This window comes from Bacteroidetes bacterium GWF2_43_63 (assembly GCA_001769275.1).
Taxonomy (GTDB): domain Bacteria; phylum Bacteroidota; class Bacteroidia; order Bacteroidales; family DTU049; genus GWF2-43-63.
Map to the genome: position 1 here is coordinate 57,672 of MEOQ01000019.1, position 48,609 is coordinate 106,280.

General features: G+C 43.0%; 38 protein-coding genes and 6 tRNA genes (1 of these 44 cut by a window edge). 9 read left to right on the plus strand and 35 right to left on the minus strand.

Annotated features, from left to right (window positions below; translation table 11 throughout):
* Both A2W93_13215 and A2W93_13220 read left to right on the plus strand, forming a co-directional pair.
* On the plus strand, positions 1-156 hold the 3' portion of the coding sequence (locus A2W93_13215) for a ribosomal protein S12 methylthiotransferase RimO (GenBank protein ID OFY55142.1). 1,149 nt of this gene lie to the left of the window's left edge; the window shows 156 of its 1,305 coding nt (coding positions 1,150-1,305); its start codon lies beyond the left edge, outside the window; its stop codon occupies positions 154-156.
* 341 nt (positions 157-497) lie between these two features.
* Positions 498-2,378, plus strand: coding sequence for a transcription termination factor Rho (locus tag A2W93_13220; protein OFY55143.1), 1,881 nt, complete (start codon positions 498-500; stop codon positions 2,376-2,378).
* A gap of 280 nt (positions 2,379-2,658) precedes the next feature.
* Here the strand turns inward: A2W93_13220 and A2W93_13225 are convergent, their stop codons facing one another.
* From A2W93_13225 to A2W93_13245, 5 genes are all read right to left on the minus strand, one after another.
* Positions 2,659-3,204, minus strand: coding sequence for a hypothetical protein (locus A2W93_13225; protein ID OFY55144.1), 546 nt, complete (start codon positions 3,202-3,204; stop codon positions 2,659-2,661).
* Between the two features lie 166 nt (positions 3,205-3,370).
* On the minus strand, positions 3,371-4,516 hold the full coding sequence (locus A2W93_13230) for a galactokinase (protein ID OFY55145.1): 1,146 nt from the start codon (positions 4,514-4,516) through the stop codon (positions 3,371-3,373).
* A gap of 10 nt (positions 4,517-4,526) precedes the next feature.
* Positions 4,527-6,152, minus strand: coding sequence for a sodium/glucose cotransporter (locus A2W93_13235; GenBank protein OFY55146.1), 1,626 nt, complete (start codon positions 6,150-6,152; stop codon positions 4,527-4,529).
* Complete coding sequence (locus tag A2W93_13240; GenBank protein ID OFY55147.1) at positions 6,149-7,204, minus strand: hypothetical protein; 1,056 nt, start codon at positions 7,202-7,204, stop codon at positions 6,149-6,151. Before A2W93_13240 ends, A2W93_13235 begins: the two co-directional genes overlap by 4 nt.
* Positions 7,201-8,112, minus strand: coding sequence for a nucleotidyltransferase (locus tag A2W93_13245; protein ID OFY55148.1), 912 nt, complete (start codon positions 8,110-8,112; stop codon positions 7,201-7,203). Before A2W93_13245 ends, A2W93_13240 begins: the two co-directional genes overlap by 4 nt.
* Before the next feature lie 185 nt (positions 8,113-8,297).
* Between A2W93_13245 and A2W93_13250 the strand changes: the two genes are divergently transcribed.
* Positions 8,298-9,917, plus strand: a complete 1,620-nt coding sequence (locus tag A2W93_13250; GenBank protein OFY55149.1) for an adenine deaminase — start codon at positions 8,298-8,300, stop codon at positions 9,915-9,917.
* Positions 9,918-9,930: 13 nt separating this feature from the next.
* Here the strand turns inward: A2W93_13250 and A2W93_13255 are convergent, their stop codons facing one another.
* Entirely contained in the window at positions 9,931-10,482 is a 552-nt protein-coding gene (locus A2W93_13255; protein ID OFY55150.1) for a hypothetical protein, read from the minus strand.
* Between the two features lie 81 nt (positions 10,483-10,563).
* Here A2W93_13255 and A2W93_13260 point away from each other — a divergent pair, with 81 nt between their 5' ends.
* Positions 10,564-12,498, plus strand: a complete 1,935-nt coding sequence (locus A2W93_13260; protein ID OFY55151.1) for a hypothetical protein — start codon at positions 10,564-10,566, stop codon at positions 12,496-12,498.
* A 47-nt stretch (positions 12,499-12,545) separates the two neighbouring features.
* Here the strand turns inward: A2W93_13260 and A2W93_13265 are convergent, their stop codons facing one another.
* Positions 12,546-13,526: a hypothetical protein gene (locus A2W93_13265; GenBank protein OFY55152.1), complete on the minus strand. Its 981-nt coding sequence runs from the start codon at positions 13,524-13,526 to the stop codon at positions 12,546-12,548.
* A complete protein-coding gene (locus tag A2W93_13270) occupies positions 13,519-14,661 on the minus strand; it encodes a hypothetical protein (GenBank protein OFY55153.1) in 1,143 nt (380 codons plus the stop codon). Before A2W93_13270 ends, A2W93_13265 begins: the two co-directional genes overlap by 8 nt.
* 274 nt (positions 14,662-14,935) lie before the next feature.
* Here A2W93_13270 and A2W93_13275 point away from each other — a divergent pair, with 274 nt between their 5' ends.
* Positions 14,936-15,190, plus strand: a complete 255-nt coding sequence (locus tag A2W93_13275) for an RNA-binding protein (GenBank protein OFY55154.1) — start codon at positions 14,936-14,938, stop codon at positions 15,188-15,190.
* Between the two features lie 442 nt (positions 15,191-15,632).
* Positions 15,633-18,971 carry a transcription-repair coupling factor gene (locus tag A2W93_13280; protein OFY55182.1) on the plus strand — a complete coding sequence of 1,113 codons (3,339 nt, stop codon included), beginning with the start codon at positions 15,633-15,635 and terminating at the stop codon, positions 18,969-18,971.
* Here A2W93_13280 and A2W93_13285 read toward each other — a convergent pair.
* The 5 genes from A2W93_13285 to A2W93_13305 form a co-directional block, all read right to left on the minus strand.
* Positions 18,937-20,616, minus strand: coding sequence for a hypothetical protein (locus tag A2W93_13285; protein OFY55155.1), 1,680 nt, complete (start codon positions 20,614-20,616; stop codon positions 18,937-18,939). The genes A2W93_13280 and A2W93_13285 overlap by 35 nt on opposite strands.
* 478 nt (positions 20,617-21,094) lie before the next feature.
* Positions 21,095-22,291 carry a hypothetical protein gene (locus tag A2W93_13290; GenBank protein ID OFY55156.1) on the minus strand — a complete coding sequence of 399 codons (1,197 nt, stop codon included), beginning with the start codon at positions 22,289-22,291 and terminating at the stop codon, positions 21,095-21,097.
* 359 nt (positions 22,292-22,650) lie between these two features.
* Positions 22,651-23,127 carry a hypothetical protein gene (locus A2W93_13295; protein OFY55157.1) on the minus strand — a complete coding sequence of 159 codons (477 nt, stop codon included), beginning with the start codon at positions 23,125-23,127 and terminating at the stop codon, positions 22,651-22,653.
* Positions 23,124-23,318, minus strand: coding sequence for a hypothetical protein (locus A2W93_13300; GenBank protein ID OFY55158.1), 195 nt, complete (start codon positions 23,316-23,318; stop codon positions 23,124-23,126). Before A2W93_13300 ends, A2W93_13295 begins: the two co-directional genes overlap by 4 nt.
* A gap of 24 nt (positions 23,319-23,342) precedes the next feature.
* Entirely contained in the window at positions 23,343-24,578 is a 1,236-nt protein-coding gene (locus A2W93_13305; protein OFY55183.1) for a reactive intermediate/imine deaminase, read from the minus strand.
* Positions 24,579-24,700: 122 nt separating this feature from the next.
* On the opposite strand from A2W93_13305, the gene A2W93_13310 reads away from it, so the two are divergent.
* The gene (locus A2W93_13310) at positions 24,701-24,889 is read left to right on the plus strand and encodes a hypothetical protein (protein ID OFY55159.1); all 189 of its coding nucleotides are present in this window, start codon (positions 24,701-24,703) and stop codon (positions 24,887-24,889) included.
* Positions 24,890-24,935: 46 nt separating this feature from the next.
* On the opposite strand, the gene A2W93_13315 is transcribed toward A2W93_13310, so the two are convergent.
* The 3 genes from A2W93_13315 to A2W93_13325 all read right to left on the minus strand — a co-directional run bounded on the left by A2W93_13315 (position 24,936) and on the right by A2W93_13325 (position 26,436).
* Complete coding sequence (locus tag A2W93_13315; GenBank protein ID OFY55160.1) at positions 24,936-25,433, minus strand: hypothetical protein; 498 nt, start codon at positions 25,431-25,433, stop codon at positions 24,936-24,938.
* A complete protein-coding gene (locus tag A2W93_13320; protein ID OFY55161.1) occupies positions 25,433-25,693 on the minus strand; it encodes a hypothetical protein in 261 nt (86 codons plus the stop codon). Before A2W93_13320 ends, A2W93_13315 begins: the two co-directional genes overlap by 1 nt.
* Positions 25,694-25,857: 164 nt before the next feature.
* A complete protein-coding gene (locus tag A2W93_13325; GenBank protein ID OFY55184.1) occupies positions 25,858-26,436 on the minus strand; it encodes a hypothetical protein in 579 nt (192 codons plus the stop codon).
* Positions 26,437-26,724: 288 nt separating this feature from the next.
* Between A2W93_13325 and A2W93_13330 the strand changes: the two genes are divergently transcribed.
* Positions 26,725-26,795 (plus strand) — tRNA-Cys (locus A2W93_13330).
* A 929-nt stretch (positions 26,796-27,724) separates the two neighbouring features.
* Here A2W93_13330 and A2W93_13335 read toward each other — a convergent pair.
* From A2W93_13335 to A2W93_13425, 19 genes are all read right to left on the minus strand, one after another.
* Positions 27,725-28,909: a hypothetical protein gene (locus A2W93_13335; protein OFY55162.1), complete on the minus strand. Its 1,185-nt coding sequence runs from the start codon at positions 28,907-28,909 to the stop codon at positions 27,725-27,727.
* A 106-nt stretch (positions 28,910-29,015) separates the two neighbouring features.
* Entirely contained in the window at positions 29,016-29,327 is a 312-nt protein-coding gene (locus A2W93_13340; GenBank protein ID OFY55163.1) for a hypothetical protein, read from the minus strand.
* Between the two features lies 1 nt (position 29,328).
* Positions 29,329-33,615, minus strand: a complete 4,287-nt coding sequence (locus tag A2W93_13345) for a DNA-directed RNA polymerase subunit beta' (protein OFY55164.1) — start codon at positions 33,613-33,615, stop codon at positions 29,329-29,331.
* A 32-nt stretch (positions 33,616-33,647) separates the two neighbouring features.
* Positions 33,648-37,451, minus strand: coding sequence for a DNA-directed RNA polymerase subunit beta (locus A2W93_13350; protein OFY55165.1), 3,804 nt, complete (start codon positions 37,449-37,451; stop codon positions 33,648-33,650).
* A gap of 98 nt (positions 37,452-37,549) precedes the next feature.
* Entirely contained in the window at positions 37,550-37,918 is a 369-nt protein-coding gene (locus A2W93_13355) for a 50S ribosomal protein L7/L12 (GenBank protein ID OFY55166.1), read from the minus strand.
* A 34-nt stretch (positions 37,919-37,952) separates the two neighbouring features.
* The gene (locus A2W93_13360; GenBank protein OFY55167.1) at positions 37,953-38,447 is read right to left on the minus strand and encodes a 50S ribosomal protein L10; all 495 of its coding nucleotides are present in this window, start codon (positions 38,445-38,447) and stop codon (positions 37,953-37,955) included.
* Between the two features lie 22 nt (positions 38,448-38,469).
* Positions 38,470-39,165 carry a 50S ribosomal protein L1 gene (locus tag A2W93_13365; protein ID OFY55168.1) on the minus strand — a complete coding sequence of 232 codons (696 nt, stop codon included), beginning with the start codon at positions 39,163-39,165 and terminating at the stop codon, positions 38,470-38,472.
* Between the two features lie 17 nt (positions 39,166-39,182).
* Positions 39,183-39,632 (minus strand): 50S ribosomal protein L11, encoded by a 450-nt coding sequence (locus A2W93_13370; protein ID OFY55169.1) that lies wholly within the window; start codon positions 39,630-39,632, stop codon positions 39,183-39,185.
* Positions 39,633-39,656: 24 nt separating this feature from the next.
* On the minus strand, positions 39,657-40,202 hold the full coding sequence (locus A2W93_13375; protein ID OFY55170.1) for a transcription termination/antitermination factor NusG: 546 nt from the start codon (positions 40,200-40,202) through the stop codon (positions 39,657-39,659).
* 12 nt (positions 40,203-40,214) lie between these two features.
* Positions 40,215-40,406: a preprotein translocase subunit SecE gene (locus tag A2W93_13380; GenBank protein OFY55171.1), complete on the minus strand. Its 192-nt coding sequence runs from the start codon at positions 40,404-40,406 to the stop codon at positions 40,215-40,217.
* 25 nt (positions 40,407-40,431) lie between these two features.
* Positions 40,432-40,504: transfer RNA gene (locus A2W93_13385), tRNA-Trp, on the minus strand.
* 57 nt (positions 40,505-40,561) lie between these two features.
* On the minus strand, positions 40,562-41,749 hold the full coding sequence (locus A2W93_13390) for a translation elongation factor Tu (protein OFY55172.1): 1,188 nt from the start codon (positions 41,747-41,749) through the stop codon (positions 40,562-40,564).
* A gap of 45 nt (positions 41,750-41,794) precedes the next feature.
* A tRNA-Thr gene (locus A2W93_13395) sits at positions 41,795-41,866 on the minus strand.
* A 5-nt stretch (positions 41,867-41,871) separates the two neighbouring features.
* Positions 41,872-41,947 (minus strand) — tRNA-Gly (locus A2W93_13400).
* An 8-nt stretch (positions 41,948-41,955) separates the two neighbouring features.
* Positions 41,956-42,039, minus strand: a tRNA-Tyr gene (locus tag A2W93_13405).
* A gap of 24 nt (positions 42,040-42,063) precedes the next feature.
* Positions 42,064-42,136: transfer RNA gene (locus tag A2W93_13410), tRNA-Thr, on the minus strand.
* Positions 42,137-42,275: 139 nt separating this feature from the next.
* Complete coding sequence (locus A2W93_13415) at positions 42,276-42,572, minus strand: ribosomal subunit interface protein (GenBank protein OFY55173.1); 297 nt, start codon at positions 42,570-42,572, stop codon at positions 42,276-42,278.
* 18 nt (positions 42,573-42,590) lie between these two features.
* Complete coding sequence (locus A2W93_13420; protein OFY55174.1) at positions 42,591-43,475, minus strand: hypothetical protein; 885 nt, start codon at positions 43,473-43,475, stop codon at positions 42,591-42,593.
* A 66-nt stretch (positions 43,476-43,541) separates the two neighbouring features.
* Positions 43,542-43,739 (minus strand): 30S ribosomal protein S21, encoded by a 198-nt coding sequence (locus tag A2W93_13425; GenBank protein ID OFY55175.1) that lies wholly within the window; start codon positions 43,737-43,739, stop codon positions 43,542-43,544.
* Positions 43,740-44,159: 420 nt separating this feature from the next.
* Here A2W93_13425 and A2W93_13430 point away from each other — a divergent pair, with 420 nt between their 5' ends.
* On the plus strand, positions 44,160-48,488 hold the full coding sequence (locus tag A2W93_13430) for a hypothetical protein (GenBank protein OFY55176.1): 4,329 nt from the start codon (positions 44,160-44,162) through the stop codon (positions 48,486-48,488).
* Positions 48,489-48,609 lie beyond the last annotated feature (121 nt).

Consider the following 48,609-nt stretch of genomic DNA (forward strand, 5'->3'; position numbering starts at 1 on the left):
GAAAAATGTTTTTATGGACGCACACCCATCGATGCTCCTGAAATTGACAATATTGTGCGTTTGTTTGTTGGCAGCGATCACACATTAAAGCCCGGCGATATTGTTGAGGCGAAGGTTATTTCCTCCGGAATCTTTGATATTGATTGTGAGTTTTAAATTCTACGATGGATATCTGGTGGGCGTCTCGAAAAACCTCATTTTGTATGCAATTAACATGTCTTTTTTAATTTTTAAATGCTGAAAAGGTGTTGATTGTTTCGATATTTCGACGGAGTTTACCCCGCTGACGACATTTCGACTCCGCTCAATGTGACAGCGGCGGGGCTCAATATGATAAAAAATTGGTTTTTAGAAATGCCCATCTGTAACTGATAAAAAATTTCAACTTTTTTAAATCTGTTGTGTTGTTTAAATAAAGTTGTATATTTGTCGCACAAAACGGATTTATACATCCTCCCTATTTTTTAGTATTTCCCAAACTACCAAACCCTTCTTACATGCAGGAAAAGCCAGATCTTAACAAGATGCTGTTGCCCGATTTACGTGAGTACGCAACTTCATTAAATATTAAAGGCATATCAACCATTCGCAAGCCAGAATTGCTGCGCCTTATCAACGAAGCATTATCAGGAAAAACACCCAAAGAAGAAAAGTTTATTCCACAACCGGAAATTGTTGCCGCTGATCCATTTATAGTTGAGGAAAAAATCGAATCGACCGAAATTGATAATCAAGAACCTCAAATCAAAAGAAAGAGAATAGACACGGTAGTGGACGATGTTCTTGCACCTCCTGTCAAGGAAGATACAAGTCCTGTTATTCCACCCGTAGTTTCTGAAACACCGGTGCATGAAAATCCCGTACAACCCGCTTCGGAAGACAATAATCAGTCAGGTGAAAACTTCCCTGCGCATAATAAATTTCGCAAGGATTTTAAAAACGGCGGTGATTTTTCCTTTAAAAAGAAAAAGCCATGGCAGCGCGATGGATATGTTCCGATAAACAAAGGCAACAATCCGCAACAGAACAATCCGCAACAAAACAATCAGCAGAAACAATATTCGAAAGATGATATTTTGCTTCCGCTTGACCCGATAGATGAGTTTTCGGAAGAGCCACTGACAACTATTGAAAACAATAAGGAATTGAATGAAAATCCGGTGGTCAAAAATGTGCCGCCTGTTGTTCAGGATAGGCCCATTCATCAGCATAATCAGCAGCATCAGCCGCGACCTGAAAAGCCGGCTCCTTTCTTTGAGCTCGATGGCGTTGTAACCGCCGAAGGTGTGCTGGATCTCGTACCCGAAGGGTTCGGATTTCTGCGTTCATCAGATTACAATTATCTGAATTCTCCCGACGATGTTTATGTAAGTCAGAGTCAGGTGAAAATGTTCGGACTAAAAACGGGCGACACTGTTGAATGCACGATTCGTCCGCCAAAAGATGGTGAGAAGTATTTTACTACAGTAAAAATTTTAAATGTAAACGGAATGGAAGCGGAAAAAATCCGCGACCGCATCCCATTTGATTTTCTCACACCATTGTTCCCGATAAAAAAATTCAAGCTTACCGGACACCCTGATGAAACCATGACGAGCCGCGTCATTGATTTGTTTTCGCCCATCGGAAAAGGTCAGCGCGGATTGATTGTTGCGCAACCAAAAACCGGTAAGACCGTCATTTTGAAAGAGCTCGCCAATGCCATTGCATACAACCATCCTGAAGCATATCTGATCATTTTGCTTATTGATGAACGCCCGGAAGAAGTGACCGATATGCAGCGCAGCGTTCGCGCTGAAGTAATTGCTTCCACTTTTGATGAGCCGGCCGATAAGCATGTGAAGATTGCCAACATTGTTCTTGAAAAAGCAAAACGTATGGTAGAGTGTGGCCATGATGTTGTGATTCTGCTCGACTCAATCACACGTCTGGCGCGAGCATACAACACTGTTGCGCCTTCATCCGGCAAAGTCCTTTCAGGAGGAGTTGAATCAAATGCTCTGCAGAAACCAAAAAGATTTTTTGGCGCTGCCCGTCAGATCGAAAACGGCGGATCGCTCACCATCATTGCCACGGCTCTGATTGATACCGGTTCAAAAATGGATGAAGTTATTTTTGAGGAATTTAAAGGAACCGGAAATATGGAATTACAGCTCGATCGCAAGCTGTCGAATAAGCGTATTTATCCGGCTATTGATATTGTTGCATCCAGCACCCGGCGCGACGATCTGCTTGTTGCCAAAGAAGTTCTGCAACGCGTGTGGATCTTGCGGACACACCTGGCCGACATGAATCCGCTCGAGGCAATGGGTTTCATACAGGATCGAATGAAGTTCACCAAAACGAACGAAGAGTTTCTGATGACGATGAATTCGTAGAAAATTGAGATGTGGAAATGTGGGACTTCGTCCATGTGATGCTCCGCATATGTGGGAATACAATAAATTTCTATGATGTGTAAATGTGGTGCTATGCACATGATCCGCCTTCCGCGGATTAAATTCCAATGTGGGAACACGAGATGATCACTTTTATCTTTTGTCTTGAGTTGATGTTAAGATGGGCGGTTCACGTGTAACGTGACACGGTTGTCCATGTGCGGCTTCGCCGATGAGTGAATATAAGTGATATTGAAACGAGAAAGTAAAAATTCGTTGCTTATTTCATTTTATTCCAGGTTCTGTAAAGCGGTCGTTCATACTTCATGGGTAACCCTCCATTATCATATTCGATGTATTTTTCTGAAATAAGGGTTAATGATTTATCATCGTTTCTTTTGAAGCATATTTCTAAAGTGCCAGAAACTCGGTGATTAGCGCCTGTCCTGTATCCGGATACAAAAATATTTGTTTCTATAATTTTCCGTTCAGTGTGAATATTTAAAACAATTAAGTCTCTATATGACAGCATGCAATTCAAGTCGATAGGAATTTCTGAAATTGTGAAGGCAGTGATAAAAACACTGTCTTTGATAAAAAATGATGTGTAGCAATCACTCAACCTGTTAGATAAATCAATAATCCTGACAGTTGTGTTAATTGAATTTGCATTTATTGAATCAAGTCCCAGCGAATTAATTACTCCACGATTATTTACAATGCTTTGAGAAAACGTACAGGTGCTTTTTTCTGACATTTTCAAAACAGAGCAAGAGCTAAACAATATTGATAAAATTACAAACGAAAGAGAAATGAAATACTTCATTTTATAAGTGTTATTATACAAAAATAGCTTTTTTTGAGTTGTAGGTCATTGGATAGTTTCTATTTTAATCTATAACCCAGAGCTTGCCACTCATTACTTATAACTGTTGCAGCATCTCGTATTCACACATGTCCACATCAGCGAAGCTGCGCATTTCCACATTCAATTATCCGATTTTTCTCGCGCCATTTTCGATGGAAACCTCATAATAAAAAGGTTTTTTGCCGAATTGTTTTTCGAATGCTGCGGTTGTCGATTTCATGAAGGATTGATATTCTTTTGCGGAAATCAGATTGATGGTGCATCCGCCAAAGCCGCCTCCCATCATTCGCGCGCCCGCTACTCCCGGAAAATTGCGTGCAAATTCCACCAGAAAATCGAGCCGGTCGCAACTCACTTCATATTGTTTGCTAAGTCCGTCGTGTGATCTGAACATTTCTTTTCCGAAAGAAATAAAATCATCCTGTTTCAGTGCTTCGCAGGCCCGCATCAGACGCTCGTTTTCCTGAATAACATATAAACAACGCTGGAATACAACCGGCGATAATTTTTCTTTTGATTTGTTAAGCATAACCTCCGAAACATCGCGCAGACTCTCTGCTTCGGGATGTGATTTCTGAATGATGGCAACGCCTTCTTCGCACTGAGCGCGCCGCACATTGTATTCCGAATTGGCAAGAGCGTGCTTAACGCGCGTGTCTATCAAGAGCAATTTGTATCCTTGCGGGCGGAATGGAATCATTTCGTATTCAAGTGAGCGGCAATCGAGACGAATGAGTTTTTCTTTTTCACCGTGCAGCGATGCAAACTGATCCATGATGCCACAGCGAACGCCTGCGTAGTTGTGTTCAGTCATCTGTCCGATTTTTGCCAGTTCTTTTTTCGAAATATTGAAATGATTCATGTCGTTGATGGCAAAAGCAAAAGCCGATTCAAGCGCCGCCGACGATGACATTCCGCCGCCTCTTGGTATATTTCCACGAAACACACAATCGAATCCTGGAGCGGTAAATCCGCGTTCTTTCATTTCCATGACGACACCGATGATGTAGTTGGCCCAGGATAAATCAGATTTCTGACCATTGGCTTCAAACGTTATTTCTTGTTCAAGGTCAGCCGCAAAAATATTGTAATGCTCATTGTAATTCGGAGCAATTTCCAGTATCACCGATTTATTGATGGCGCCAGGCAAAACAAATCCATTGTTGTAATCGGTGTGTTCGCCTATCAGATTCACGCGTCCGGGAGCAGCATACATAGCCCCTTTGCTGCTGAATTTATTATAGAACAGACTTCTGATTTCGTCAATCATAGAAATATTTTTACCACCACATGGTGTAGATAACAGTGAGAATTATTATGATGATCAGTGATGCGATTTTAAATCCTGTGCTTGTTTTAAATTGAGCTTTTTCAATGATAATGGATTTTTCGCTGGCGGGTTTTTTTTCAATGAAAGCAGTAACGACCATTATCAGAACACAAAGAATAAATACGATTCCCATGCGGTCCATAAATGGAAGATCGGGTAGTAAATATTTGAAAGCAGCAGAAAAAACAAATGTTCCGAGAGCTGCCAGCAGAGCGCCGTTTGATGTTGCCCGTTTCCAGAAAAATCCAAGCAGAAAAATGGCCAGTGCGCCCGGACTTACAAAACCTGTGAACTCCTGGATGAATTGAAATGCCTGATCGAGATTCTGCAACAAGATTGCGGTTGGAATGGCAATGATCAACGCTACCGCTGCTGTAATGCGACCAACACTGACTAATCTTGTTTCCGACGCGTCTTTTTTAATGTAGCCATGATAAATGTCCATGGTGAAAATGGTGGAAATGCTATTCATCATTGAAGCAAGGGAACTCACGATGGCTGCTACCAGAGCGGCAAATGCGAGACCTTTGAATCCGTTTGGAACAAAGTTGTGCAGTAGCCAGGGATAAGCTGCGTCGGGTTTTGAAATTTCATTGTAATGTGCACTGGCAGGATCACTTGTTATTACAAAGGCAACAACTCCCGGGATGACCACTATGAGCGGAAGCAACAATTTCAGAATCCCAGCAAAGGCGAGACCGCTCTGTGCCTGTTTGATGCTTTTGGCTGCCAGAGCGCGCTGTATGATGTATTGATTGCACCCGAAATAATATAAATTGGCTACCCACATACCGCCCAGCAACACGCTAATTCCAGGCAGATTCATGTATTGCGGATTGTCTTTCGAAAGGATCATGTCAAATTTTTCGGGCGCTTTTTCAGTGAGTTTTATAAAACCGTCAAAAACATTTCCATTGTCTCCGATGTATTGAAGCGCTATGTAGGTTGTCAGTAATCCGCCGCCAATGAGGAATATGACTTGCACAACATCTGTAATTGCAACTGCCTTTAAACCGCCCGAAACAGAATATGCAGCAGAAAACACACCTAAAACAATGATGCCAATCCAAAGCGGATCGACAGTGTTTCCCATAACCATCAGATCTCGGCCTTCGAATAAAACATTCTTTATGGTAAGTGCTCCAAGATACAGAATGGATGCGAGGTTGACGAAAATAAAAACGGCAAGCCAGAAAATAGCCATGGTGGTTTTTACGCGTTTATCGTATCGCTTTTCAAGAAATTCAGGCATAGTGAATATGCCCATTTTTAGAAATATCGGCATGAAAAACACGGCCACAAGAATTAAAGTAATGGCTCCCATAAATTCATAGGAGGCTATGCCAATGCCAATGGCAAAGCCAGATCCGGACATGCCGATGAATTGTTCTGCTGAAATGTTTGAAGCGATAATCGATGCGCCGATAATCCACCAGGGCAGTCCCTTGCTTGCAAGAAAATAATCGGCGGCGTTTTTCTTTTCGCCTTTTTTCGTACGTGATACCCACAAACCGATACTGAGAATAAGCAGCATGTAGGCAATCAGAATTCCGTAATCAAGTGTATTGAATGTCATCGGGGGAGAGTTTTATTGAAATGATATTGAATTATTTCGTGGTACGTTTCGTCAGGGCGTATAAGAGTTGAAGGAAATGTTGGAATATTTGGAGCATTCGGAAAGCGCTGTGGTTCGAGGCACAGTGCACTACGCATTGGATAAATTTCTCCGCATTTTCCGGGAACATTTCCGTTGTCATGATTGTCTGTATAAAACTGTAGTCCGGGCAAAGTACTGTAAACATCCATGGTGCAGCCACTTTGAGAAGCAATAACATGTGCACAATGTGCGAGTTCTTTTGGCTTTTTATCAATCACATAACACTGATCAAACCCTGATGTTTTCTGCAACACAGGATGATCCGAAAATATGCGGTCAGCAATTTTCTGTTCAGTGCGTAAATCAAGAGGCGTGTTTTCTATCGGAATAAAATTCCCGGAAGGGATAGAATCGTCATCAACTTCAAGAATGTTCGAAGCATTAATGCGGATGCGGTGATTGAGGATGCTTTCATTTCCTTCTCCATCCAGATTGAAATAGGAATGGTGGGTGAGATTGAGGTGGGTGGGCTTATCTGTTCTAACTGTATATTCTAATGAAAGAATAAAATCTGCACTCCATTTGTAAGTGATTGCAATTGTTTTATTTCCCGGAAATCCGAATTCTCCGTCAGGACTTTCGTAAATAAACTTCACAAAGTTGTTCCCTGTTTCATATTTCCAGACGACTGATTCCAACGCGTTGTTGCCACTGTGAAGCAAATGCCCGTTCACGTTTGGAGTAAAAGTATATTCTATTCCATCGATGTTAAAATGCGCATTTCCTATTCTGTTTGCAAACGGACCCGGATTTGAACCGAAAAAACGATTTCCGCAAACGTAGTCAGCAAGAGCGTTATAGCCCAGCACTACGTCAATAGAATTGTTGTTTTTATCAGGAATAGTGAGTGAAACCAGTTTGGCTCCATAATTCATAACCCTTATGCCATCAGTGTTTCCGTGCGACAGTGAAATAATATCGACTTGCTCTCCTGAAGGGATTGTTCCGAATTTTTCAATATTTATTTTCATGTGCCCCACAAATTTTCCGGATACTCACCGTTAAGAACTTTTAATTTTAAACTTTCCACTACGGTTTTGCGGTCTTGCGGCCATGTAACCCCGAACCAACGGGCTGGTGTTTCCTTTGCATGAACCGTCGCATTTTCGCTCCCGATAAGCTGTCCGACAACATAGGGAATATGAAATTCAGCTTTCAGATCCATGCTGTTCTGATGAAGAAAATCTATAAAAAGTGCATGGGCATGTTTCATAAAGCCAGTCGTGAATCCCCAGATGTTCATCGAAACGATTGCATTTTCGTTCAGAAACACTTTGTTATCCCCTTCATCGACGCCGCTGATTTCCGAATTGTTTTTTACAATCTGATGACATTCGTAAATGGAGACCAGCTCATGATTTTTGTTGATATTGCAGATCGCGCGCGACACGCCGCCAGTTTCCGAAAGTGTGTTTCCGAGTTGGAACCCGGCCATGCAATATTCGTTCTCTGCAGGATCGCATGCATTGAGGTGGTCAAAAACAATTTTAAATGATTCGTATCCGTAAAAATCGTCGGAGTTTATAACAGCGAAGGGTTCGTGAATGAGGTCGGCTGCCATCAACAGGGCTTGTCCGGCGCCCAGGGGTTTTGTCCTTTCAGGATTAATAGTGAATCCCGCAGGAATATTCTCAAAAGACTGAAAGGCATAATCTACTTCAATGCGGCCACCAAAGCGCTTAGGATTGAAAATGTTTTTGAATTCCTGCTCGAAATCGTGTCGGATAATAAACACTACCTTCCCGAAACCGGCGCGGATAGCATCATACACCGAATAGTCCATCAGTGTTTCGCCCGACGGCCCCATGCCGTCCATTTGTTTAAGGCCACCATACCGGCTTCCCATCCCTGCGGCCGGTATCAGTAATGTTGGTTTCATGCTATGCTCCTTCAAATCTGCTTGATGTCATGAAATGATACGGCCCCCGCCAGATGCATAACCGTGGCAAAGTAAAGAAATATTTCTGAATGTTGCAACGGATTTCATGCGTAATCTCTGTTAAGTCGGACTCGATGTCATGTTCGAATTATAGCTATATTTGTAACTATAAAATCCATTTGAACATGACAATTTCAGGACAAATCATTGATATTCGCAATCGTCGCATTTTTGCAGGCGAAGTTGTTGTTGAAAACGGGAAAATCGCTGCCATCAATGAGCTGGAAACAGCTCCGGAACAGTTTATCCTGCCAGGGTTCATCGATGCGCATGTGCATATTGAAAGCTCAATGCTTGCTCCATCGCGTTTTGCTGAGCTTGCAGTGAAGCAGGGGACTGTGGCTACGGTTTCCGATCCGCATGAAATTGCCAATGTACTTGGTGTAGAAGGTGTGAAGTTTATGATCGAAAATGGGAAATCGGTTCCGTTTAATTTCTTTTTTGGTGCGCCTTCATGTGTGCCTGCGACTCCTTTTGAGACTGCCGGATTTTCGATCAATGCCGCTCAAACCGCAGAGCTAATGCGTAATCCTGATATTTGGTATCTGGGCGAAATGATGAATTTCCCGGGCGTTATTTTCGACGATCCGGAAGTACATGCCAAGATCAAAGCAGCGCTGGATGCCGGAAAGCCAGTGGATGGTCATGCTCCGATGCTTTCGGGTGAACAATTGATTAAATACGCCAAAGCTGGTATCAGTACCGATCATGAGTGTACCAATATTGAAGAAGCTGAAGAAAAAATCAAATTGGGAATGAAAATTCTCATTCGCGAAGGCAGCGCTGCGCGCGACTTTGACATGCTTTATACGCTTATCGATAAATATCCGAATGACGTTATGCTCTGTACCGACGATTGTCATCCCGATGAACTGATGCGTGGTCATATAAATGTAAAAGTAAAAAATGCCATTGAGCGAGGCATGGATCTATTCAATGTACTGCAGGTGGCTTGCGTCAACCCTGTGCAGCATTATCATCTTCCGGTCGGAACGCTGAATACAGGCGACAATGCGGATTTCATTGTTATCGGCAGCTGGCGCGACATGGATGTGCAGCAAGTTTATATAAAAGGTGAAAAAGTGTATAATGAAGGTGAAGTATTAATTGAGTCAAAAGCTTTTACCCCGATCAATAATTTTTCTCGGCAAGCAGTTTCCGCGTCGGATTTTGTTGTTGAAGCAAAAGGGGAGAACATTAAAGTTATAATCGCAAAAGATGGCGAATTGCTCACTGAGAGTGCGGTTGTAAAAGCGAAATTGGAAGCTGGGAATATAGTAAGCGATGTTGAAGAGGACATTTTAAAGATTACCGTTTTAAATCGCTATGATAACAGCAAACCAGCGATTGGATTTATTAAGGGAATTGGAATTCAGCGGGGCGCACTGGCTTGTTCTGTCGCGCACGACAGTCATAACCTGATTGCCGTAGGCACCGACGATGAAATGCTTGCAGCCGCACTCAACAAAATTATTGCGAGCAAAGGCGGGCTTGCAGCAGTGGATGCAATATCGTCGGAGCACCTGGCTTTGCCACTGGCCGGGCTTATGTCGGACCGTAAAGGCGAAGAAGTAGCCGCATATTATCATGCGCTGAATCAGAAGGCAGCCGAGATGGGATCGCCGCTGCGCGCGCCATTCATGACGCTTGCTTTTATGGCGCTGCTGGTTATTCCGAAGCTTAAGCTCAGCGATAAGGGGCTGTTTGACGGGACGGCTTTTTCGTTTACGGAGCTGTTTGTATAAAGTTGTGCGAAGTTTATAAACTTCGCACAACTGTTATTTCCATTGCTCCTTCCAATCCGGAATAATTTCGCGCGCTTGAAAACGGATAATCTGTTGCTGATTTTACTAATCCGGCTTTAACAGGATTATTATGTATGTATTTCATTTTTTGAAATAAAAACTTATTTGAAAATATTTCAATAGGGTGATTATTTTGCTGCCAAACCTGATAATGTGAGTTACGTGAGTGTGTTGCGGCTTGTTGAGCAAATGCGTGTAAGATTTCATTAGCTTCCTGGCTCATTTCACTTTTCAACACGGCTATAATTTTTTTTGCAGTGAATTGCTTGAAACTACCAATTGTTTTACTGAGTGAATCGTTTTTGCTTTGCGCAATCAAGTGTAAATGATTAGGCATGATTACGAAGGACATTATGCTTAGACTTTTACTAGTCTGGCATTGATTCAGATTTTCAATAATAATATTTCGGAAATTTTCTGAATTAAAAAGATCTTTCCACTTCACAATTGTGAAAGTAAGATAATGAACACCTGCCTGATTATTTATTTGAAATTTATATCCCATTAAACAAATATATCAAATTATTTTTTCCATTTGTGGAATTTCAACCCCCTCGCATCCTATGCCCATTAAATCCGGAAAATCATGAAGACAATATTATTAAATCTGATCTGTTTCCTGTTTATTGGAAGCATTGCAGCTCAAGTGCCCATGCTGAAAGGGCGGGTGATTGACAAAGACTCGAAAGAGCCCATTCCTTTTGCAAATGTTTATTGGTGCGATGGAAAAACCGGGGCAGTTACCGATCTGGAAGGTGACTTTCTTGTTGCCGACACTGCTGGTTGTGATACGCTGATAATATCTACAATCGGATATTCAAAACAGCAATTGTATATAAAATCCGGAACAGCGAGTGTTACGATTGAACTATCGGCCAGTGAACTTCATTTGTCTGAAATGGTTGTAGAAGAATACGATGGGTTAATAATTTCAAGTGACTATGAATCCAGTGTTGTCTATGAAGTTGTGGACTACAAGCCATCCAGCGCAACACATGCAAAATCTGCCCGCATGGATAAAGGTGAGGGATATGCTGATTACGCTCCATCAGCAGGAGAGTCGGCTGGAAGCGATGTGCCGTCATCGGGAATTGCTGCCGGACAGCTGACCGCAGGTGAAGTAAATGACTTTACAAAATGGAAACTGTGGGAAGATATTAAAACTACCGATCTTGCGAGCTACAATACTCAATGGAAATTATATCCGGAAAACCGTTTTGTGGTACAGGTTTCCAATAAAAAGAAACTTCCGGTGCACAATGCAACTGCAGTGCTGATGGATGAATTGGGAAATGTTGTCTGGTCTGCAAGGACCGATAATACTGGCAAAGCCGAATTGTGGGCTGGCATGTTTGATGGAAAAGCGGAGAAAAAATATTCAATCAATGTCATTTACGACAACAAATCCTATCCGATAAAGAAAGCTGATTCCTTTCAAAACGGAATTAATTTTATTGAACTTCCGGTGAATTGCTCCGAAGAAAAAAATGTCGATCTCGCATTTATGATTGATGCCACGGGCTCGATGGGTGACGAGATTGCCTATCTGCAGGCCGAGTTGAGTAATGTTGTAGAACGCGTAAAAGACTCACTTCCGGGGCACAATGTTCGCCTGGCCATTGTATTTTATCGCGACCTCGGAGATGCATATGTTGTGATGAACAAGGATTTTACAAGCAATATTCCTGAAGCAATTTCCTACTTACGATCGAACGGAGCCGGCGGTGGTGGCGATTATCCGGAGGCTGTTGATTCCGCTTTGCATGTCAGTATAAATAATCTTTCGTGGAATGAAAATGCTGTGGCCAGAATTCTTTTTCCAGTGTTGGATGCACCACCACATGAAACACAAAAAGTTATTGCAAGCATGCAAAACTCCATTCCGCGCGCTGCTTCGAAAGGCATACGAATTTCTCCCCTGGCCTGCAGTGGTGTGAATAAAAGCACGGAATATTTATTGCGCTCGATGGCGCTTGCCACCAACGGTACCTATGTTTTTCTGACCGACCACAGCGGAATTGGGAATTCGCACATCGCGCCCACAACAGATGAATATAAAGTTGAAAAATTGAACGACGCTCTGGTTCGTATCATTGTTTCATTCAGCGAATCGCCTGAATGCGATAAACCGATTGTAGAAAACATCAATGAATCTGATACAGCGGTGATGACAATGCCTGCACCGAAAGACAGCACTCAGTCTATAGATACAACGACCGCGAGCAATAATGATTCGTTGAAAGTCGATACAATTCTTCCGCTGCAACCAGTGATCAGCTGGCGCTATTATCCCAATCCTACCGCGGGACCTGTAACTGTAGAGATTGTAAATCTGCCGGAGGTGAAAGAAGGTTTTCTTTATCTGACAGACCTTACCGGCAAGCTGCTGGCGCGATATGAAGTTAAGGAAAGCAATGTTGTTCAGATCGACATTAGCATGTATCCGACCGGGACGTATTATCTCACCTTCTTTTATGGCGAAGAACGCAAGCTATGCGCGCCGGTGGTGCTGATGCATTAAGAGGAAATTGCAATCCCTCGAAGGGTACAAAACCCTTCGAGGGATATTTATTCGCAATTGGTGCAAATATCTTTTCTTTTTCCCTGTAGGAAATCATTGCGGAACTGCATGAAATCATCATTTTTCCAGATGGCAGAAGCTGGTTGTTCAATGGCGTTTCCCATTTTGTATTTCGAGAATTTATCGTAGCAGCACGCAACTACATCGCCGTCGGAGTTAATGACTATTGTGTTCCAGAGCCGTTTGCAAAATGTCTTTTGTTTTGTGCGAAGCGCAATTTTCCCGTTTTCTTTTTTTGTGTAGCGCTGATATTTTTTGTCTGAAGGAAGATTTTCTGCGGCATTTTCCGCACTGTAGAATTGCGGCGACTTGAATGCAACTTTATCAGCTCCTAGATTCAGCGCTGTTTTCCGAAGATCATTTTTTTGATTTTCATTGTAGGAAAACACCAGCATCTGCACTTCGATAATTGGATATTTGTTATTTTTTCTTGCGTCATGCAAGAATGAAATAGAATTCAATACTTGCTGAAAGTTGCCTCCGGAGCGGTATTTGGAATATGTAGCTTCATCGGCTCCGTCGAGCGAAATAATAATTTTTGATGCTCCTGCCTCGCATAACTGTTTTGCCATGGTTTCATTCAGCGCCAGTGCATTGGTGCTGAGTACGACGAACATTCTGCGTTTGCGGGCCAGCTGAATTTTTTTTGAAATACTGCTGTCGAGCAAAGGTTCTCCCTGAAAATACAGATTGAGCCAGAATGTTTTTTTACTAAGACCGTCTAGAATTTTCGAGAAGTTTTCGTCGGAAAGAAAATTATTGTTTCTTGAAATCTCCTTCATTCCAACCGGACATTCGGGGCAGCTAAGCTGGCACACAGCTGAAGGTTCGATGGATGCAGCCCAGGGTTGATTGAGTAATATGGGTTTTCGTAATAGCCGGCCGGGAATTTCTGAAATGATGCTCAGGAAATAATTATGCAGTCTACCGAATGTCAAAGACCTTAATATGATTAATTTTTCATGCATCTGTTGGTGGTTCTGATCCTCTGGATTTGTGCAATTCCTTATTGAGATTTCCGGTTATGTTTTGCACAAAATCCCAGTGACTGAAAAATTCTATTGCAATGATACGGAGTAATGTATAGGTAGGAATGGCGACAATCATACCAACAGGACCTGCTATGGTGCCAGCCATCAGGATAATCACAAAAATTTCGATCGGATGGGCTTTTACACTTCGTGAAAAAATAAGCGGCTGCAGCACGAACTCATCAATAAGATTGGTTGATGCAAACACAATAAGCATTTTAATAACCAGAATTCCAGACTGATCTGCAAACAATTCAGGCGGAAGTGTTGTAATTCCGACAAGGCATCCAATAGCGGCTCCGATAATAGGCCCGAGGTAGGGGATTATATTGAATACGCCGGCAACAACGCCGATAAAAATGGCGTTTTCGAGACCGATGATATACATTCCAATAGAAATGAGCGAAATAACACAAATCAATTCTGTGAAAAGACCAATAAAATAGCGCGAAAGCATTTTCTTACTGTAGAAAAGAATGCGGGCTATTTCATCGTGTGAGTCGCGTGGAGTGAATGCTTTGAGACCTTTGTAAAACAACTGGTCGTCGCGCATGAAAAAGAACGAAAGAAATATGACTGAGAAAACGCCGATACTCAGGGTTCCGATCATTCCCAGGAGTGATCCTGCAAAGTCCTGAATATTGACCGACTCGAGAAATTCGTTCATATAGGCATTCAGGGAACTTTCAATGCTGCCATCGTCCGCGAGAAATCCGTATTTGCGCAGACCTTCCTCGAGGTCATTGATGGGGCCCTGCATACTTGTGAGGATGCCATTGATATCGACTTGTGAAAGATATTCGGCCTGATTGATAACAACGGGAATTATTAGCAGGACGAGAGAGACAAGAATGAAAAGAATGGCTAGCAGCGCGATAAGCGAACTTATTGCATGCGGAATTCTCAATTTGCGGAACCGCAGACTGTCAAGAAAACGAACAAGCGGATTTCCCATCAGCGAAATTATGAGACTCAGAAGAATATAGACCAGAATGTCTGAAAAAAAGTAGAATAGTACAAATATTACGATGAGAAAAGGAAGCCAAACATACCATTTCTTAAGCCAAGCCATAGGTGATTTTTTTTGTAAAGGTAGGGATAATCTGTGAAAACTGTTATTTTGTTTGTTTTGGCAGATGTGAAATATTTGAAATGTAATATATAGAATAACAGGTATATAGCATGCCCTGGAGGGTGGTTTTGACCGTTATGTCTGTAAAATAAATTTGTTAATTTTTTCGCTTTAGTGTTTTTGTCGAAAAAAACTTTTACATTTGTGTGTGTTTTGTTGAAAGTCGGGTCAAAAGTATTCTGGCGCAACAAAATGATATTTAACATTTTTCATTATGAACATTTACGTAGGAAACCTGAATTACAAAGTTAACGGAGATCGTCTGAAAACTGTATTCTCAGAATTCGGAGAAGTTGAATCTGCAGTTGTTATTACTGACAAATTCACCGGAAAAAGCAAAGGTTTTGGTTTTGTTACCATGACTAACGATGATGATGCAGAGCGCGCTATTGCTGAATTAAACGGCAAAGACGTTGACGGTCGTCAGATGGTTGTGAACCAGGCAAGACCAAGAGAAGAAAACCGCTAGTTTTCCCAAGAAAATTTGCTATTTAATACTGCCGGAGCAATCTGGCAGTATATTTCTTTTTTTATTCGTTTAATGCGGATGAAAGAGGATTTTATTGCATTTTATTTACGCTATCACCCAGCATTGTACTCGAAAATTCGCACAGGACTTGTAATGTTGTTGCCTGAATTATTGGCCAAAGGGATGAATAGTGGTTTTTAAGAGCGGATTCTTTTTCTTATACCGTGTTGATTTATATATTAGGCCAACAATGAACTTAGCTTCTACAAATCATTGCATGTGTTAACGGCATTATTGCCGTGTTGAAAATCAAGTTATTCATTTTTTTCAACGGCATAAACCAAATTTGAAATTCTAGTACGTCTTTGGACTAACTACAATTTCAATTTGGTATTAAAAGCGTGAATAGCATTACCTTTGCCTCGTGAAACTGAACGAAAGCATTTCCGGAATCATTGCACCAGTTGTTAGTACTGAAAGTTACCGCAGTCTATCAGACCGGATTCGTTCAGGTGAAAATGTTGTGATTGCACTGGAAGGTCTTGCTGGTTCTGCCCATGCAATGCTGATTTCGCTCACTGCATCCGAATCGGGCAATAGTCAAATGATTGTTGCTGCCAATCGCGAGGATGCCATGTCGCTTTATGACGACCTCGAAAATTTGCTGGCGGAAAAAAAATTGTTGCCGGGAGACAAGTCTGTAGTTTTTTTTCCGACGCTTTATCGGAAAGATCATGCACCGGCTGAAACCGATTCGCGTCATTTGCTGATGCGGGCCGAGGCCCTTCGGTCGTTGCACAGCAACAAAACGACCTGTCTGGTCACATGGCCTGCTGCTCTTTGCACCCGTGTTCCCAATGCTGGTTTTATGCTGCAAAATTCGCTGGTGCTCAATGCCGGTGAAAAAATCGATCTTGATTTTATCGAAGAAGTGCTCACTGGCTATGATTTCCGGTTGGTCGATTTTGTATGCGAACCGGGTGAGTTTGCGTTGCGAGGCGGAATCTGCGATGTGTACTCGTTTGCCGATGAAAACCCTTTCAGAATCACCTTTTCAGGTAATACAGCGGAAAGCATTCGCTCTTTTGATCCGGCTACGCAGCTGACAATTTCAAACCACACGACCATTCAGATTTTACCAGATTTGAGCCGGATGCAAAATGAGGATGACCTGGTGCCTGTTTTTGATCTGCTGCATGAAAACACCTGTGTGTGGATCAATGATCCTTCGGCTGCACAACGCTTCAGAGAAGAATGCCTGCGGCTGAAAAATACCAATCTGATTCCTTCAAAAAAAATTCTGGATCCTGATGTTTGGGATCGTTCGTTCTCGAAATTCCTGCAGGTGTACACTTGCCAGATCCCGCTTTCAGCAAAAGATACTGAAAGAATTGTTTTTTCTTTTTCACCTCAGCCTCCTGTCAATAGAAAATTTGACTGGTTTGTTGAGGAGGTTTTTTCTCGCTTATCTGCTGGCTGGTCAGTAAACATACTCGCGGAAAACGCGCAGCAGATCGATCGTCTGTTTGCAATTCTGAAAGATATTGAGTCGCAAAAACGCATAAGGATTACCGATAAAATCGGCATACTTAAGTTTTCTTTGGGCGAAGGATTTTCGGACAATCTCAGCAAAGTTGCGCTCTATACCGATCATCAGCTGTTCAATCGCTATCGCCGCAGTGGATTGCACGATCGGTTCAGCCGCCCGGAACGACTTTCGATCAATGAGCTTGTAAACCTGCAGCCAGGCGATTATGTTGTGCACATCAATCATGGAATCGGTCGCTATGCGGGTTTGGAAAAAGTGGAGGTGAATGGTCAAATCCAGGAAGCCATTCGGTTACTTTATAAAGATGATGATGAATTGCTGGTAAGCATTCATGCCTTACACCGGATTTCGAAATATGTTGGTAAAGATGGCTCTGCGCCTTCAATTGACAGAATTGGCGGGGCTTCATGGACCACCAGAAAAAACAAAGCGAAGAAAAAAGTAAAGGATATTGCGCGTGAGCTGATAAAGCTCTATGCCAAGCGCCGTGCGGCAAAGGGATATGCTTTTTCACCCGACACTTATCTGCAGCATGAACTTGAAGCTTCGTTTATTTATGAAGACACGCCCGATCAGGTGAAAGCTACGGAGGCCATCAAAGTGGATCTGGAAGCCGATTTTCCGATGGATCGCCTTATTTGCGGCGATGTTGGATTTGGTAAAACCGAGCTTGCAGTGCGGGCTGCATTCAAAGCCGTGGCTGACAGTAAGCAGGTGGCATTGCTTGTGCCGACGACTATACTTGCTTTTCAGCACTTTTGCACATTCAAAGACCGACTCGAAGAATTACCTGCGCGCGTTGAATACCTGAATCGTTTCCGTTCGGCAAAAGAACAAAAGGAAACCTTGCAAAAGCTGAAGGAAGGCCAGGTTGACATACTCATAGGCACGCATCGTATCCTCAGCAAAGATGTTGAATTTAAAAATCTCGGTTTGCTGATTATTGATGAGGAGCAGAAATTTGGCGTAGGTGCTAAAGAAAAACTTCGTAACCTGAAAGAGAATGTTGATACGCTAACGCTGACTGCGACTCCGATTCCGCGCACATTGCAATTTTCACTCATGGGCGCCCGTGACATGAGCGTGCTTCGAACCCCGCCTCCCAACCGCTATCCGGTGCAAACAGAGGTGTTGACTTTCGATCCGGAAGTAATTCGTGATGCAGTCAGATTTGAGATTCAGCGCGGTGGGCAGGTGTTTTTTGTCCACAACCGGATTCAAAATATTATGGATATCGCCAACCTTGTGCGAAGCTTAGTGCCCGAAGCCCGTGTGGATATTGGTCATGGTCAGATGCCCGGCGACGAAATGGAAAAGGTAATGCTGCGGTTTGTGGCCGGCGAAATCGATGTGTTTATTTCCACTACCATTGTCGAATCAGGGCTTGATGTGCCCAATGCCAATACAATGATTCTGAACGATGCACAGAATTTCGGCCTCAGCGATATGCATCAGCTGCGCGGGCGTGTAGGCCGTTCTAATCAAAAAGCTTTTTGCTATTTATTCACGCCGCCAGAAGTGATATTGAGCGATGAATCGCGCAAAAGACTCCGGGCCATAACTGAATTTTCAGATCTTGGATCTGGCTTCCAGATTGCAATGCGCGATCTTGATATCCGGGGCGCCGGCAATATTCTCGGTGCTGAACAAAGTGGCTTTATTTCAGAGATCGGCTATGAAATGTATCAGAAAATTCTCGATGAGGCCATTGCCGAACTGAAAGACGATGAAATTCCGGATGCTGAAGGCAAGGTTCAGAGCGGTCCTCGCAAATACGTGCACGATGTTGTAATCGAAACCGACGCGAGTATTCTTATTCCGGACAACTATGTACCGTCAGTCGCAGAGCGGCTTTTACTGTATAAAGAGCTTAATGAAATTGAAACGGAAGAGCAGTTGGAAACCTTTGTATTTATGCTCAACGATCGCTTTGGTAATGTTCCGCGTCCGACAGTCGAGCTTGTTGCAGCGGTGCGCCTGAAGTGGCTTGCAAAGAATATGGCCATCGAAAAACTGATTCTTAAAAACGGGTTGCTCACCCTTTATTTTATTTCAAAAAAAGAATCTCCATTTTTCAATTCCACTACTTTTCAAAACATCATCGATTTTACCGTAAAAAATCCGCGCCGCTGCCTGATGAAAGAACACAACGAGCGATTGGTTATGAAAGTGGATAAGATTGGTTCGGTTGCTGCGGCTATTGAAGTGATGGGAGAGATGATTCAGGGGTGATCTCTTTCCTGAAACTGAACACTGCGCTGGAATCGCGGTAGACAGTTGAGTTTTCCAATGTATATCTTTGCTCCAGCCATTCATATATTCCATTGTTTGGAAACAACGCTTTGGAATTGGCATCGACAAAAATTACATGGTCACTGATTGCATATTCTGCTGAAAGTTCAGTGGAGTCGGTCACAATAGAAACATCGATTTGCTGAAGTCTTTTTTCCAGATTATTATAATCTTTGAAGCAGTCGGGGCAATAATGCAGCGCAAATACCAATCTGTAAGAAAATGGACTGATAATAATTTTTGACCCGGGATTTTTAATTTCCGAAACGTTTGCGGCAATTTTATCTGAGTAACGATTATTATGCTCATTGGGGTTAAAAGTGGCCGCAAAACAGATAATCACCAGTGCGGATACAAACTGAAACGGCCATTTCTCAGTAAATAAATAATCTATGGAAATGGTCAGTACCAGGAAAAAAGCTGGTAAAACAATCAGCATGTATCGGTTGATGAAAACCGGAACAAAAAACGAAACCGTAAAAAGCAGGCAAAATGGGATAATGAACCATGCAGAAAGAACTACTGGCACGCGAATATGCGTTCTGTTCCGGAAACAGGTATAAATAAAATATGCCAATATGGAAAGAGAAAAGAAATAAATGAACGGTTTAAGAGAGGTAAGATGCCATAAAAAGGGAATGTCGAAGTAGATTGAATATGAGACAAGAAAGTAAACTGGAATGATAAGAAACAGTACTACATTTTTTAATACTCTGTTTTGGTCTTCATTTCTGACGAATTTCCATGTTGCAGTCCACAAAATAATCAGGCAAATAAGCATACAAAGCCGGTCATTGTTTGAGAAAACCTTTAGTACATAGAACATTGGTCCAAGGTTGTCTGCAGGCGGTACCCAGGTGCCACGAACAACTGAGTCAAATGCCCGGCTGTATAATACCGGGATGTTAGGCAAATATGCCAGTATTAGTGCGGCAACGATAACCAAGTATCTGATTATTGTCTTTTTAGTTACACTCTGCATTGATAATACTATTGTTCCCTGAAGCAGAATTATTAGTATTGCAAAGTAATGGGAGTAGGCCAATACAGTATAGATAAGAAAGAGAAAAATAAGATTTTTTATGGTGGTTTTATTGTCGAGAACCAAAAAGAAATAATAGAACGACATGGTTGTAAGCATCATGAATAGCGCATATACGCGCGCTTCATGGCTAAAGTACAGATGATTTGCAGAAAATGAAATCAGAAGAGTAGCAACCACTGCGGTTCTTGTATTGAGAAACCGCATGGCAATTCGGTACACAAACCATACGTTTATTACTGAAAACACAAGAGAAGGAAAACGGACCGAAAAGGCTGAAGAACCGGCGATCCTCATCCAAAAGTGCAGCATGATTTCATAGAACGGAGGATTGTTCCCTTCTCTCATTGCCTTGATTAGTTCACCGATGTTCATTTGGGCAAAGAACACAGAGTAAGGTTCATCTAAATCGAGCGGGTTTGAACCAAGAAACAGTGCGCGAATTACAAAGTTAAAAATCAGCAGCAGACTAATGAAAATGACATTCCTGTTTTTCTCAAGCTGTTGCAAAAGATTATTGAATGGATGTATTGAAGAGTTCATTGCTCCAGATAAAAACACAAATATACGGTAAATCTTCAACAGTTTTATTGACAGCTTCCGCTGCCAACACTTCGACGGATTTTATGCTGCTGTCTCCTTCGATACTTCGCAAGCTATTTCCTGAAATGCGCTATAGGAGCGAAACTCAGGATGACAGCAACTTTCGGGTCATTTTTATTCAATTGCAAAACGCGTTTTGCTTTTGCTCGCCGCGGCGAGTCTGAATGAAAGCGGTTTTAACGTGACAATGACAGAACTCAGTGTGGCAATCTATTTTTGTAATTCTGGTCATCAGCAAAAAATACAACCAGTAATCGTGATCGGTTTCGGTTTGTCTGATAAAGAATCTGGGTGAGTGCTGCGCGTTGGTATTAATAAGTTGTAATTTTTTCGTCAATTTCAAGTGCTTGCAGCAATAGGCAGTGACTATTTCAAGTTGTTTGATTTGCTCATAAAAATGTTTTAATCAGTCATTGCGTTATGCACTCTCATCAAACATAACTTCGTCTGAACTGTTTATTTTATGAGGCGGTTTTTCATTGGGCAATGTGAAATAAAACGAAGATCCTTTTCCTTCAACGCTTTCCACCCATATTTCGCCACCATTTTTCTCTAAAAATCCTTTTACCAGTATTAATCCAATACCAGCACCTTTATCCTTTTTTCTTGCTTCTGAGAGCTTTTTTAATTGTGGCGTAAAAAGTTTTTCCATGATTTCTTTCGACATTCCAACTCCGGTATCCTTAACTCTGACAATAATTTTATCGTCTTTGCATTTTGCAGAAATCTTTATTGACCCCCCTTTGCCAGTATGTTTTATTGCATTTGAAACAATATTCTGAATGATGGAAATCAACATTTTGCCATCTGCAAATACTGACGTGTTTTCTTCAATTTCATGATGAAGATTTATTGTGTTTATGGAAGCAGTTTCTTTTAAAGTGTCAAATACTTTATCGATGTATTCGGTTAGTTTTATTTGCGTTGGAGAAAACACGTCCGATGCGTATTTAATTCTTGCCCATTCAACCAAATAGTCCAACATTTCCAATTCATCCGTTGAAGATTTATAAAGCATTTCAAGCATTTCCTGCACAACATCGGGATTTAGTTTGCGGAAATTTTCCTTCAAATATTTTGCACTTCCAATAATGCCTGACAGTGGACTTCTTAAATCGTGCGAAAGAATTGCCAGAACGCTCTCTTTGTGAGTATTGAGTTCTTCCAATTCTTTCATGTATTTTTTTAAAGCATCTTCCGAATGTTTCCGCTCGGTTAAGTCTCGCAAAATTTTGACATACCCCAACATTTCTCCGTCTTTGCCGGTGAGCGGGAAAATCAAACCATACGCATAAAACAGACTCTGGTCTTTAGCAATGTGCCATCTGTTATCGGTTGCTCTTCCTTCTCTTAAAGCCGTTTCAATTTCTCTTTTCGGGACACCACTTTTTATATCTTCCGGAGTAAAAATTATATCGAAAGGTTCTCCAATAACTTCGTCCGTTTCGTAACCAAATATTTTTGCCGAGCCCGAACTCCAGCTATTAATGTTGAATTCATTATCTAATGTAAAAATTGAATAATCTTGTAAGCTGTCAATTACCTGGCTGTAGAACTCAGTAGTTGGCATATATTTATTTTTCAAAATTTTCGTATTGTCTTGTTTGTTTTCCATTGGATTTGTTTTAGTTGTAATGATGATCTGTCGTAGTATTGTTTCGCGCCACTGTCCACAACGTAATGCCGGCAATAGAAGTTGCCGGTTGCGGGTGTTTTCCCTTAAAGTTGCACAGAAGATTATTGGATGAAGAAGCGCTGAAGGTTGTGCGTAAAAAGCATGAAAAGAATGCTTTCAGGTAAACAAAGATACGTCATTTATTCTGTTCCGGTTGCTTTCTTGATTTTATGAGTGGGGAAGGGCTTTCAGAGGAGCAGCATGAAAACAAAACCTCTTCGCTGATATTTCCGACCTAAAAGTCATTAATTTTAGTGATTAGGGGTGGCGCCGTTTGCGCCGGAATTCGTTTATTCTTTTTATTTCAAGAGGGCTTTTAATTCTATTTGATAATCAAACTGTAAATCCTCATGCAAAGAATCTATGGTTTTTTTGATCGCTTCTATTTGACTTATGTAAATGTTTTTAAGCGCTGTGCTTTCTTCCATGAATGGGCTCAGTTTTTTTAGTTCGTTACAAAAGCACAGCAATAACTCCACCTCGGTTTCCTTCTTCTTTGAAAATTTAATATACTTCTTAACAGTGCGCAATGCTTTACGCACACTCTTCTTGATGAAATAATTATTTCGTTTGTTTACCAGCGTAAATAATTCCGCAATTTCTATTTTTACACTTTCTATGTAAGCCGGCTCATTGAATGCTTCATACAAAAGGTAAGTCAATAATTCTTTATTCTCTTTTTTGAACTTCGATAAATGTAAACACAGCTCCATCAATTCACTTTGTGAACGACTGCTTAATTCCTGTTTGAGTTCTTTTATAGAGGCCGCTTTCACAGAGGAAAATTTAATATTGGTTGAGTATTTTTTGATTGATGCTGGTAAAGGTTTGGCACTTCGTTCGGCTTGTCGGGGCGCCGCGTGTCAATTCGATTACAAATATAGCTTTTCTTAAATGGAGTTAATTCGAAAAAAAAGGGAGATGAAAATCTGGTTTCAGCTCCCTTTTTTGTGATTACCTTCGGCATTGCCTGCAACCCTGACAGCCCTTTCTATGCTTTTGGTGGTGTGCCTTCGCAATTAGAAATCACGGCATCAATTTGCACCAAGGCATCCATCGGGATGGCTGAAACGCCAATTATTGTTCTTGCAGGAAGATCGCTTTTGAAGAATGTCGTGTAAACTTCGTTTATAGCATCAATATCTGCCATGTTTTTAAGCTGAATGTTTATTTTGACAGCATCGTCCATATCATGGTCAACACTTTCCACAATTGCCCTGATGTTTTTCAGACATTGCTCAGCCTGCTCTTTTACGCCACCAGCCACAATTTTACCAGTTTTCGGGTCTAAAGGCAATTGACCTGAAATATGATTGTAATGAGAAAAAGCTACAGTGTGTGTGTATGGAACTTTTGGCGCATTTTCAGTGTTGTTTGCTTCGATAACCAGGAGTCTGGTGTCCTCCGGAAGTTGTGGTGGAGTGCCATCTCCGTGTGAAATTACGGTATCAATTTGCACCAAAGCATCCATCGGCAAAGCTGAAACGACAACGATAGATCGTGTGGGCACATAGTTTGGAAAAAAAGTTGCACAAACTTCGTTTACGGCTTCAATATCCGAGATGTTTTTCAGAAATATAGTTGTCTTGACTACATCGTCCATAACATGACCAATACTTTCTAAAATTGCTTTAATGTTGTTTAAGCACTGTGCAGTCTGCTCTTTCACACCACCGGTTACCATTGTGCCGGTCTTAGCATCGATGGGTAATTGAGCCGAAAGATTGTTGTAATGAGAAAAAGCTACCGTTTGTGTGTATAGACCTTTTGGCGCATTTTCAGTGTTTCTGGCCACTTTTATGAGATCGCAGGGTGCTTGTGGAGTCGTACCCTCGCCGTTTGAAATAAGTGCTTCAATTTGGACCAAAGCATCATTCATTGGTAAATCCGCAACCGCCACTGTTGTCCGTGTAGGAAGATAGCTTTGGAAAAATGTTGTGTAAACTTCGTTTACTGCCTCAACATCCGATATATTCTTAACGAATACCGTGATTTTTACAACATCGTCCATAACATGACCGATACTTTCTACAATTGCTTTAATGTTGTTTAAGCATTGCTTTGTTTGCTCTTTTACACCACCAGCTACAATTTTACCAGACTTCGGATCGATTGGTAATTGAGCTGAAATGTTGTTGTAATGCGAAAAAGCTACCGTTTGTGTGGAGAAAGCACTTTTTGGTGCGTTTTCCGTGTTTCTTGAATTTTTAATGATTTTGTCGCTCATGTTCATTGCTCCTTCTGGTTTTTTGTTACTGACACTTTTAATTTTTATGCTTTGAAAAGGGCTGGCGATATGACATAGCAATGGCTTACGGGCTACTTTTCTGTCGAGATACAACGAACCTGATGCGGGACAGAACACTCGCAAAACCACTAAAATCGCAATGTTTTATATCGCTTGAGTACACTCCGCAACAACAGCGCGCACCCGTCCCAAAGCAAATTGAAACATGCAAAAATACAAATTTATTTTCAGAAGAGGAGGATTTGTGGACTGGTGCGGGTTTTTGCGATGGTCAACTCCTGTGGGCTTAATGGAATGCTGACTGTTACACTCGATTGGCGGTAGTTTTTAATTCAATCATGGTAGTGGATATTTGTCACATGCCTTTTTCCAGGCAATATCATTATCCATTCCGCTATCTCTCAATTCTTTTGTAAAATCTGCCCTAATTGAAGAAAAATCGTCAAAAGGGTGCCTTATTAAAATGCTTTCATGATTCTTTTGTTCTCTTACTTTCCAGTCATTATTTATCAATCCTAAAAGTTCCTCTTGTTTTGAAAACATTAATCTTCTACAATCTTTATTTTTAACTCTATTTTCCAATTCATATTGAGTCGAGATATTAAATGTGACATCATTAAAAATCCAAAACATAAGTTCATCAATCTCGGTCGTAGTTTTCCTATCTAATTCCTGTCCACGCTCAATTATCAAATAATGCAATCCTCTTGAATCAGACTCGATATGTGGGTGAGCACCATCAACGGAATGTCCAAATGTCGGCAATAATTTTGGAGAAGCATTTATTATCTCCGCAATCTCTAATGTTTTATTCTTTATTTCTTTAAGTGTCATCAAAATCTACAGGCTAAAATATGTTTATTGTTTTTGTCATAGTATTCAGCTTTCCAATAGTGAGGGTCATTTAGTTCTCTATATTCAACAGATTCATTTTTATGTGTCAATATAAAAGGCTTTTTCAAAAAGATAATAATCGAATTTTCACATGGCCATCCATTTGAAGTCTCTAAAATTTCATTTCCCTTTTCCAATTCCCTATCTAAAATAGGTTTTAAAGAATCGCTCAGTTTTAATATGTCATTTTGGTTTATCATATGTGCGTCTTAAATTACCCATAACGGTTGACAATATGGCCAGTAAGGGATTGCGGGCTACTTCCTTGTCCGCCGTCAGGAACGTTTGAGCGGGCTACACCGCTAGAATACCCTCTGAAACCCTTATGGCATATACACTTTGTTTGCGGTTCGGGCATTAATTATTATATCTTGTGTCTTTTCCACGATTTGTAGTCCTTTTCAATGTTCAATGTCTTAAGTTTTTCCCACTCGTTAACTGCTTGTTGTCGTGTTGCACCTTTTTCGTTTGCCAAAAAGTCGGAAAGAAAGTTGATGTATCGACCAACTACAACCTTTTCAAACTTGTCTGTCTGGTTGAGTTTTACAAATTGGTTTACCAAGTCGCCATACGTAATTTTCACGCCGTTTGTAATCCGTTCGTCACGCCAACGATTTAGGCGATACCAAGCTCCGGACTTAATTGTCAGTTTGGGTGCAATTTTTTGTGATTCTGTTGTGATAAAATTTTTTGTCTGCTCGTTACTTGTGTAGTTGATAATTGGTAAACAAGTTGACAGCCCAATGTCAAGGTCTTTTTTTCCTGTCTTTACAATATTCTTCCTGTTTGACCTTTCAACTTTTCCTGTTCTGATAAATACTTTGATAAGTTGTTCAAGTTCGTCCTTACGCAATTTTGAACTGTTGGCAATACCAAGTTGCTTTGCAAATGCTTTTATTTCGTCAGCATACCAATAACCATTGTCAAATTCATTTTCGGTTATGTTTTTTGTCAGCCTATTTTTTATTGTCATTATTGCTTATTTCTTTGAATATAGGGAGTCTTTCGTTGCCTGACCCCTAACGTCTTAGCGTTTTATTCATCGTTCCCCCACAAAAATACAAAAAAATCATAATGAATAAAATTTTGTTGGCTGTTAACCGAAGCGACTCAGGAATGATGAATAATCCGCCAGCATGGCGGAGGACTAAGCCGCCTGCTATGGGAATATTCTGCTTTCAGTCTAATGTTGTGTGTTAAAATATTTTTATATCTTTGCAGTCCGAAAAATGGTCTCTTGGCCGAGTGGCTAGGCGCCGGTCTGCAAAACCGTTTACTCCGGTTCGAATCCGGAAGAGACCTCAGCATTAAGTCTCTGTTATGATACTTAATGTGGGGGAAATCAGACCTCCGCACTTCTGTGCGGAGGTTTTTTTATGGGCTTTTGGTTTTTGCCACTAAGGCACCACGTGTCACGTTTTGCGTGAAGGCACAAAATATTTCTTCCGCGAATTCCGCGAATCTGCGCGAAAAATTTCGCATCATTCAGCAGGTCTTATGCACGCGAATTCGAATCCGCCTTCACCTGCGGCGAAGACTGATTCAGGGGGTCGCGCAGAGCTCGCAAAGACGCAGAGAACGTTGCCACTAAGGCGCGACTGGTCACGTTTTACGTGAAGGCACAAAATATTTTCTCGTGACTTTGTGGCCTTGTGGCCAATCTTCCGCGAATCCGCCAGCAGTCGGACATGTGGCGCGAATCTGCGCGAAGAATTTTACATCCCTCAGCAGGTCTTATGCACGCTAATTCGAATCCGCCTTCACCTGCGGTGAAGACCGATTCAGTGGGTCGCGCAGAGCTCGCAAAGACGCAGAGAACGTTGCCTCTAAGGCGCGAAAGTGAATATTGAATAAGGAACAAGGATTTATAGAAGTATGAAGTAATTTCTACTTGAAATACCGTTCGATATTCTCACTTCCTTGTTCATGGTTCAGTGTTCTTGGGGTGCCGGGATCTCCGAGAAAACCTTCGAAGCTAATCCACTCTTTCTTCCGCGAATCCGCCAGCAGTCGGACATGTGGCGCGAATCTGCGCGAAAAATTTCGCATCCCTCAGCAGGTCTTATGCACGCTAATTCGAATCCGCCTTCACCTGCGGCGAAGTCTGATTCAGGGGATCGCGCAGAGACCGCAAAGACGCAGAGAAATTTGCCACTAGGGCGCGACTTGTCACGTTTTGCGTGAAGGCACAAATATTTTTCGTGACTTTGTGTTTTTGTGGCCAATTATTTTTACGCTTTCTTCAGCCATTTTTTGCCGGTGATTTCTATGGCAATGGCGCCAAGAGGTGCGGTGACAACAATGCTCAGCACTGCAACAGCCAGAATAATTTCGGCGCCAGCCGAGTGGGTGAGTGCCAGCGGAACCGCGCCAATGGCGGCTTGCACGGTGGCTTTTGGAATGTATGAAATCACAACAAAGCCCTTTTCGCGCCTGGTCAGATTGGTGCCGGTCAGACAGAGCCAGGTTGCTGCACTCCGCACCAACAGACCGCCTCCGATAATCACTAATCCGGTCAGTCCGATTTTTATTGCAATTTCAGGATTTACTTCGGCGCCGACGAGTACAAACAAAATCATTTCGGCGAGAATCCAAATCTTTGCGAGCTTCTGAGAAATTTCGTGTGCGTATTTTTCGCGTTTGTTCAGAATCAGGTAGCCAATGGTCATTACGGCCAGCAGAGCGGCAAACGGGACCCATGGCTCGATTTCCTTTTCGATTCTGAGGAAAATCACAGCCACCGCCATAATAAGCAGAACGCGGCGAGTCGCGCGGGGATTGAAGCGATCGAAAATTTTAATAAGTAAAAATCCGCTGATAATTCCGGCTGCAATTCCTGTCAACATTGAGATTGGAATACTTGCAATGGCTGTTGCTGTCATGGGATCGTCGCTGACCAGAAACACAACAAGTATGGAAAAAACAACCAGTACAAGAATATTATTCAAACTGCTGGCGGCAAGGACCATCGTTGGAATGTCCTTATCTGTTCCCCGTTTCTCATTTCTGAAGCGTATCATTAGCGGAACGACCGCAGCGGGCGACACTGCACTCAGAATAATCCCCAGCATCAGCCCTTCGTTCCACGACAATCCGGCATAGTAAACACATAGGGCTGCAGCAGCAAATGTTTCGAACAATGGTGGAAATATGGCCAGCAGGAGCGCCTGCCGCCCGACTTTTTTCAGGGTGTCTTTACGAAGTTCAAAGCCGGCTCTGAGCAGAATCACAATCAGTGCGGCCGAACGCAATTCGCCCGAAAGCGCTGTGAAAGACGGGTCGAGAATTTTCAAAACATAGGGCCCAAAAAGAAGCCCGATGAGCAAAAATCCAATCAGATCTGGAATCCGGATCAGCCTGCAGAGCCAGGAGGCGATCATTCCGGTGATAATAATTTCGGCAATGGAATTCAGCATAGAATTTTGGGTTATAAAAAAGACCTCTGCATTGTTATCTGCAGAGGTCATCAGCCTTTCGGCGGTTCAGGGCGAACCTCATCGCCCGAAAAATATTTAGCGTCGTTTATGCTTCTCCGGCAGGAGAGAACATCTGATAGGGAGGAACCTGCTCATGCTCGCTGATCTCACCGAAGGTTTTCTCATATTTTGAGACGTTTTCGTTGAGGGCTTTCAGCAGTCTTTTCGCATGATTGGGTGTCATAATAATGCGGGATTTCACCTTTGCTTTCGGCATTCCCGGCATGATACTCACGAAGTCAAGAATAAATTCAGCACTGGAGTGGGAGATGATGGCCAGATTGGCGTAACTGCCTTCCGCAACATCGGCTGTGAGTTCGATGTTCAATGAATTATCCTGTTTTTTCTTGTCATCCATATCAGACATTTTCAAGTGTTTCTTCTTTTGAAGCCAGGAGAGATTGATATTCTTCCATGGAGCCGACCACCAGGTCATCGTATTCGCGGAGACCGGTTCCGGCAGGAATCAGGTGACCAACGATAACGTTTTCTTTCAGTCCCATGAGTGTGTCGCGTTTGGCATTAACAGCAGCTTCGGTAAGAACCTTGGTTGTTTCCTGGAACGATGCAGCTGACAGGAGGCTTTCAGTTTGCAGAGCTGCGCGGGTGATTCCCTGCAGGATCTGGTTGGCTGTTGCCGGCTGTGCGTCACGGGCTTCGGCGAGGACTTTATCCTTACGCTTCAGCATGGAATTTTCATCGCGCATTTTGCGTGCAGAAACTATTGAACCGGTTTTCAGAACATCACTGTCTCCAGCTGATTCAATGTATTTCTTGTTGAAAACAGCATCGTTTTCCTCATGGAATTCGATCTTGTTAACGAGTTCGCCTTCAAGGAAACGAGTGTCACCCGGATCAATGATTTCAACTTTACGCATCATCTGACGAACAATAGTTTCGAAATGTTTGTCATTAATCTTCACACCTTGCAGACGATACACTTCCTGAATTTCATTCACCAGATATTCCTGAACCTTTGTGGGTCCTTTGATGGAAAGAATGTCACCCGGAGAGATGGCGCCGTCTGACAGCGGTGTTCCGGCTTTGATAAAGTCGTTTTCCTGAGCCAGAATTTGTTTGGTAGTATTAATAAGGTAATGTTTTTCTTCACCTGATTTTGAAGTGATGATAATTTCCTTATTGCCACGTTTAAGTTTTGATCCAAAGCTTACAATACCATCAATTTCAGCAACTACAGCGGGATCTGACGGGTTACGTGCTTCGAAAAGCTCTGTGACACGCGGCAGACCACCAGTGATATCACCAGCCTTTCCGAGTGTTCTCGGAATCTTGGCAATTACGTCACCGGCATTCACTTTTGTTCCTTCTTCGATGGTGATATGAGCACCTACCGGTAAATCGTAGCGTTTGAGCTCTTCTTTTGTCGAAGAAACCAGTTTGATGGCCGGTGTTCTTGCTTTCTGACGGCTTTCGATGATAACTTTATCATGGAATCCAGTCTGCTCATCCGATTCTTCGCGGAAAGTGATATTTTCAAGTACGTCTTCGAAAGTAATTTTGCCGGAAACTTCGGAAAGGATAACGGCATTGTATGGATCCCATTCGCAAATGAGCGTACCCTTGGCGAGTTCCAGCCCGTTTTCGACAAACAACTGTGAACCGTAAGGAATATTGGCACTCTGAAGAATGGCCTGTGTTTTAGGATGACGAATACGCATTTCAGCTGAACGACCCATTACCACTTTGACAATTTTACCATCGTCGGTTTTGGTATCAATGCAGCGAAGCTCATCGATTTCGAGCATACCATCATACTTTGCTTCCAGTTTCGATGAAATGGACACGTTAGACGCGGCACCCCCGATGTGGAATGTACGAAGAGTAAGCTGAGTTCCCGGCTCACCGATTGACTGCGCGGCAATAACCCCAACAGCCTCTCCTTTTTGAACCATGTGACCAGTCGCAAGATTACGTCCGTAACATTTGGCGCAAACTCCGCGTTTTGCTTCGCAGGTTAGAACCGAACGGATTTCAACTTCCTCTATATTAGCGTTTTCTATTGCTTTTGCAGATTCTTCGGTAATTTCTTCACCCTCTTCAATAATAAGTTCTCCCGTATTAGGATTGAAAATATCATGCAGGGTAACACGACCAAGAATTCTGTCAAAGAGACTTTCAACGATTTCTTCGTTTTTCTTCAGGGCTGTAACTGTCAGTCCGCGTAATGTTCCGCAATCAGGATCATTAATGATTACATCCTGAGCAACATCAACCAGACGACGGGTAAGATAACCGGCATCAGCTGTTTTCAGAGCGGTATCGGCGAGACCTTTACGAGCACCGTGTGTTGAAATGAAATACTCAAGAACGGACAGACCTTCCTTGAAGTTAGAAAGAATCGGGTTTTCAATGATTTCACCACCGGCAGCACCTGCTTTTTGTGGTTTTGCCATCAGACCACGCATTCCGGAGAGCTGACGAATCTGCTCTTTCGAACCACGGGCACCTGAATCAAGCATCATATATACCGAATTGAAGCCGTCGCGGTCTTTCGCCAGTTTGTCGATAAGAACTTTTGTCAGCTTGGAATTGGTATGGGTCCAGATGTCGATAATCTGGTTGTATCGCTCATTGTTGGTGATGAAACCCATATTGTAGTTGCCCATCACTTCATCCACCTGAGTTTTGGCGTCGTTGATGAATATTTCTTTCTCTACGGGTACAATGATGTCACCAAGGTTGAAAGACAATCCACCTTTGAAGGCCATCTGGAATCCCAGCGATTTGATGTCGTCCAGGAATTTCGCAGCTAAAACATTGTTGGTGTTTTTGAGAACATCGCCGATAATATCACGCAGCGCTTTTTTTGTCAGAAGCGTATTGATGAATCCGATTGATACAGGAACCACGCGATTGAAAAGAATACGTCCAACGGTAGTTTCAACAATGCTGGTGTTGCCATCGTTGTCGGTCAGACGAACCTTGATCATTGCATGCAAATCAGCTTTCTGCTCGTTGTAAGCAATAATAACTTCTTCCGGAGAATAGAAAGTGATTCCTTCGCCTTTGACAAAATGTTCTTTCGAACTTTTACGGCCTTTGGTCATGTAATAAAGACCAAGAACCATATCCTGTGAAGGAACTGCGATAGGTGCACCGTTGGCAGGGTTGAGGATGTTATGAGGAGACAGCATCAGAAGCTGTGCTTCGAGAATGGCCTCATTGCTCAGCGGAACGTGAACAGCCATCTGGTCACCGTCGAAGTCGGCATTGAAAGCGGTACAAACTAGCGGATGAAGCTGAATGGCCTTGCCTTCGATAAGTTTTGGCTGAAATGCCTGAATACCAAGTCGGTGCAAGGTAGGAGCACGGTTAAGCATAACCGGATGTCCTTTCAGTACGTTTTCAAGAATATCCCAAACAACGGGGTCTTTGCGGTCAACAATTTTCTTTGCAGATTTAACTGTTTTAACGATACCACGCTCCAGCATTTTGCGGATAATAAATGGCTTGAAGAGTTCAGATGCCATTTCTTTCGGAAGTCCGCACTCACTCAATTTGAGCTCGGGACCTACCACAATAACCGAACGACCTGAATAGTCAACACGTTTACCGAGGAGGTTCTGACGGAATCGTCCCTGTTTACCTTTAAGACTGTCGGAGAGTGATTTCAGTGCGCGGTTTGATTCAGTTTTAACGGCATTTACCTTGCGGCTGTTGTCGAAAAGTGAATCAACTGCTTCCTGCAGCATACGTTTTTCATTCCTGAGAATGACATCCGGAGCCTTGATTTCGATCAGTCTTTTCAGTCGGTTGTTACGAATAATCACACGACGATAAAGATCGTTGAGGTCGGAAGATGCAAATCGTCCACCATCGAGGGGAACCAAAGGACGAAGTTCGGGCGGAATAACCGGAACAACTTTAATGATCATCCATTCGGGTCGGTTCTCAATTCGTTTGTTTCCATCGCGGAATGATTCAACCACCTGCAGACGTTTCAGAATGTCAGTCTTACGTTGCTGCGAAGTTTCGTTATTGGCTCTGCTGCGCAGGGATGGTGAAAGTTCATCCAGATCAATTTTGGAAAGCAAATCGAATAAAGCTTCACCGCCCATTTTGGCGATAAATTTATTCGGATCGTTGTCATCAAGCATTTGATTTTCGCGAGGCAGTGTTTCCATGATCTGGAAAAACTCCTCTTCGGTCAGAAAATCATTCTGTTTGAATCCATCAGCAGCTTTAATGCCGGGATTAACGATCACATATTTCTCGTAATAAATGATTTGCTCGAGTTTTTTCGAAGGCAAACCAAGCAACAAACCGATTTTATTTGGAAGCGAACGGAAAAACCAGATGTGAGCAACGGGAACAGTCAGTTGAATGTGACCCATTCGTTCGCGTCTTACTTTTTTCTCGGTAACTTCAACACCGCAGCGGTCACAAACAATACCCTTGTAACGGATACGTTTGTATTTTCCGCAATGGCATTCGTAATCCTTCACAGGACCAAAAATACGCTCGCAGAATAATCCTTCGCGTTCGGGTTTATATGTCCTGTAGTTTACGGTTTCGGGCTTTGTCACTTCGCCATATGACATCTCAAGAATTTTTTCAGGAGATGCGAGGCTTATAATGATGCTCGAAAAGTTGCTTTTGGGTGCGTTTTCTCTTCTAAATGCCATATAGTGACTTTTAAAAAGTTCTGATGAGTATATTATTCAAATGTAACGTTGAGTCCAAGACCCTTTAGTTCATGTACAAGTACGTTGAACGATTCAGGGATGCCTGGTTTCGGCATGGGTTCGCCTTTGACAATGGCTTCATACGCCTTGGCCCTACCCATAACGTCATCAGACTTGATGGTAAGCACTTCTCGCAGAATGTGAGCTGCGCCGAATGCTTCGAGAGCCCAGACTTCCATTTCACCAAAACGCTGACCGCCAAACTGGGCTTTACCGCCAAGAGGCTGCTGCGTGATGAGTGAATATGGTCCGATGGAACGAGCATGCATCTTATCATCAACAAGGTGGTGAAGTTTCAGCATATAGATAACACCAACCGTTGCTGGCTGATCAAACTGAACACCGGTTCCTCCGTCACGTAGATAAGTCTTGCCATTTTTCGGCAAACCTGCTTTCTCGAGGTAATCATTGATTTGTACAACCGATGCTCCGTCGAAAATTGGCGTGGCGAATTTTGTCCCCAGTTTCAAACCTGCCCATGCAAGAATGGTTTCGTAAATCTGTCCAAGGTTCATACGACTAGGCACACCAAGTGGATTCAATACGATGTCAACTGGTGATCCATCTTCGAGGTATGGCATGTCCTCGTCACGGACGATTCGTGCTACAATACCCTTGTTTCCATGTCGGCCGGCCATTTTATCCCCTACGCGAAGCTTACGTTTTTTAGCAATGTAAACTTTCGCCAGCTGCACAATACCTGTCGGTAATTCATCACCAACCTGGGTGACAAATTTTTTGCGCTGGTAAATTCCAAGGACTTCCTTGTATTTGATTTCAAAGTTGTGCAGCAAGCGCTGAACCAGCTCATTCACCTTAGCCTCTTTTGTCCAGTTTGTCGGAATAATATTGATGAAATCAACATTACTTAGAGCTTTGGCTGTGAACTTTGTTCCTTTTGTTATGACTTCCTGTCTCAGGTTGTTGGTAACTCCCTGGCAAACCTGTCCATCAGTAACAGTAAGCAATTTTTCGATCAGGCGTTTGCGTATTTCAGCTACCTGACTTTCGAATTCACCTTCAAGCGTATCAAGGGTTGATTTCTCCTTGGTTTTTGCCTTCTTGTCCTTGATGGAACGGCTGAACAATTTCTTGTCAATAACAACACCGCTCACACCGGGAGGTGCTTTCAGAGATGCATCCTTGACATCACCGGCTTTGTCGCCGAAAATGGCACGGAGTAGTTTCTCCTCAGGAGTCGGGTCAGTTTCACCTTTTGGTGTAATTTTCCCGATCAGAATATCACCTTCTTTCACCTCGGCTCCGACACGGATCAGACCGCTTGAATCAAGGTTTCGGATGGCTTCAAGACTAACGTTTGGAATATCGCTGGTAAGTTCTTCAATACCTCGTTTGGTATCGCGGACTTCCATGATAAATTCTTCGATGTGAATGGAGGTGAATACATCTTCGCGCACAACGCGCTCTGAGATTACGATGGCATCCTCAAAGTTATAACCTTTCCAGGGCATAAATGCCACCAGCAGGTTGCGACCAAGGGCCAGCTCTCCATTATCGGTTGCATAACCCTCGCAGAGCACCTGTCCTTTGTGTACCTTCTGCCCTTTTTTCACAATGGGCTTCAGGTTAATGGTAGTGCTTTGATTGGTTTTTGCAAATTTGGTCAGGTGATAGGTCTTAATATCATCTTCAAACGAAACGAGTTTTTCAGTATCGTTTCTGTGATAGCGGATGGTAATCTGACGGGCGTCAACTTTTTCTACAACGCCGTCACCATCAGCGTTCATCAGAACGCGGCTATCCTGAGCCACTTTGCCTTCGAGACCGGTTGCAACAATAGGTGCTTCGGGGCAGAGGAGCGGAACAGCCTGACGCATCATGTTTGAACCCATGAGGGCGCGGTTGGCATCATCGTGCTCCAGGAACGGGATGAGCGAAGCCGCAATCGATGCAATCTGATTGGGAGCAACATCCATCATGTCCAGATTTGTTCTGTCAACAATCGGGTAATCGGCAAGGTGACGGGCTTTGATCTTTTCTTCAGTGAAATGACCTTTTTCGTCAACCGGTGTACTGGCCTGTGCAATGATTTTTTCCTCTTCGTCTTCAGCCGAAAGATAAACAGGAATTGATTTCATATCAACAATCCCTTTTGTTACCTTGCGGTAAGGAGTTTCGATGAAACCAAGCTGGTTGATTTTGGCGTAAACGCAGAGTGAAGAAATAAGACCGATATTCGGACCTTCAGGTGTTTCAATGGTGCAGAGTCGTCCATAATGTGTATAGTGAACGTCACGAACCTCGAAACCTGCACGCTCACGGGAAAGACCGCCTGGCCCCAGCGCCGAAATACGGCGTTTGTGCGTTAGCTCCGAAAGCGGATTGGTCTGATCCATGAATTGAGACAGCTGATTGGTTCCAAAGAATGAATTGATCACAGAAGACAAAGTCTTGGCATTGATCAGGTCAATCGGTTTGAAAACTTCATTGTCGCGGACGTTCATACGTTCGCGGATTGTACGGGCCATACGTGCAAGTCCGACTCCAAACTGAGCATATAATTGCTCACCTACAGTACGGACGCGACGATTGGAAAGGTGATCGATATCATCAACATCAGCTTTGCTGTTGATGAGTTCAACCAGATATTTAATAATGTCGATGATATCATCCTTGGTTAGGATGCGATCTTCTTTATTCTTATGACCAAGTTTACGGTTAATGCGGTACCGGCCTACTTCTCCAAGGTCATATCGCTTGTCGGAGAAGAATAGCTTATCAATGATTCCACGGGCGGTTTCCTCATCGGGCGGTTCAGCATTACGAAGCTGACGGTAAATATATTCAACAGCTTCTTTTGCATTGTTGGCTGTGTCTTTCTGCAGAGTGTTGAAAATAACACTATAGTCAGCATTAGCAGCGTCTTCTTTGTGCAGCAGAATGGTTTTGACACCGCTGTTTGCAATGATATCGATGTGTTTTTCTTCAATAACGGTTTCGCGTTCCAGAATCACTTCTGTACGTTCCATTGAAACAACTTCACCAGTATCTTCGTCAACAAAGTCCTCGACCCATGCTTTAACAACTCTGGCAGCCAGTCGGCGGCCAACTTCTTTTTTCAGACCAACTTTTGAAACTTTAATTTCTTCGGCCAGGTCGAAAAGTTCGAGAATTTGTTTGTCGCTTTCCCAGCCAATGGCCCGGAGAAGAGTCGTGACAGGTAATTTTTTCTTACGGTCGATATACGCGTACATCACATTATGGATGTCGGTAGCAAACTCCATCCACGATCCTTTGAACGGGATAATACGGGCGGAGTAAAGAATCGATCCGTTGGGATGGCGGCTGGATCCGAAGAATACACCAGGGCTGCGGTGCAGCTGGGATACAACAACGCGCTCAGCACCATTAATTACAAAGGTGCCTTTGTCGGTCATATACGGGATCATGCCTAAATAAACGTCCTGAGTGATGGTTTCAAAATCCTCATGCTCAGGATCCGTACAGTACAACTTCAGCTTGGCTTTCAGTGGCACACTGTGCGTCAGACCTCGCTCAATGCACTCGTCAATCGAGTAGCGTGGCGGGTCAATATAATAATCAAGAAATTCCAGAACAAAATTGTTCCGGGTATCGGAAATGGGAAAGTTTTCGGCGAAGACCTTGTATAACCCTTCATTCTTTCTGTTATCAGGTGTTGTTTCCAACTGGAAAAAGTCCTGGAAGGACTTGACCTGGATTTCAAGAAAATCAGGATAATCGGGTTGAGAGGTTGACGCGAAAGTGACTCTCTGGTTTTTGGGATTTGTTGTCAATTCAGTACGGTTTTATGTTGATCGACAATTAAAAATATTAAATGGTTAAGACCTCTGACAAATGAAAGAGGTCTTAACCAGGCAAAGCAGGCGAGAAGTTATTTGAGTTCAACTTCTGCTCCGGCTTCTTCAAGTGCTTTTTTCAGAGCTTCGGCTTCGTCTTTACCAATTTTTTCCTTGATGGCCTTTGGAGCTGCGTCAACAAGTTCCTTGGCTTCTTTGAGACCGAGGCTGGTAAGCTCTTTCACGAGTTTTACAACTGCGAGTTTAGCTTGACCGGCACTTTTCAGTATCACATCAAATTCGCTCTTTTCTTCAGCAACTGCATCAGCGGGACCGGCGGCGGCAACTACAGTAGCTGCTGCGGGCTCGATGCCATGATCGTCTTTCAGTATTTGGAGAAGTTCTGTTACTTCTTTTACAGTCAGGTTAACTAACTGATCAGCAAAAACTTTTAAATCTGCCATTTTTTATTTCCTTTTTTTACGGTTAAACATTTAATTACGCGGCATCTTTGTCCGCAATGGTTTTCAGAGCGCCAGCTACCTTGATAGCAGGTGATTTGAGGGCAAGAACTACATCGGCAATAAGCTCATGACGTGTTTTGATTCCAGCGAGGAATCCGAGCTGATCATCACCAATGATGGTCATTTCCATCACATAGGCTCCTTTTAGCACTGGCATCTTGGCTTTCTTGCGAAATTCCTGGATCAGCGCTGCAGGTGCTTTGGGCACATCTGACAACATCACAGCGGAAGAGCCTTTTAATACCGGGAGGAGTTCTGAAAAATCCTTTCCGGAATTTTCAAGAGCCTTTTTCAGTAAGGTGTTTTTCACCATCTGCAGCTGAATGTTGCGTTTGAAACACATTCTGCGGAGTGTTGAGGTCTGTTCTGCATTAAGGCCTAAAATATCGGCTATATACACAACCTCAAACTTCTTCAGTGTTTCAGTCAGCTCAGCTACAATTAGGTTTTTGTCTTCCTTTGTTTTCATAAGTTGAACTTTCTGTTAGGGTTTAGTTGGAGACACTTTTAACATCAATGTGTATCCCCGGACTCATTGTGCTCGATAAAAACACACTCTTCACGTAGGTTCCCTTGGTTGTTGTAGGCTTCAGTTTGATAATTGTTGACAGGATTTCACGGGCATTATCTTCGAGCTTATCAACGCTGAATGAAGATTTACCTACTGAAGAATGGATAATTCCATACTTGTCAACTTTAAAATCAATTTTACCAGCTTTAACATCGGCAATTGCTTTACCGACTTCCATGGTCACCGTCCCGGTTTTGGGGTTGGGCATAAGGCCACGGGGGCCGAGGATCTTACCCAGCGCACCAACCTTGGGCATTACATTAGGAGTTGTTATTACAACATCCACGTCGGTCCAGCCACCTTTGATTTTGGCGATATAATCGTCAAGACCAACGTGATCGGCACCGGCAGCTTTGGCTTCTTCTTCCTTTTCAGGACCGCAGAGAACCAAAACCCGGACTGTTTTACCCGTACCATGAGGAAGCGTCACAGTGCCGCGAACCATTTGATTCGCTTTTCGGGGGTCAACGCCCAGTCGGACATCGAGGTCAACCGATGAATCGAATTTTGTGTAGGAAAGCTCCTTCACAAGCTTCAATGCGTCAGTCAACGTATATTGAGCAGCTTTGTCGAATTTGCTTAAGGCTTCTTTTCTTTTCTTGGAAATTCTCGCCATGTCAGTTCTTTTTTTTATTATGCATTAGTTTCGAAAGGGGCAGTGCCGGTAACTTTGATACCCATACTCCGGGCTGTTCCTGCTACCATGCGCATAGCTGATTCAACTGTGAAACAGTTAAGGTCAACCATTTTTGCATCAGCAATAGCTTGAATCTCTTCCCAGGTTATCGATGCCACCTTGTCGCGATTAGGCTCGCCTGATCCTTTTTGGATTTTGGCCTTTTCCAGAAGCTGTACAGCTACCGGAGGAGTCTTAACGATAAAGTCAAATGACTTGTCTTTGTAAACCGTAATAATGCAGGGGAGCAACTTGCCGGCCTGCTCCTGCGTACGTGCGTTAAACTGCTTGCAGAACTCCATGATGTTCACGCCCTTGGAACCCAATGCAGGTCCTACGGGTGGTGAAGGATTGGCGGCTCCTCCTTTAATTTGCAGCTTAATTAATCCAGCAACTTCTTTTGCCATGAGATTTGTCTTTTTACTCGTTTATTATTCTTTTTCAACCTGCATAAAACTCAACTCGAGCGGAGTTTTTCTGCCAAATATTTTTACCATGACCTTGAGCTTTTTACGCTCTTCGTTCACTTCTTCTATGACACCGGAGAAGCTGTTGAACGGGCCGTCTATTACGCGCACAGATTCACCAACCAGAAATGTTTCGTACATCTCTTCTCCTTTGTCGGCCAGTTCGTCCACTTTGCCCAAAATGCGGTTAACCTCATTCTGACGCATTGGGATGGCTTCACCCTTGCTTCCGAGGAAGCCGAGTACGCCCGGCACACTCTTTATAATGTGTTCAATTTCACTGTCAAGAACAGCTTCAACAAGTATGTACCCGGGAAAGAAATTTCTTTCCTTGGTCACTTTTTTGCCTTTGCGGATCTGGAATACTTTTTCCATAGGTATTAATACCTGTGACACAGCATCTTGAAAACCAAGGCGGGCAATTTCATTATCAATGTATTGCTTCACCTTCTTTTCGCTTCCGCTGACCGCACGGACTACATACCATTTCTTTGATTCTTCGCTGCTCATGGTTGTTGTTTACTAAAAAAGTCCGTAAACCAGTTTCAGAAGGTTCTCAAAAGAAAGGTCAATCACAAGCACCACACCTGCAATGATAAGAGAGGCGATGGAAACGACGATGGCGCTTTCAGTCAGCTCAGGCCATGTGGGCCAGCTCACCTTGTTCAGCATCTCTTCCTTAACTTCTCTGAGGTTATTTAATAACTTTCTCATCTTTTGATTTTTCTAGCCTTGTGTGCACGGGTGGTAGGAGTCGAACCCACAGCCTACGGTTTTGGAGACCGCCACTCTACCAATTGAGCTACACCCGTGTGTGAAAAGTATTCACTTATATTTCAAAGCGAATACTCTTCACTAAAGGTTGTTTATTAGTCCAGAATTTCAGTTACCTGACCTGCACCAACCGTACGACCGCCTTCACGGATAGCGAAACGGAGGTTCTGATTCATTGCAATCTCGGTGATGAGATTAACAGTGATAGAGAGGTTGTCGCCAGGCATAACCATTTCAACACCGTCCGGAAGTACAACTTCGCCGGTTACGTCAGTGGTGCGGAAATAGAATTGAGGACGATATTTGTTGTGGAACGGAGTGTGACGTCCGCCTTCTTCTTTCTTCAGAATCACAACCTCAGCTTTGAAAACTTTGTGAGGTTTGATTGAACCCGGTTTCGCGATAACCATACCACGACGGATTTCGTTTTTGTCGATTCCGCGGAGGAGAAGACCTACGTTGTCGCCAGCTTCGCCACGATCAAGGATCTTGCGGAACATTTCAACACCGGTTACAACTGATTTCAGTTTTTCTGCACCGAGGCCAAGAATATCAACTGATTCACCAGAATTGATAACGCCTGTTTCAATACGACCGGTAGCAACTGTACCACGGCCAGTGATTGAGAACACGTCTTCAATTGGCATCAGGAATTCTTTTTCCATTGCACGTACAGGAATTGGAATGAAGCTGTCAACAGCTGCCATTAATTCCATAATTTTCTCAACCCAAACTGGTTCTTTATTGAGACCACCAAGAGCTGAACCACGGATAATCGGGGTGTTGTCACCATCGAAACCGTAGAAACTCAGAAGATCACGGATATCCATTTCAACGAGGTCGAGAAGTTCTTCATCATCAACAAGGTCAACCTTGTTCATGAAAACAACTATTTTAGGAACACCTACCTGGCGGGCCAGAAGGATATGTTCACGAGTTTGCGGCATAGGGCCGTCAGTTGCGGCAACAACCAAAATAGCACCGTCCATCTGAGCAGCACCGGTAACCATGTTCTTTACGTAGTCAGCGTGACCAGGACAGTCAACGTGAGCGTAATGACGGTTTTCGGTCGCATACTCAACGTGTGCGGTGTTGATGGTAATACCACGTTCTTTTTCTTCAGGAGCGTTGTCGATTGAATCGAATGACCTGAATTCTGCGAAACCCTTATCTGCAAGATTAAGAGTGATAGCGGCGGTTAACGTCGTTTTACCATGGTCAACGTGGCCGATGGTACCGATGTTAACGTGCGGCTTACTGCGATCGAATTTTTCTTTTGCCATGCTGTTTGTCTGTTTATTGTTACTGTTTGTTTTAAATACCGAAAGAGCCTTTGGGGAGAGTTGAACTCCCGACCCCTTCCTTACCAAGGAAGTGCTCTACCCCTGAGCTACAAAGGCATTCTTCGAGCGGAAGACGGGGCTCGAACCCGCCACCTAAAGCTTGGAAGGCTTTCGCTCTACCAAATGAGCTACTTCCGCTTAAAATTTTGTGGGGAGAGAAGGATTCGAACCTCCGAAGGTTGCCCAACAGATTTACAGTCTGCCCCGTTTAGCCACTCTGGAATCTCCCCATTATTTTGCATTTTCCAAAAAAGAGCCGATGAAGGGACTCGAACCCCCGACAGGCGGTTTACAAAACCGCTACTCTACCAACTGAGTTACATCGGCACTGGAAAATATTGAAACACAATGATAAACAACGATCCCTTTTATTTGAATACTCTTATAAAAAAAGCAGTCCCTTAAATTGGGACTGCAAAAGTACAAAGATTTTTTAAAACACCAAACAATTTTGAAAAATTATTTTTTAAGGGTGAATTTTGTCCTTATGTTTGAGCAATTGCTTTTTAATTGCATCGAGCGCTGAGTCTGTCGCTTCCTCAAATGTCTTACACTGTTTTTTTGCAAATAAATCATTGCCTGGAATATTTAGCCTGATTTCGGCGATTTTATTTTCCTGATTTTCCGAATTATCCAGTCGCAGTATAACTTCCCCGCTAATCAAATTGTCGTAATTAGTGGCAAGTTTTGTAATTTTTTCCTGGATAAAGTCCTCAAGGCTTTTGTCAGCTTTGAATTTTACTGAACTGATGCTGATTTTCATAATTTTTCCTCCTTTGTTTTAGGATTTAGGGTGAGACTTGTGGTAGATTTCCTTTAGTTGCTTAATATTTGTGTGCGTGTAAATTTGTGTTGCCGCCAGGTTGGCATGTCCCAGCAATTCCTTGATCGAATTCAGGTCGGCTCCGTTTTGCAGCAAATGAGTGGCAAAGGTATGCCTCATCACATGGGGGCTCTTTTTACTGAGCGATGAAACACTGTCAAGGTAGCCGTGAATTGTGCGGTACACGAATTTTGGATAGAGTTTTTTGCCTGTGTTGGTGAGAAAATAATTCGGATCTGTTTCAAGATCGTCGAACCATGTTTCCTTAAGCTCGTCGTGGGCTTTCATCCGGGTAAGCAATTGCTCACTAAACGGCACTATCCGTTCTTTATTTCTTTTGCCGAGAATTTTAATAGTGCATTTGCTGTAATCGATGTCGCTTATTTTTATTCCAATCAGTTCACTCAGTCGCATTCCGGTTGCATAGAAAAATTCAAACATCAGATGATTGCGCACAGAGGGATAGTCGTTATCGTTTTCGCCGGAGTGAATGATCGTGCTTACTGATTTTTCATCAGCAAATACCGGCAAGCGCCCGGGCAATTTGGGCAGCGGAATATTTCGGGTCGGGTTGGTTTCGGTCAATCCTATATATATAAGGTACCGATAAAATGAAGACACTGCTGTTTTTTTTCTTCGCAGACTGCGTGGATTGTAATCATGAGCTGCCATATCGGCAAGCCATGAACGGACTACAGAAGGTGTACACTTTTCAAAGGCTAAACCTTGATAGTTTTCGTCCAGATATTTCCTGAACGAGTCAAGGTCGGTGCGGTAAGAAATGGCAGTGTGTACAGAGAATCTTTTTTCCTTGGTGAGGTATGTGATGAACCGTTCAATCATAAAAAAATCCCACTAACCGGTGATTAATGGGATAAAGATAGTAATTTATTACTCAAAAGTCAAGCACTACCCGTTCATTTGTTTTGAAAGCAGTCGCTGAACGTACAAAGCTTTAGACTGACTGTCCCTTTTACGGGCAGAGGGTTTGGTAAATTTTTGGCGGTCACGAAGTTCACGGGCTACGCCTGTTTTTTCAAATTTACGTTTCAGTTTCTTCAACGCTTTGTCAATGGTGTCACCTTCCTTTAGTGTAACAATGATCATATCGATTCTCCTTTCGATTGGTTATTAAATTGGGCTGCAAAGGTATTAAAAAATTCCATTATAATACAATCAATTGAATAAAAATTGATTTTCCGTGTCATAAAACGCAATTTGTACGTTTTTTTATCGATGTTTGTTAAATTGTTGAATTCAATCAAAACTAGAACTATTGCAAACAAAATTGCGGGTTTTCGATGTTGAATCTGTATGTTATTGCTATTACATGCATGTTAATATGTAAAATTTAGCAATGTTGGAATTAAACATCGTCGATGAATTTGTATCAAACGTCACGAGTGTCTCGTATAATAACGTTGCACATATTGTTGTCTTTCTGGAAATAAATAGCCTAATATGAAGAGCCTTTTACTATCACTCATTGTGATTTGCAATTTTTTACTCGCACAGGCTCAAGCTCCTGTGGCGAATTTCATTGCAATCACGCCTACTTCGGGATGCGGTTTTCTCTCGGTCACTTTTCAGGATCAAAGCACCGGGAATCCTACCAGCTGGAACTGGGATTTCGGCGATGGTACCACCCATTCGACTTTGCAAAACCCAACCCATGTGTATTCTACCAACGGTACATATACCGTTAAACTTACTGTTACCAATGCTTCCGGCAGCAATTCGTTCACCCGGACAAATTACATTGTGGTTCACAAGAAACCGGTGGCGAATTTTTCAGGGTTGCCTGTCAGCGGTTGTCAGCCACTTACAGTGCAGTTTAGCGATGTCACAACGCTTGGCGACGGGCCTATTTCGAACTGGAACTGGAATTTCGGTGATGGCTTCAGCTCTACAACGGGCAATCCTTCTCATACTTACACCAATACCGGTTCTTTCAATATTGTGCTACTCATAACCGATATTTATGGATGCTCAGCAAATAAAACTGTCAATAGTTATATTACTGTTTATCCCAACCCGGTTGCAGGATTCACCAGCACCAACAATACGGCATGCAGCTCGCCCGCAACCGTCGACTTCACAAACACTTCAACAGGAGCTGGCCTGACTTATTTATGGAATTTTGGCGACGGCGGAACCAGTACCGATCAGAATCCATCGCATCAATACACAACAGGTCAGTACACAGTCACGCTCATCGTTACAAATTCCAACGGTTGTGAGGACACGCTGGTGATGAATAATTTTGTAAATATTGTTGTTCCGGTGCCCAATGTTACATTTGGTCCAAATGCCGGCTGCAAGCCATTACCTGTAAGTTTTCAATGTCTTAATACCGGTATTGCCAGTGCTTCCTGGAATTTCGGCGATGGAGGCACATCTACAGCTTTAAATCCTTCACACACATACACCAATTCCGGAATATACACCATTACTTTTTCAGCGGTTGACACTTATGGATGTCCCATGGATACTCAGTTTACAGATACCATTGAAGTGTATCCGTCGCCTGTTTTCAATTTTTCGGCTGTTGACCCGGTTGGTTGTATGATCCCATTTACTGTTGATTTTGTCGCTGATCCGGGTTTTGTAAACTATGTCTGGAGTTTCGGCGGGCCTGATACAGCCAATGCTTCCAATACCTATAATGCATTCGGAAATTTTCCCGTAACGCTGACTGTAACGGATACCAATGGCTGTGTAGGAGTATTAACGAAACCAAACTATGTACAGATTGCACCGCCGCCGGTGACTTTTTCCGCCGATGTGTTTTCGGGTTGCGCACCGCTTGATGTGCAGTTTACATCAGCTTCGGGCGGAGCAGGAACAACCTACATCTGGAATTATGGCGATGGTTCGCCACTGGACACAGCGATTAATCCTCTCCACATCTACGGCGATTCCGGGGTGTTTAATGTTACGCTTTCAATTATCAATGCTGAAGGTTGCCCCAACACTATAACCATGAATAATTATATCATGGCGGGCCTTCTACCTCAGGTTGGTTTTTTTGCTGAAGACACCATTGTGTGTTACAGCGAAATGGTTTATTTTCACGACAGCTCAAGCAGCTACGTTGAAAGCTGGAACTGGGATTTTGGCGACGGACAGTTTGGAAGTGGTCCGGATCCAACGCACCAGTATGGAGATACAGGAACATTTACTATTTCTTTGGTTGCGACTCACAATGGTTGCCGCGATACGCTGGTCAAAGAGGATTATATCGTTATCTGGCCACCAATTGCAGCTTTTTCGCCTTCACCTGCATTGCTTTGTTCATATCCCGACACTGTGCACTTTACCGATCAGTCGGTCGGTGCCGAAACCTGGCTCTGGACTTTTGATGATGGAGGAACAGATACTATTCAGAACCCCGACTATATATACTCTGCTCCCGGACAATATATGGTTGAATTACTCGTGACAAATTCCAATGGCTGCCGCGACTCGATTGAAGTACAGGTAAGGGTGGATGAGGTTTTTGCGAACTTTCAATCCAATATCCCCGAGGTCTGTATGTATGATCCGGTATTGTTTTCAGATCTTTCCACTGCATATGTTTCCATTGCAAACAGAGCATGGACTTTTGGTGATGGAGCAAATTCTTCCGGCGCGCCCGCTTCGGTAAGTCATAGCTACAATGCGGCCGGGATATACGATGTGACGCTTCTGGCAACAGATAGCTGGGGTTGCACTGACGATACTACAATAACCAGTATAATAACCGTTGATCAGCTTCCTTCGCCGAATTTCTCGCCTACAACTCCTCTTACGGGGTGCACTCCGCTTACGGTTGAATTTGCCGATAACAGCACTGCCGCAGCACCTGCTGTCTTGACCAATTGGTTGTGGAATTTTGGAAACGGCTCCACATCTACAGCTCATCCTACGGTGCAGTATACTTATTACACAGCTGGCAACTATAATATTTCGCTCACAGTAACTGATTCAAAAGGTTGCGACAGCACAAAAATTTTCTACAATTACGTGCATCCGACCAAACCAAACCCCTCATTTCACACCACTCATACCAACAACGTTTTCTGCTATTCAGAAACTGCGACATTCGTCAACACAAGTACTGCAGCCATTTCCTATGAATGGGATTTTGGTGATGGAAGTCCGGCCAGCACTTTGACCAACCCAACGCATACATACACGGTTGATACCACCACGGTTTTTACTGTTACTCTTGTTGCCACTGATGCCAATGGCTGTGACAGTGCTTATTCCTTGAATATTACCGTCTCGATGCCGTTCCCCGATTTTTCTGCTCCCGTTGTGAGCACGCTTTGTCCACCGCTGATTGTTGATTTCAGTAATCAATCATCTTCGGATGTCACGCAGTTTTCGTGGAACTTTGGTGATGCCGGCAGTGGAACATCGAATACAAGCACAACTGCAAATCCGCAGCACGTGTATTATGAACCGGGTGATTATGACATTAGTTTGACTGTTACAAATAACTTCGGATGCACGATGGACACAGTGTTCCCGTTGTATGTAAATGTTGGTGGTCCGACCGGTGAATTCACCTATGCTCCTCTGTCGGGTTGCGCACCGTTGTTTGTGACTTTCACCACAACCAATCTGAATGCCGATTCGGTCAGAATGGTTTATGGCGATGGCTTTTCTGATTTTGATACGGGCAGTGTAACTTATACACATATCTATCAAACGGGCGGAGATTTTGTGCCTACCATGATTCTTTATAATTACGATGATACCACCGGAGTAATGACATGCCAGATCATGAAACAGGATACCACCAAACCGATTCACGTGATTTCGGGTATCCCTGATTTTACATCCAATACTCCCATTTGCCCGAATATGCCGATGCAATTTATCGACGGTTCGCTGGTGTATGGAACAATTTCTTCCTGGGCTTGGGATTTCGGAAACAGCTCCACAAGCACGTTGCAAAATCCAACCACATCCTACGACTCGCCGGGTTTCTATACGGTTTCACTTTCAATAACGGTTGAAGGAATCTGTAATTACGACACGGTGAAACAATTTTATGTGGAAGTGTTGTCAACGCCTGATGTCCCGATTTTATTCAGTCATACCGCTGCGTGCGGGCCGGTTACGACTGATTTTACCGTTGAAACAGATTCGCTTATTTATCCTTCTCCGGTCTTTGTTTGGGACTTTGATAATGGCGACATATCTACCGATTCGATGACAACTTCAACAGTTTTTAACTCTACCGGCGTTTACAATGTTTTGCTCACCGTGACTTATTCCAACGGATGTACAATGACAGATTCGGTACCGGTTCAGATTTATGCAAACACCATCCCGGAGGTTTCGTGTAATCCTCAGCCCAACCCTGTTCTTGCTGAAATGGAGGTTACTCTTTTAAACACCACAAACACTTTCGGTATTCCTGTCGAACAGCTGATCTGGAGCTGGGATCTGGGCGACGGAACAATATCTGATCAGTACCAGCTTACCAATTCCTACAGCACCGAAGGGTTATATGACATTATTCTGATGGCTTTCACCGACAGCATGTGTTCTGATACGGCTCATTGTCCGCTGGTGGTTGGAGAACTTCTCAACATTCCAAACGTCTTTACGCCAAATGGAGATGGATTCAACGACTATTTCGAAATTGTTTATTACGGAACTTTATCGATGTTCGATCTTTCGATATTCAATCGATGGGGCAACGAAGTGTTTCACAGCACCAGCAAGGAATATCAGTGGGACGGCACCATTAACGGCTCCGAGGCTGCATCTGGAACATATTTCTACATTGTGAAAATCACAACAGAATCCGGAAAAACATTTGAGCAAAATGGCACTTGTACTTTACTGCGAGAGAATTAACGGGAAGAAATTTCCAGAAGCTTTTTCCTGACTTCGACACTTTGAAATTTCCAATTTTGTAAGAAATTGATATATACATTTATACAATTTTCAGGATGCTCAAATGGGTGTCCCGGCAAAA

Coding starts and splice junctions, on each gene's coding strand:
- A2W93_13220 (OFY55143.1), top strand. CDS start 498: ATGCAGGAAAAGCCAGATCTTAACAAGATGCTGTTGCCCGATTTACGT.
- A2W93_13225 (OFY55144.1), bottom strand. CDS start 3,204: ATGAAGTATTTCATTTCTCTTTCGTTTGTAATTTTATCAATATTGTTT.
- A2W93_13230 (OFY55145.1), bottom strand. CDS start 4,516: ATGATTGACGAAATCAGAAGTCTGTTCTATAATAAATTCAGCAGCAAA.
- A2W93_13235 (OFY55146.1), bottom strand. CDS start 6,152: ATGACATTCAATACACTTGATTACGGAATTCTGATTGCCTACATGCTG.
- A2W93_13240 (OFY55147.1), bottom strand. CDS start 7,204: ATGAAAATAAATATTGAAAAATTCGGAACAATCCCTTCAGGAGAGCAA.
- A2W93_13245 (OFY55148.1), bottom strand. CDS start 8,112: ATGAAACCAACATTACTGATACCGGCCGCAGGGATGGGAAGCCGGTAT.
- A2W93_13250 (OFY55149.1), top strand. CDS start 8,298: ATGACAATTTCAGGACAAATCATTGATATTCGCAATCGTCGCATTTTT.
- A2W93_13255 (OFY55150.1), bottom strand. CDS start 10,482: ATGGGATATAAATTTCAAATAAATAATCAGGCAGGTGTTCATTATCTT.
- A2W93_13260 (OFY55151.1), top strand. CDS start 10,564: ATGAAGACAATATTATTAAATCTGATCTGTTTCCTGTTTATTGGAAGC.
- A2W93_13265 (OFY55152.1), bottom strand. CDS start 13,526: ATGCATGAAAAATTAATCATATTAAGGTCTTTGACATTCGGTAGACTG.
- A2W93_13270 (OFY55153.1), bottom strand. CDS start 14,661: ATGGCTTGGCTTAAGAAATGGTATGTTTGGCTTCCTTTTCTCATCGTA.
- A2W93_13275 (OFY55154.1), top strand. CDS start 14,936: ATGAACATTTACGTAGGAAACCTGAATTACAAAGTTAACGGAGATCGT.
- A2W93_13285 (OFY55155.1), bottom strand. CDS start 20,616: ATGAACTCTTCAATACATCCATTCAATAATCTTTTGCAACAGCTTGAG.
- A2W93_13290 (OFY55156.1), bottom strand. CDS start 22,291: ATGGAAAACAAACAAGACAATACGAAAATTTTGAAAAATAAATATATG.
- A2W93_13300 (OFY55158.1), bottom strand. CDS start 23,318: ATGCCGAAGGTAATCACAAAAAAGGGAGCTGAAACCAGATTTTCATCT.
- A2W93_13305 (OFY55183.1), bottom strand. CDS start 24,578: ATGAGCGACAAAATCATTAAAAATTCAAGAAACACGGAAAACGCACCA.
- A2W93_13310 (OFY55159.1), top strand. CDS start 24,701: ATGCGGGACAGAACACTCGCAAAACCACTAAAATCGCAATGTTTTATA.
- A2W93_13315 (OFY55160.1), bottom strand. CDS start 25,433: ATGACACTTAAAGAAATAAAGAATAAAACATTAGAGATTGCGGAGATA.
- A2W93_13320 (OFY55161.1), bottom strand. CDS start 25,693: ATGATAAACCAAAATGACATATTAAAACTGAGCGATTCTTTAAAACCT.
- A2W93_13335 (OFY55162.1), bottom strand. CDS start 28,909: ATGCTGAATTCCATTGCCGAAATTATTATCACCGGAATGATCGCCTCC.
- A2W93_13340 (OFY55163.1), bottom strand. CDS start 29,327: ATGGATGACAAGAAAAAACAGGATAATTCATTGAACATCGAACTCACA.
- A2W93_13345 (OFY55164.1), bottom strand. CDS start 33,615: ATGGCATTTAGAAGAGAAAACGCACCCAAAAGCAACTTTTCGAGCATC.
- A2W93_13355 (OFY55166.1), bottom strand. CDS start 37,918: ATGGCAGATTTAAAAGTTTTTGCTGATCAGTTAGTTAACCTGACTGTA.
- A2W93_13360 (OFY55167.1), bottom strand. CDS start 38,447: ATGAAAACAAAGGAAGACAAAAACCTAATTGTAGCTGAGCTGACTGAA.
- A2W93_13365 (OFY55168.1), bottom strand. CDS start 39,165: ATGGCGAGAATTTCCAAGAAAAGAAAAGAAGCCTTAAGCAAATTCGAC.
- A2W93_13370 (OFY55169.1), bottom strand. CDS start 39,632: ATGGCAAAAGAAGTTGCTGGATTAATTAAGCTGCAAATTAAAGGAGGA.
- A2W93_13375 (OFY55170.1), bottom strand. CDS start 40,202: ATGAGCAGCGAAGAATCAAAGAAATGGTATGTAGTCCGTGCGGTCAGC.
- A2W93_13380 (OFY55171.1), bottom strand. CDS start 40,406: ATGAGAAAGTTATTAAATAACCTCAGAGAAGTTAAGGAAGAGATGCTG.
- A2W93_13390 (OFY55172.1), bottom strand. CDS start 41,749: ATGGCAAAAGAAAAATTCGATCGCAGTAAGCCGCACGTTAACATCGGT.
- A2W93_13415 (OFY55173.1), bottom strand. CDS start 42,572: ATGAAAATCAGCATCAGTTCAGTAAAATTCAAAGCTGACAAAAGCCTT.
- A2W93_13420 (OFY55174.1), bottom strand. CDS start 43,475: ATGATTGAACGGTTCATCACATACCTCACCAAGGAAAAAAGATTCTCT.
- A2W93_13425 (OFY55175.1), bottom strand. CDS start 43,739: ATGATCATTGTTACACTAAAGGAAGGTGACACCATTGACAAAGCGTTG.